This window comes from Companilactobacillus crustorum JCM 15951 (assembly GCF_001434585.1).
GTDB classification, from domain to species: Bacteria; Bacillota; Bacilli; order Lactobacillales; family Lactobacillaceae; genus Companilactobacillus; species Companilactobacillus crustorum.
Window position 1 is genome coordinate 57,672 of sequence record NZ_AZDB01000002.1, and the last position, 57,671, is coordinate 115,342.

Below are 57,671 nucleotides of genomic sequence, written 5' to 3' on the forward strand. Positions count from 1 at the left end.
CATTTTGGTAGTCAAATGGTACCAATTTGAAATAACAATATTACTGGCTGGGGCGGTTGCCATCACATTTTCTATGTGGTGGTTTTTTATTGCCTTAGATTAGTAGTTAGGTATTATTAATACCAATATTTCCCAACAATTAGGAATGTACTTTAAGTACGCACCTAATTACATCCGTATTTGTTTCCTAATTTCTGTTATACGACATCCCTTGTATAGTTGCTCTATCCCTTGATACGCATAGCATTACATTAATATTTCTGAACTGTTCAATAGGGGCGCTCTCTCAAACGCCCCTTACATAAAAAAAACAACATTACTCAATTTTATCTTAGTAAATCTTAGGGTGTATTTCAAAATAATGTGAGCATTTGTGAACATGTAAGGTTGCAATTTCATACTAGGTTTTACTAGGTTAACTCCACCATTACACACCATTCAAACCTTAACATTACTTAACATCAATGCTAGGACTTATCAGGGTTATAGCAATAGCAAACACTGGTCATTTCATGCCATCATTTCCCATCATAGCCATAATTACAGATACTTATTTATCAGTAATTTAGGGGTGCAACCTTATGCAAAAAAGGGTGCACCCATTTTTAGTAAGGTTGCATACTATTTTAAAACCTTATCCACCATTTTAGTGGTTATGAATTATTAACCAATCAATTCAAAATAGTTAATGCAAGTTGACGATTTACAGTTAAAAATAAACTTATGTGAACTTGCTGAATGTTAATACACAATTACTACTTTTTATTACATTTCAACAAGGATAGTTGTAACTACGGTTGTTTATTGATCTAAAATTATACCCACTTTATCAGCTCTATATACTGATAAATTAGCATTCTTAGAAATTCAAAAACAATCTACTTTTACACAAGTAAAACACAGGTTCTAATATATTTACGACAAAATAAAAAAGTCATTTATCTATTAAGATTCTGATAAGTGACTTTCATTGATCTATTTGGTATTAGATAATATTAACGATAGCAAGTTAATGACGGTGGCTAACTTCATGATACTGTGAGGTGATGCCTATATGAGATTAATTAAATGGCTTTACCTCTCGAAAGGATGACCATGAGTGTTTACCAGGCTCTTACGTTGATGATTTCTTTTGCAACGTTAGTAGTTCTAATACTCGAATTTAATCGAAAAAAATAACCGTCCTTAAACTTTAGCAGGTTTAACGGTTATTTGATTAACAATATAAAATTAAAGTAGCTACCGTCTTAAACGGGCTATCTGGGAGATGTTCGAGCATCTCCTTTTTTGTACACTCATATTATAACAGTTTTTTAAACTGACCACATGAAAATAAGATGTTAAAACTCGTTAAAATTATTTATGTTATATATATTTAGTCGTTATAACTATGTGTAGTGATACAAAATAAAAAAAATCTATATCTTGTATCAGATGATAAACTGTTTATTTATCAATGATACCAAGCACTTTAACCGATATGGTACCAATCTTCTTGTAATTGTACTTAACAAATGAATTGAAAATCTTGGTATAATAAGAACCGTAGTAAATCAGTGGCAAAACCAAGAAAGTGAGTGATGTCAATGTTCAATCAAAACATCATTTTCCTTAGAAAGGAACTGCCTTAGAAACACTGGTCGGCATAATTATATTGGTAACAATATTTATCGGATTCCTAGCTTATCTAATGAACGCTATTTCACAGTTATTAAATGAAACTGCAAGTACTTTGGATGGTATGGGAAAGTTAATTATTGCTATTGATAAATTTAAAGATCTAATAAAAAAAAAGACCTTTCAAAATTAACTTCTGCAAAAGTTAATTAGGTCTATCAAAATAGTAATACAAAAGACTGAATAGATAGCTTTAACCATTGATTTACTATATCTTTTGTGTTTACTACAGCAATATATAATTGAGAGATGTAACTACTGCATCTCTCTTTTTGTATATCCATAGTATAACAGGTTTATTCATTAATAATAAGCATCTCTGATAAAACATTTTTTTGATTTAATTTATACTATGTCTTCAAACATTGATGATTGATGAATTAACGTTTTTAAGTAGCCAAGTAAGTCAACATTTTTCCCATTTCATATAATTTGAATAACATTTTTTTGATTTAATTTAAATTAAGACTAACTACATCAATATCCAAGTTTGGTGAATATATATTATTTAGACCATCCATGCTTATTTTACCTCTCCACTCATACCACTCATTCTTTTTACAATGAATTATCTTTATATTTATCCACAGTAATATCAAGAGCATCTGGTATTGCCTTATTAACCAATACTTCAATATTAGATTTTATATTTTCTTCATTTCTTCTAATGCCTATAAAAGAAACCCTTATATCGAACATTTTTTTATCTTGATAATTTTTTCCTTCTGTTTCTAAAAGAATATTATGTAATTCACCATCTACCTGATAACCAAATCTTTTTAGGGAACTTTGTAATACTTCTTTTTTATTCTCAGCAATTTGAGGATCGCTCATAAAATTAATCTGGTATTGATTTGAAGTCTTCATATTTAAAATTTCAATATTTTCTATTAGACTATCATAATTATTTTTTAAATCCATCAATGTATCATCCATATTTGTAATGGGTTTCATGTCAGTTTTTAAAGACTCAATTTCATTTTTCAATTCTACGATTTTTCCATCATACTCAATTGTAATTTCATTCTTTAATTTTGATAATTTTTTATGATTCAATCCCCATTGTATTAATACAGCAACTCCAAATATTAAAGTAATTATTCCAAGTCCCCAATTGAATAAATTGGCTTGAAAATCAATTAAATGCCATGCTTGATCTAACGTTTGTGTTTTCGACATTATATTCCCCTGATTTAATCTTTTTAAATATCTTACTATCTAACTGTAAAAAGTCTGTTTTGCCATTATTTTCATTAAAGCAAATCAAAATAACTGTATGGAATTCCTTTATAAGCAAAATCCTTTACTCTAAATCTATGTTTAAGCATTTTGAACCAATTCATCTTTTTTATTCTCCCAGACATATCAATAATATATGGTCTTACGAACATTTTTTTATCCCATTTATCATTGAATTCTTTTAAACCAAAATATGGATTGGATTTATTGGAATATATTTCTCTGGCTTTTGCAATTTCCCCACTATTCTCATCAAAAGATTTAGAATCTCTATAGATTACTTCCTTTTTAAAAGGATTCGATATAAATTCTATACCTACTTGCTGAATTCCAATATTAAATTCATTAGCACTAATAGCGCCAAACTCTATTTTTCTATAATCATACTGGCTTAATATCCTTTTTTCTTGATTAATAAGTTTACAAAAGAAGGAATACTTTGTTTCTGATTTAGTTCTTGAATAATGAAGTGATATTAAAACACCAGCAGACGTAGCTACCGTACTAACTATTTGAACCCAAAGATTAACTTTTTCTAAACTCATATAACTCCCCTAAACATCTATTTAGAATCTTAAATAAAATCTAACTCAATATCATCAATTAATTGAACCATTGATTTACCACCAAAGAATTCATCACTCATTAGATCATCAATATTATTAAAGTCTTTATTTTTATCACCGTACCAAGCTGGGTAATAAGTTTCTTTATTTCTTGAGTCTGGTTCCATACCGCATGGTTTACTGTCTAAAGTAAACGTAAAGCCAGAACCATCATCTAATATCTTGGCTTTAAGCTGTTCAATATTCATAATATTTTCCTACTCTCCACTAAATAAAATCTAATTCAACTGTATCAATCAATTCACTAAGTGATTTGCCAGAATAAAATTTATCTGTCATCAATTCATCAATATTTTTGTAATCCTTATTCTTATCTCCAGACCATGCTTGAAACGTAAAGTTGGCTTGCTTCCCGATTGGTTCCATGCCACAAGGCTGACCTTTGTAAGTAAAAGTATAACCACACATTTCATCAATTATTTTGAATTTAAGTTGCTCTATATTCATTTTTAACACTCCTTTCAAAATTCATGAGAAAAAATGTACAGTGACGGCGTGAACCTCGACTGTGAGCCATTAGGGGGTCTCATGCCCGCCTTTGAAATCTTGGCTCAATCAATTTTCATTAGAACGTTTAGAACGGCGTTGCAAGGGTCTGCATAAGCATTAAACATTTGTTTTTTATATTATTCAATAGCACCAAAACAAAAAAATAATTGTTTTTTTGTTTATTTTTTTAATTTTATAATCACTAACACAAACCTATCAGCATACTGCCCTGACTATGGCTACCACTTGCCACTCTATCCCAACTCACAACGATCCAAGATTATTATTACTTCAATCTATTTGTTGATCAATGATGATCTACATAATTATTCACTCAATTGATTAATAGATGATAAAAATAATTGTTACTTAGTTATATACGATTGCTTTAGCCTTTACACTACCATATACCCATGATGCCATAAACAACATACCATTTATACTACCGAGGTACTCGGGGTACGTATTAAATAGGAGGAGATACATGGTAACTATGTATTGTACTTAGTCTGTCTGTCTGACTTATATATATCATCAGCAATAACATTCATTGGTTTATTATATATAAACCTTTCCTCTAGTATTGCTGAACAATCTGGATTATCTAAGTGATCTAAAGCACTTGTTATCTCACGTCTAAAACCTATACTCTCATTCTTTATTAATTTGATTCTATGATCTAACTCATCTAATTCAACGATATCATCATCTAAAAAGTAATTCTTATTACCTTTAGGTATACCATCAAGCTCCACACCGTGAGTAGAACTTACCTTTACACTCAACTCATTATATCGTTCTGCAAGTCTTTCCACTTGCTTAACATACCTAAGATAACGACCAAAATACTTTTTATTACTATCAAAGTTATTCAATAAGTTGCTCCCCTCCATTAAAAAAAACATCTGAAACACCTAAACAAATTAAGTATTTCAGATGCTAAATTAAACAGCTGTTTAGAATTTTTAATTATTCTTCTAAAGGTTGAAAGTACAACAACAGCCTTCAACTATTGAGTACGTTGAGGTTTAATAGAAAAATATAGTTTTTTTACATCAAGAGGCATTATCTAGAAGACCGATCAGGTCACTAGGTAATGCCTTTATAAATTTATCGAAAACTTTATCTAATATAGATGAATCCATACTAAAATCATTAACTAGACCATTTATTTTTTCATTAACCAATTAAGTGCGTCAACATGATTAATTGTTGGCATTATTTATTACTCTCCTTTAAATATATTAGTTAATGTTTGAACGTCATTCTTATCATGAGAACCATTACCACCAGCAGGACTGTATCCTTGATGCTGTCCTTCATCGAATAAATAGGCATCCGTCTTCTTGAGCGAATCGAGCTGATCATTAACACCAACCAATTCGTCTTTATCATTCAATTTAATGTCATCCATATTCAACAATCCTTTGATAGCTTTAGGATTACGAACCTTGGCGGCAGTTAAAGTTTCATTCAAAGCACCGTTCAATTTTGTTTGACTTAGTTGATTATTAAGATTAGTGGTATCTGTCTTGTATTTACCTTGTAAATCCTTTAACTGGTTAGACAAATCATCATTATCTTTAACCTGTTTGGATAGTGACTTGATATCCTTATCACGTTCAGCAAGTTGTGTCTTATATGACTCATTCTCTTGTTTAATGGAATCAACATCTCCGAATGACTTCTTGGTATTTTCAATATCAGCACCATTGGCAGACATAATCTGATCAATAACTTTATCTTCTAAGTTCAAATCTTTTAAAAATTCTCGTTTCATAATTAAAAATCCTCTCTCGCTAGATTTACGTGGGGCGACCACAATCAAGGTATAAAAAATAAGCACTTTTACGACTTACTTAGGTCAAAAGGGTACAAAAATAGCACTCAATTCAATTGTTGGGTGCCTTAGTATTTAGCAAGCTTATCTATAATGGGTTCAGCGGCTTTTCCAATGTCATTCAAATCATAGCTTTCATCAAAACCTTGGAGTGTATATAAATCTTCAACTTTAGAATAAAAGTCCTCGAACTCATCAGATGTTAATTCCCGATTATAATTCACATTTGAAATATGTTCTTCTAAAAAATTAATTTCTTCACTATTCAATACTTCATTGATTATCATTTTCACTCCTCCATTTCTTTGCTCTATTTGTTGAAGTTGGATACGTTGTAGCAATATTACCTGTTTCAGGGTTAACTGCTACCGTTACTTTAGCACCACCATATTTTTTTGAAGATCTTCCGTAAGTATCAACTTTTACAGGAAAAATTTTTAGTGGATTTATCAAAGCATCTTTTATGTCATCAATCGATACATTTCTTTCAAGTGACCTATCTACAAGATATTGACTAATGCCAGTAATATTAACACCATCCGATGTCCTTATACCAATTATACTATCGGCAGCAATCTGTTGCATAGCTTTATACCAATCATTGTAGGACATATTTTCAATAGATCTTCCTTTATCAGTAATTGGATCACGCATCCAACGTTTCTTAACATCAGGAAGTCCTTCAATATGTGGAACAGTAGTACATCGACAATGAGGATAAATTAAAGGATAGTTAATACCTTCCTTTTTCTCTGACATCTTAAATATTTCACCATCTAAGTGAGCACAAACTTCACAAGTATGAGATTCAAGCGTTGCCATATATTGAAACTCTTCAATACCAGACTCCTCATAAGCTTTAGAAGTAGCTTGTTCAGCAATATGACCCATCTCGGTAATGACTAATCGATGTATTTGATGTCTACGAATACCTTCAAATCTTTGTTGAAACATCTTAGTGACACTTTGAGGGCTGTAACCCATGAACGTTTCACGTAGCATGACATCAACTAATTGATTAGGAAGTTCTTCATGATAATTCTTCCAAACTCGTTTAGAGAAATCCTCTTTGTGCCAAGGCTGATTAACAATATATTTAATCTGATCTTCATTGAATCTAGCAAACTCACTGGTAATCTTGTTTTGCTGAACCTGAGTATTAAAAATAGTCGTCATGTAAGTTTCCTGGAACTGATTAGTTAATTCATTAGATAAACTATCAGTCTCATCACTTGCAAAACGACTACTAATTTCTTTAAGTTGCTCTTCTAAATTCTGCAACCTAGCTATTCTACTTTTGAAATACTCCGAATCTAGTTCTTTAGTGTAACCACCTTTAATAGCCTTACGTTTGAACTCTTCAAGAGTCATAGTCCAATTAGTACTACCAACAGTACTTAATAACTTCTTAGCAGTGTCAGGATCAATATCATGATTGTTAGCATATTTTGAATACCAGGTATTAGCTTCTTGCTCTAATTCATACTCTAAGCTAGATAATCTCGATTTTAGATTGTTCTCATAATCAGCAGTATTCTGAAGTTCCTGAGCTTTAATCCTAAGATAACGTTTATCCCAATAACTGAGCTTAGTCATCTTCATTACCATTCAAATTATTGAGATTATCAGGATTAGAATAGCCATCCCGATTAACTTCATCATCACGGCGATTTTTCATTTCTTCCTGCCAATCATCAACGATTGGATTTGCTTTAGCAATAGCTTCATCAAATGAAACATTAGAAACTTGAGAAATAACTTGCGCATCTTCCAAACTGTTATGAATAGCCGTACGAGTCCATTTCTGATTAATCTTTCGACTCTCATAGTCCGATATATTTAACCATTGCATAATTGCTCTAACCAACTCATTTAAGCTATCTCTAAAGTATGATTCAGTCATTGAAGCCTTGAGTTCCAAGTGACTGTACAACATTTTGATTGCTGTACCCGTAGCATTATTGGTAGCAAAGTCTGTTGGATCAATCCCTTGTGCTTCCACAAATAAATCAATTAAATACTGCTGATTATGTTCTGGATAAATTGGACAAGTAGATGGCACTTCCTCTAATTTTTCATACGGTTTACAACTGGTACCTCTATAAAAAGGATCAAACCACTTTTCATTTGGCTTATATTCTTGGCGTATCATTTCATTCATAACTAACAAATGAAATTGATATAGTTTACTGTTGCATATTTTCTACCCCATCCATTACCTCTAAGAGCTGCTATTTCCTCATCTCTTTTATTATCCTTGAATCCATAAGATATTTTATCTGATACTTGTATGTCATATTTTTTAAAAAGGGGCCTAATTTATCATTAGCAGGCTCTAAGCATTCAACTAATCGAAGATATTCCTTTCTCTCAGAATCAGTACATATTTTCTTGAAATACCCCCATATATGTTGATAAACGTTAGTCAAAGTTTCCTTTGTAGGTTTAACCTTTTCCAAAGATTGGATATCATTTTGAAACTCTTGATTCTTTTCTTCAGACCACTCGTTATTTTTCGACATTAGACGAATTTTATCGTACATTCTTTGAGACTTTGACATTACCCAATATTTATTATATGCCCATTCATTTTGCCAATTATCATTTTTCATATTGTTCCTCTTTATAATTCGACATCCTCGAGCTCGTGATTTAGTAATCAATTATATACTATCATCAAAAGTCCAATCTAATTCAGTACTATATTTTCCGGCAATTGGATTAGTATTGCCAATATACAGCAATATTCCGTCATCTTTTTTCCAACCTATGGAGGAAACATTGTCTTTATCAAAAGCATTAATCAAGAGATTACTTTTTGACAAATTAGTATATTTTCCATTTTCGTAATATCTTAATGACAAACTATTTCCTAATGACTCGGGTTGTGAGACATAGACTTTCATTGCTTTTTTATCTCTTCTCTGATCATCAATATTAACTATATTATTAGGCAAATTTTCCTCATCCGAACGATACTGTATGTGATTTTTTACTCCTGAACTGATGGTTCCAAAATTCAAATTACTTACTGTTGCATTTAGATCATTATTCACATAATTTATTTCATGCTGGATGGCTTCTTTTCTATAAACTGTAGTTCCATAATCATTGCCATAATAATACGGTGTGGATTTAAATTTTTCCTTATTATTAATCCCTGAAACAGTTGTATCAACTGTAACTTGATGACTCTTTATACTATTATCAAAATCCAACCCACTGATTACTAGGTCTGTACTGTTTTCATCTGAATCATCAATCAAAGAATAATTATCACTATTAATTTTATTGCCATCTAATTCAACCTTGTTAACTTTAGTTTCCTTATGTAGAGGAATAACATAATTTCCCTCTGTCAAAACAGAATTATCGTTATTATTTTTTAAATCAAACTCATACGAAACTTGATCATTATTAGTAACTTTATTTAATAGATCATCTGTGTTTGTCCCGTCATCGTAAGTATTATTAACTACTTTACTTGTTATAGAAATATCCGGATCATTTTCTACCGTCAAATTGGCTTTATTAGTCGTTAAACTATCAGTCTGAATGATTCCTCCCAATAAAGAAACAGTTATTTGGGCCTGATATTGAGTGTTATTATCATCCATCGTAGTTTTAGGAATCGTGTAATCAACATAATCCTGATAATTACTACTATTACTTGTAGCTACAGTAGTTTTATTACCATCTTTATCATACTTATACCACTTGATTTGAATGCTGCCGTTAGCATTTGAATTAGTTCCGTCAACATTACCATGCATCTTAAAAGTAGCTGGCTGACCAACTCTAACTTTCTGATCGTCCAATCCTCCGCCAACCTGTATATCTTTATATCCACTGACTGTAGTACCATTGGGATTCTGCATCGTAGCTGTTACTCTAACTTTCCCGACTGCTCCAGCTTTAGCCACCAACTGATTAGTTGTACCGCCATTTTCAATATCAGCTGCGAAACTAGCCAAATTAGGTTTACCAACAGTATAAGTGATTTTACCAGTAGCATCAGCTGGATCTGGATATGCATGAATAAAAGTATAATTCTGTGCCAAATCAGAACTTGATTCATTATAAATATAATCATTATCCGCTGTCACATTTAATTTGGTAGCATTCACTGGATCTTTAACGTGCACCGCAGTAACTTTCGAATAAATATGAGTCTTTAAAAATGGCGTTAATAATGTATAGTACTGCGTATCCAGTTGATACCAGGTAGTTCCAGCTGTTTTAGGAGTAACCGGAAAGTTCATTCGATGTCCGCCATTATCTTCTGAAACACTACTCCAATTCTTACCATAATCGGTTGATTCAAACCAACGATAATGCGGCGAATCCGCTAGTCCAGTCAACACTGTCCAAATTGATCTACTAGCTGAAGTATGAATAATGATGGATTGACCAATTTGAGTATAATAATCCGATTCAGGTTGCAGAGAATAGCCATTAGTAAACCATATTCCCAAAAAAACAATAGGATCAGATGTTGGTGTGGCATATGGTGTCACCGTCTGTGTATCTGCTTTTACAGTCGCAACATTTTTTTCAAAACTAAAAAATATACAAGAAATTAATAGCAATAGCAAAAACAAGGAAAATTCAAATTTACTAAAAATTTTTCGTATCAAATATCACCCCTATTCCAATATTTTATAATACTCTAATAAATAAAATAATTAAAATATATAGAACGAAATAATAAGCAATATTTAATTTTGCTAATTAGTAAAATTATTAAAATAATATAAAAATTGAAAAATACACTTGTAAATTCCTATTTATAACTAAAGCTATCCAATCCATTTAATATATAATTTCTAATCAAAATTATTTTCATATATAGTCTTGCATCGCTAACTTGCTAATATATAATCAAGTTGTATCTTATTTAAAACATATCGAAAAAGAGGAAACAAATTTGAAAAAAAGAAACATTTTTATTACTTCGGCATTAATTTTATTAGCACCTTCAGTACTTTCACTTTCACAACAAAATTCACAAGCTGCAACTAAATTAGTTGGCCGTACAAACAGAGTAACTAGCCTAGTCGATTCAACTGGTAAAGCTATCCAAAATCGTGCACTTGGTGCTAACACAGATTGGCAACTAGGAAAGATCGTTAATATTAGCGGCAATACTTACTATCAAGTTGCTACTGACGAGTACGCTCTTTCAACCAATATGACTGTTGAAGACAATACAGATACAACTACTGACACAAATACCGACACCACAACGGCTAGTGTTGCTGGCAAAACTGGTATCTTATCTACAACTGCTAAAGTAGTCGATGCTGACGGTAATGAAACAGGCACAACTCTTGCAGCCAATTCTTCATGGCAATTGGGTGAAACTAAAACTATTAACAGCAACAGCTACTATCAAGTTGCTACTAATGCTTATGTGCTTGCCTCCGATGTTAAAATTAATGACACTACTAACAACAACACTTATGTAACTCCTACACCTAATAAGGGATTAGTTGCTACAACTAATGTGGCTACTAAGACTTACAACGATGCAACTAATTCATACGATCAAACTCTTCCTGCCGGTTCTGCATGGAAGATTTCTAAACTAGTTGTTAACAAGTATGGTTCATATTGGGGTCAAATTTCATCTAACCAATATGTTTGGCTTGGCGATGTAACAATTAATAGCGGTCTTAATCTAAAAGACAACTCAGAATATATTGCTGACTTTGCTACAAGTATCAACAAATAAAACTATTAGTTTAACTCAAAAGGCTTCAAGAATTAGTAAAATAACTAATCCTTGAAGCCTTTTTTTATTTGAAAATTTATCATTTAATTCTGTCATTATACTTTCTTCTTTCAATAATTAGTAATGCTAAGAATATTCTTTTCTAAAATAAGTTATTTCAAATTAATATTCTATATATACTTTTATAGTTATTGATTAAAATGTGTCATAAAATTGTATTATAATAACATTATTATGATATATTTTTTTGGGGAGAAGGATTGCTATGAGAAAAAAACTTTACTTTTTGATGGGCTTTTTTTCAATAATATTTACCTTCTTAATTTTTAATAATATCACAGTATCTGCAGCAACTGCTATTAGTGCTTCAGACTTTGATGATGGTATTACTAACTGGAGGGCATCTGGGAATAATCAGATAGCTGAAATACCAATTGCTAATAATTTAAAACTGGGTTACGCTTTTGGACTCGCATCGAACACTAGTAACCAGATTCCCAGTTCATATCTTACATCTGGCCCTGACAGCTCAATAACCAATAATTCGGTGGCTGCTGGTATGAACTTGTATTTTTCCAAGATGAATATTTTCTTGGATGACGGTGGAAACTATATTAGTTCTGTCTTTCAAGGATCAAACTCAGCTTCAAATGCTACTACTTTAAATCAGCAAAATGTTTCAACAACTTCACCTGGGTTTATGATTTCGCCTGAAAATTCTACCTCTTTAAACGGTAGAACAGGTTCTGCTTTTTCAATTTTGGGAAGTCCCGACAGTTACGGTTCTACAGGTAATGCTGGTATGACATCAAAACATTTCTACATAGGATCTGATAAAAACGGTAATCCAGCATATAAAATAGTTGGTAACTTTTCAAGAACTAATAATTCTGGTTACAAAAACGGAACATATAATATGGAAATAGAGCTACTTTTACGGGCTTCACCAAGTAACTCAGCCATTGTTCAACGTGAAATGTATGTAAAGAATACTGCATCAACAGATGCTTCTTTCGTTACGCTTTTTGGTGAAGATACTAAGTTGGGTAGCAGTAATAATGGTATCTCTAATGACCACGTTCCAATTTGGGATCTTGGAAATAAACAAGGATTATATATTCAAGATATTTATTCATCAAAAGAATATCGTTTAATGACGACCAATCAATTGCCTGACGGTTTCGATAGTTACAATGGTCAAGCAATGTCAACTAACTGGACTTCTGGTCTTTCTGGAGGAGTACCTTCAGGAACAGGTGCAGAGGTAAACGACAATCCTAAAGGAACTCAACTTACAGCATCTGCGGTTGATTCTTCTTACATCTTAAAATGGAATGAAAAAACTTTGAAGCCCAACGAAACAGCTCATTTTGGCTCAACAATGGGTGTTACAGCTAAACCTTATTCTATTCCTACTCCTACCAAAACCTATACTAATGAAACAAGATCTGATGGAACAAATAGAGTCGGTGACAAACTTAAATTCAGTTTGAAATTAGTCAATAATGGTTATGGGGCAAAATGGAATTCTCAACAAATCGTTGATCAAATTCCCAAAGGGCTTCAAATTGATACCAGCTCTATCACCAGATCATATAATGGTACTGCGGCGTCACAGCCGGATCCAACCGATTATGACTCAACAACAAGAAAATTGACCGTCCCCATGCCTTTCCAATTAACGGACGATCAATATGAGACCGTTACGTTTGAAGCTACTTTGACAAATGATGCTCTAAGTAATTTAAATGAGAGTGGCAACCTAGTTAATTCAGCTGAGTTTTTGGGATCTGATTACATGGTTTCTCCAACGATTATAGATACCTTTAATGCCTCCGTAGATATTCCCGTACAAGCAGCAGATTTTAATTCAAGCTTTACGAAACAAGTAAAAAATATTTCCAACAATGAAGACTATCAAAATTCTACTACTGGAAAAAAGGGCGATAAAATAGGTTATCTCTAATTACCTATAGCGTAGCTCCAAGCAGCAAGGATTATCTTGTATCCGCAACTACCATAAATGATGAGGTACCTAGTGGTTTAGAAGTTGACTTAAGTTCTATCCAAGCAAAAGGAACTACTGGCGATTGGTACAATCAAACCTGGGGTATGAATGTCGGAGCAGTTGGACCTATAAAAGCCGGACAAAACGTCCAATTACGTTTTGAGGCAACTGTCACCGCCAATTCTGCTGGCACAATAACCAATAATGCTTACATAACAAACGTTAAAACATCCGCTGGTCAAACCTATAGTAAAGTATTAACTAACGATGCCGATTTAAATGTGCAAAACGTAAATACTTTTCTAAGCGTTCCAAATTTAATCGATTTTGGATCCACTAACGTCTATGGCAAAGCCAAAACTTTAACTAATGTCAAAACTAATGGTGAATTAATTGTTAGCCATCCAAATAGTAACAATTTTAATGTGAATGTATCATATGATAATGATGATGCGACTTCTCAATTAAAAACTACCGATGGCAAAACTTTGCCTTCTGATGATTCTGGATTGATTTTTATCAAGCAAAGAACTAGTTCATCTGACGATGTCGGAACTTGGCAACCAATCTCACCAACTGGCACACCTATTCAGACATCTGATTTTGCAGGAAACCAACAGAGCTTGCAATTAACGAATTATGTAGGCGTGAATAATTGGAAATTAAAACTAGCACCAACCGTTGAAACAGGCAGTTATAGTGGAACTTTAACTTGGACAATGTCAGAGTCCGTGTAAAAATTTCACCTTCCGCGGAAATTGAAATTTATCTCATCCGTCGACGTCGTTTTTGACGCCTAGCTTTATAAATCCATAATAAAAATCAAGTTTCCTTAATAATGAATACAGATTGAAGTGAACCCCTTGAGTTGGAGAAATCCAACCAAGGGGTTTTTCTATGGCTAAATATAATATCAAAACAAAAATAGAAGCAATCAGACTTTATAAAAATGGCATCGGAAGTACTACCATTGCTAAAAGATTAGGAATCTTTAAGGGTCATACCGTTCTAAACTGGATCAGATTGTGGAATAAGCACGGACTCAAAGGTATCACTAGGTCAAATACGTTGCAAGATACTCTCCATCCTTCAAAATGAAAGTAATTATTTGGTTGGTGAAACACAATGCTTCATATCCAGAAGCCGCAGACCATTTTGATATTTCTAATCAAGGAACAATATGGCAATGGAAACATCAATATGATCTACATGGTGTCGATGGTTTCGCTGATCGCAGGAAGCGAGTCACTACTATGTCTGAAAAGAAGAAGGCAACTTCAGCGGAAGAAAACAAAGAATTAAAGAAACGCCTTGAATACTTAGAAGCCGAGAATGCATATCTAAAAAAATTGAAGGCCGTAATGGATCGAACAGAGAAAAAGCCAAAACGATAGATTCATTATGGCTCTCAATATGATTCAGATTTTTCAATCGTTAAAGATATTAAATCCATACGTGATGAAGATAGTGAGGCTGAAAGCCTTGGCTATCGTCCATTATCTCGAATGGTCAATTCAATAAGAATTTCTCGCGGAGAGGACACTGTGAATCACAAATACGCAACACGAAAACAATTAGAGCAAGCAATATCTAAATGGATCAAATTTTATAACAATAAACGAATTCGACAATCAAACAATTGGCTAACGCCAATTGTAATGAGAAATAAATATCAAAAAAAATATGCCTGACCACATTTCTGTGATCAGACATATTAATAAAATTCACTCCAATTATTGGGATTCACTTCAAAATAACTAATCCTTGAAGCCTTTTTTATTTGACAATTGTTAATTCATCTAAGGTTTTTCCTTCAGGCGACTTTAATTGTAGCCAGCTATTAGTCCCAACAAAATAAAGGAATGTCCCTATCTCATTAACACTGCGCAGACTAATATCTTCAATCAAAATATTATCTTTAATTTGTTTTTCATACTCTTGACGTAACTGTAAACCAAATTTTCCCGCAAAGCCAATAATACCAGCCTTAGTTAAGGGTGGTTCAGCTACTAAGGTGGCACCAGCTTTGACGACAAACTCATTGCGTTTAAGCCAGTAGACTGTGGCTTTGCTGCCCTTATAGTCGATTTTAAAAGGTACATCCGACAATGACTTCAAAAATTTATGACGAGGCTTTATTGATCTACGTTTTGAAACAGATTTTAAACCAAACGCTTGAAGCAAGGGCAAAATCTGTCGCCAATATTCCTGAAAGACTTTTTTCGACTCTTCAGAAATAGTCATTTTATAATCCACATTAATCTGATAGCCAATTTGAACTATTTCTTTAGTTAAACAATAGAAGAAATCCGCAGCAATAATATTCTCTGGAACAACTATTTCAATAAAAGAATTAGCTTTATCGCCATTATTTAAAGCACCAAAATCCATTCCAACTATTTTTGAATTATTCAGCAATAAAAAGATTGATTCATTATCAATCTCAGTAGGCTTCATTAAATAGTAAATAATCTTTCCTTGCCTATTAGCAAAATCAATAGAAATCTTTTGATTAGTTAGATTTCCTGTAAAGTTTATAGTCATTTTTTGCCCTTCATAATATTAATGAACTAAGTTTATCACAATTGTATATAGCTTCTTTTCCATTAACGAATTAATGTAAATAAAAGTGAAATACTCAATAAATAGTCTAATTATGGCTTATTTTATCGGTTTTTATAAATTTATATCAACATTTCATAAAACGATTTATAAGAATTGAAACGGACTAATTGTACTTAACCTATATAATAAACATATATTGTGATAAGTATATACTTTGCTTTTATTAAAAATTGTTTTATCAAATGGGGGAATAATAATCATGAAATTGGAAAATTATTGGAAATCCCTGCTAGTCAGCATCTTCATTTTCCTTTTGGCATTAATTTTAATTCCGATTCAACAAGTTAAGGCCGATGTAAATCAAAACGTATTTAATGATGGAATTACCAATTGGGTCAAATATGGAGCTACTGGTTCAGCCACTTCTCAAATTGGAGATATCCCTATCTCTAATTCTATAAAATTAGGATATGCTTTTGGTGCTGCAATCAATCCTAGTGGTGCAATCGGGAATCACGATAGCGATTTTCTGAGCCCAACTGTCGGTGTTTCTAACGGTGGACAATTTACTTCATATTCCAAATTTAATGTATTTCTAAATAACAATAATCAATATTACGCCTCTTTTTTCCAAGGAAGGGTTCTTCTCAAAGTATTATGAATGCTCAGGCATCTTTTACATCCCCAGACTTTATGATCGTTCCACCCACTTATAATGGGAAAGTAACTACCAGAGATTTCTCATTATTAGGATATACTTTTGGTTCTAATGGTAATATTGGTTTAAAAAATAAATCATATTACGTTGGTGGCGATAAAGATCGTCCAGCCTATAAAATTGTAGGTGAATTTTCAAGAACCGCTTCTAGTTATAACGGTAATCAGGCCTATAATTTGTATGCAGAATTAGTTCTACGCCCATCTCCTACTAATGCTGCCATTGTTCAAAGAGAATTATATTTGTACAATCCTAATGCTGACACACAAAGTTTTCAAGTTTTATTCGGTGAAGATACAGCTTTAGGTACAATTAGCAATGTTAACGATAACGTTCCTATCTATTCTTTAGGAGATGGTTTAGGCCTATACATCAATAATGGTATGGACTCCTCTTCGTCTGCTAGTAAACTATTGGTTACTAATTCTATGCCTGATGGTTTTACCAACTTTACTGGGCAAGACATTTCAAATGATAATAATGCTACTAACTGGGTTGGTCACTTTGATTCATCTGGAAAGGGACAAATTGACAGTTCCACTGATCAAAATCTTTTAGGTACAGGTAAACACGGTAATACCGCTTATACCTTGAAATGGCCTGCTGTCGAATTAGGAACCAAACAACAAGCTCACTTCGGTTCTACAATGGGTGTCACTTATTCACCTTATGCCGTACCTAATCCCACTAAAACTTATACTAATGAGACTAGATCCGATGGCACTAACAAAGTTGGCGACAAATTAAAATTTAGCTTAAAGATGTCAAACAATGGTTTGAACAGTAAATTTAACTATTCATACTTGTCAGATATCATTCCTGAAGGTTTCCAACTCGATACTAATTCCATCAAAGTCGATGGCAACTCTACTAACAGCTTTACTTATGATTCAGCTACCCGAGAATTAAATGTTAATACCAATACAACTTTGGGCGATAATAAATCATCTGTAGTTACCTTTGAAACAACTATAACTAACGCTGCCAGCTCAACCGTACAGGACAAAACTGTCACGAATACAGGATATTTTTACGGGTATGATCCTCAAGTAAATACTTCTAATAATGAATATAAAGCATCGGTTAATATTCCCATTAAAAAAACAACTTATTCAAGTTCATTTACTAAGACCGTTAAAAATGATTCCGATACTACGTATTTAAACAGTACCACTGGTAAATGGGGCGAAAAAGTTCATTATAAAATTGTTTATGGCGTAAATAATGGCAGTACATCCCTCGCCGATGGTGCAACTTTAACCGATGACTTGCCTGCTGGTCTGAAATTAGTTTCAGGTTCAGTTCAATACAACAATTCATATGATTCTAGTAAAAATATTACTAACGGTAACTCTTTAACAAATATTGCTTTAGGTACCCTTCCCGCTAATCAAACTGGGACACTTACCTTTGATGCCACAATCGAAAGCACCGTTGCAGGAACAATCGTTAACAATGCTACTATCAAAAATGGATCTTCAAACAATGCTTCCATAGGAGATATGGTCTCAAATGATGCAACTGTGACTGTCTTGAATTCTGATTCTTTTACAGACTTACCCCATATTGATTTTGGAACCGCAAATATGTATGGAAAAAATTTAACTCTAACTAACGTTGCTACCAATGGAGGCTTGCAAGTTGCTCATCCCTCATCAGGTAATTATTACGTAAATGTAGCCTACGATAACAATGATGAAGATAAAAGGATGCATTCTGGAAAAAACACTCTCAGTGAAGATGGTTCCGGATTAATCTTTCTCAAACAGAGAAATTCCTCACCTGATGATAAGGGTTCTTGGAAACCAGTCTTACCTACTGGCACCCCTATTCGATCGGATACTTTTACTGGCGGCAATGACCAATCCGTTGATTTAACCAAATATGTTGGCGTTGGCGATTGGAAAATTAATTTGGATTCTAATACTCAACCTGGAGCGTACTCTGGTACTTTAACTTGGAGCATGACGGATGCGCTTAGCAACAGTTAAAAATATCATTCCGCCTAGCTTTATAAATTCATAATAAAAATTAAGTTTCCTTAATAATGAATACAGACATATCCTAATTTGGTATTCTTGTTTCGTAGGAATCAGTTGTTTTTATTAAAAAAGAGTCGCCCACAACGTGGACGGCTCTTTTACTTTATCTAAATGGCCTTCGACAAGACCCAATCATTAACATCTCCATGACTCAAATTAACATGTTTAACTGAGCGCACTGAGAAATTATTCTTCTTGTAAAACTTAACATTTTTCTTTGTATTAGTTTCAAGGATTATATTTCTATAACCAATTTTCTTTACGTAAGGGCTAATGTGATTGTTGAGCATCTTGCTACCAATACCTTGACCACGAAGACTTCTGTCAACTGCCAAGTATTCAACAACACACTTCTTCTTACCTTTAACCTTATCGAAAAGATCTTCGAATTTAAAGATATCGAATGCATTGAAACCATTGAATCCGTTCTTAATAATTTCTGGAAGCAATCGCAAACCATCCATTGATAGATAGTTCCAATTATTGATCCGTTTACCTTGATTGAATTCAATTAGAGCAACTGCTCTAGGCTTACCCTTTCCGTCAGCTCCAACATAAACCAAACCTTTTTTCATGAATACATTTACTTCTAGCGCAAAGTATTTCCGCATTAATTTGTCAAATTTAGCACTTGAGCGAAATTCCTGAGGAAACATGTTCTTAGTTGTAATGTATTCTTTAAATGAATCTACTAGTAAATTTATTATCTGGGGTTTATCACTGTTCAACCCGCTTCGAAAATCCAAAAATATGACCTCCTTATTAAGTCATGTTTCTATAATAGCCACTTCTATACCGATTGTCCATTATTAGAAGCTATTTAAAAAATATTTATATGCCAAAAGTCATTTTCATTATATCAATTTACTAAAAAAGTTCAGATAAAGTATTAGACTTTAATATAGAAGCATAGTACCATTAATTGTAATGTGAGATTTCAAGTTCATAACCAGCCGGTATCTAAGTCTTCTCTTAGAATATCGGTTTTCTTATAATCAACTACTGTCGGCAGATGGTAGTTTTTTTGAACTCAAAATAACTTATAGGGAGGGGAAAATATGGGAAAGAACAAAAAATCAATCTACATTCTTGTATTCAGTAACTTTTTGATCTGTTTAGGGATCGGATTAGTTATTCCAGTTACACCATTTATCAAAAACGAATTTCATTTCACAACGTCGCAAATGGGAGTTATGACATCTCTTTTTGCCTTTGCACAATTCGTTGCTTCACCAATCGTTGGTAAAATGTCTGATAAAATTGGTCGTAAACCAGTGATTGTATTTGGACTATTTACTTATATGATTTCCGAATTCATCTTTGCTGTTGCTACGACCCTGCCAATCTTTAATCTTTCTCGTATTATCGGTGGTTTATCAGCTGCTATGGTTATTCCAACTTCTATGGCTTTGGGCTCAGACTTAACCACTCTAAAAGATCGTGCTAAAGTTATTGGCTGGCTATCTGCCGCCTTTAGTGGTGGCTTAATCCTAGGACCAGGTCTGGGTGGTATCTTGGCTGGTATCACTTATAAAACACCATTCTGGGTTGCTGGTGTATTAAGTATTACTAGTGCCATCTTTACTTACTTCTTCTTGAAAGAAGACAAAGAAGTTCTTGAGGCTGAAGAAGCTGAGGCTGAAAAAAAAGCCCAAGAAAAAGGTTCAATCAGATCTATCCTTACTTTACCAATGGCAATGCTGTTTGGAATGATCTTGGTCTCATCATTCGGTCTGCAAGGCTTTGAAAGTATCTATAGTATTTACGTTAACCAAGTCTTTAACTTCGGTTTAGGTACTATTGCATTGGTTCTAACGCTGAACGGACTTATTTCTTTGGTTCTTCAAGTTGCCGCTTTTAACTGGATTATTAATAAAATTGGTGAAATGCGTTTGATCAGTATTGCATTCTTGTTGAGTGCTATCTGTGTTTTCTGGATCACTCAAGCTCATTCACATATTGAAGTTATCGTCGCCACCTTAATTATCTTCTCTTCATTTGATCTTTTAAGACCAGCTATTACGACACTTTTGACTAAATCTAGCCGTTCTAATCAAGGGTTGATCAATGGGATGAATATGTCTTTAACTAGTGTCGGAAATGTTATTGGACCTTTGATGTCAGGTGCTTTAATGGACTGGAATACGCACTATCCATACTTAGTAGTAACTGTTATTTTAGCAGCTTCCTACTTATTAACATTTGTTGTCAGAAAACATCCGATTGTTCAACAAGGATAAATTCATTTTAAAATAAATTATGCTGATGCGATCTTTTTTAAAAGACATACCTTAATTGGTATGTTTTTTTTATAAACTTACTTAAGTTTTATAGCCGTTCAAAAAATGACATATTACGACATGACTATCTAATATAATATTTCTGTATTAAAAATTTAGGGGGGAATTTATTTATGATAATCAAAACGTCACACGCAATATCTGTACTTTTATTAGGAACTCTTCTTTTAACTGGATGCAATAGCAATTTTAATAATTCTACTAGTAAAAAGACGGCTACTACATCAATTAGCCATAAAAAAACATCATCTATCAAAAACTCCAAAGTTCTTTGGAATAGCGACAAAGATGTAAAATTAAAAGAATTTATCAATCAATGGGCACCAACAATGCACCAATCTTACGTTAAATATGACGGTAAGCATTCACTAAATATTTCAAACGGAACGACATATCCAGATGATTTGAAACATGTAAAAATAGGTAATAATAATGCTTCAATTGGTTGGAATAAAACGGGTAAAGGAAATTATCAATATAATGTTGTTGCTATTTATAATTACAATGAAAATGAATCATCTTTGTCGGATCACATTACCTATTTCTTTACATTTCATAACGGCAAGCCAATTGTTTTAGTTGATCAAACTACTAATGGAACACCAAATTTATTCCCCACTGAAAATAATGTTCTTAAGAACGGATTTGAAAACATTGCTAAGGGTAAAGCGGCTGACGTATCAGTTGCTGCATCTTCTAGTACTAGTAATGCCAGTGATAACAGCAACAATAATAAAAATAGTTCCACTCAATCTGTTTCCGATCCTAAGATAGTTGGCATAATGCTTTATGAATATGACAGAGACTTTGATACGTCTGATATTCCTCACATGCTACTAATTACCCCTGATTCTGCTGGTGATGGTAGATACTATATTGGAACAGGAACCACTAATTCTACTCTGCCATTCACAATTGAAGGAAATACAGCGCACTATTGGACAAGACTTTATAATGGCAATGATATCAGACCAGATGGCACAGAAGGTCCATCCCCAGAGACTGAACATATTATCAATTTGAACACCTTAACCGCTAGATATTATTCTACTAGCAATCAAAAACAAACTGTTGATCAGATAGCCGAACAAATGACTGTTGGGTAATTAAATAGCATTGAAATAATTCAACTTCAAGTGCAATAAAAAATTTAAACACTCTTATAAATTCTAAAAACAAAATACTCCATAACTGTTAGACAAGAAACCTAATAATTATGGAGTATTTTTTCTATGGTTAAATATAATTTAATATTTGACGTTGTACCTACACCGTTTTAGCCATATTTCAATTTTTACAGAAGATGACATCCTATTTTTCCTTATGTTTCTTTATAAGATATAATGCTAAAAGCTGACACCCAATTACCAAAACTAAGAAAATCCCTAAAATCAGCAATGTCACCATTCGAAGTTGTGGTGTCTGAACTAACCCTGTTCCATCAGTTTTTCTTACCATTATCCAAAAGATTGCTACCAAAAATAATAATAACCATATAACATTGATTATCCGCCAAGTTTTCATTTATCTTCCCCTTGATTCCAAAGCATATGATACTCTTTTTCATTATTGTCCTGCTCAATATCCTGCGATACAATTTTAAAACCATTCTTCAAATAAAGTTTCTGAGCCATAATATTTTTATCATAAACATCCAAAGATAGCTTAAGATAATTTTGTTTGAGAAAATTTAATAATTGCTGACCAATACCCTGATTTCGAAAGGTTTCTTCTACAAAAATACCCGCAATATAATTATCTGTTACACCAACAAAACCCTTAATCACATTATTATCAATAAATACATAAACATCAGCCTGTTGAAATTGTTCTTTAACAGTTGCTAAAGCCTTCAACCAATAATTCTTATCAATAAAATTATGAGCCGTAAGATTACCATTGAGCCAAATATTACTGACTACTTCAATTTCATCTTTATGCATTTTACGAATCATATTTGCCACGTCCTTATTTATTTGCTAGAATGATTTTAAAGAAATCACACCGCCGGGTGTCAATTACAGAAGTACTCTTACCAATTCCGTTAGGCCAATGAAGGAATTGCTAGGGGTACTTATTTTTTTGGAGGAAATATTATGAATTGGATTTATTTAATCACTGCGGGATTGTTTGAAGTTGTCTGGGCAACTACTATGAAGCTAAGTCATGGATTCACTAAACTAAATTACACAATTTTAACTATTGTTGGCTTAGCTCTAAGCATGGGTTTACTAGCCTTGGCAGTTAAAAAAATGCCTATGAGCTTAGCCTATCCTATTTGGACTGGTGTCGGAGCTGTGGGCTCTATTCTAGTTGGCGTTTTCTTATTTGGCGATAAAATGTCTCCATTAACTTGGGTATTTGTAATTCTCTTACTAATCAGTATCATTGGTATTAAATTTACTTCTGGCAATTAAATACCATCTCGCCGATAAAGCAGCCATGTATAATAACCACCAACTAGCAATAATAATAAAGGCACGAACCAAATTGTTCTGATTGTAAACCAGTTTTGCAATAAAGCCGAGACTACTGCACCGCCAGAAAAACCTAGTACCAATTCAAAGTATGTCTTAGCTACAACAATATTATTACTCTTTTTATGATAAAAATATTCTGAAAAAGCAATAATGGCTTTAAAAGCAATAATGGCTTTCTTTAGATTACCAGTTGAGAAAACATTGTTATATCCCATACCCTCAATTTGATCAAATGAGACATTTTGCATCGCCATTACTAAGGCCAACAGTGGCACAACGTAAAGATTGGAAACTGTTTTAGGCAAAAAGCCGACGACTAAACAGATAATAAATTCAGCTACCAAACTTGTCAGACGCCAGTAATGACTCCGATTATTTTTATGTTTAAGAATCTCAGTTATTATAATTCCCAAACAAAAGAAGACCATTGTAGCTATTTTAGTAAGAATACCGGGTAAATTATGTCTAGCAATATCAACACTCAAGAAAACGATATTTCCTGTTTGACCAGCCGCTAGAACATGCCCTCGTTGGACGAAAGTATAGGCATCAATAAATCCACCAATAAAGGTCAATCCAATAGCTATTTCACGCAATTGGAATAATTTAAAACTCTCAAATCTTTTCATTTGGAACCTTCTTCTAATATCTTTGCATAAAACCATCTTAACAAAGAATATCTATTAACATCAGTAAGAATTAGTGACAGCGATTCCAAATTACGTTATGCTTTAGAAAACTGAAGGGATGAGATATTATGCTTACACCTGAAAAACTACACCAAGATGTCAAAGAATATAATGACGAAAGCTTTAAATTAATTGAAAAAAATCCATGGTTAATACCAGCTTCCGTTGCCTTGTTAACCTTTCCCATTGCTGTTTCAATACATGGCTTTTGGAAAAATGCTATTTTAAAGAAAAAATTGAAGATCGAACGTGAAAAAACTAAACAATTAAAACTTGAAAATAAGCTTCATTAAAATTTTCGTGCTACCCATTAACTTGCGGTAGCACTTTTTTTTCTAGTACACTATGATTAAGATATATAAATTCAGAGGGGATATTATGAAAAAAAGAAAAATTGCATCATTTTTGTTGCTCCTGACACTCCTAGGCTTAATTCTACCAACAACCAATGTCCAAGCTGCCGCTGCTCCCAAAGCTAAAAATTTAACTTCAATCACTCAAAGCGTCGATCACGCATCTCCCGATACTCCAATTATATTTTCACATCGTGGCAGTCCTTATAATAACCCTGACCACTCTTTTAGTGGCTATAATCAAGCCATCAAGGACGGGACTCAATATATCGAACAAGATGTCTGGCTCAGTAAAGATAACAAGCTTTATGTTTCGCACGACGATAATCTTAAAAAATCAACTGGGCATAACGTTACCATCTCAACTTCTGATTCCAGTAAAATTGACACTGTAAAATTACATAACGGCGAAAAAATTCATCAGTTAAAAGATGTCTTTAAACGCTATGGTAAAAAAGTTCATTATATAATAGAAACTAAAAAAAATTCTGGCGATAATACTGCCGTTGAAAAAGCTTTAGTTAAAGAGTTAAAAGCTCATAAAATGACTAACAACGTTATTTTCCAAGATGAGGATTTACCTGGCCTTAAAGCCTTTCACAAAGCCCTCAAAAACGTTCCGACCCTTTGGCTACTTGATTCCGTAACCGAACGTCAATACAGTGAACAAATTGAAAACGCTCCGCGCTACATCGATTTTATCTCACTTAAATTAGATCAATGGACTCCTAAGTTAGTTAAATTAGCTCACAAAAATGGATTCAAAACTAATGGTTGGATCTTAAATACTTACAATGATAATTACGACGCTTTACTAACCTTAAAGTTGGACAGTGTCTTTACTAACAATACAAAAGAAACTTCCAAACTAATTGATCGGTGGAAATAATTTTGATTCCTGAATCAGCAGTCTTCCTAAAAAATATTTGTTATACAAAGTTAGTTTTTGATCGTGTTAATAAAAAGTTACAAACTAACTTATCGAATGAAGAAATTAAAAATCTAGTTAACAAAATTATTAGCGATTCTGAAACTTCTATTATTAAACGTGGCAAAAACTACTATCTTCAAAATAATCACGTGGAGTTGGTAATTAATTCTTATAATTATCGTTTAATTACTGCTAACAAAAAAATTTAGTAACTGGTCAAAAGTCTTACTTAATTTTGATTAAAGTGTAAGTATCCCGCCTTCCACAAAAATTGAAATTTGGCTGGAACGCTGTGGGCACGACTTGAAACTTATGCTACGCATAATTTCCAAGCTCGGCCTTATTCTAAGCAATAAATTGCCAAGAATAATCTCACAGCTGAGCCAATTTCAATTTTCGTTCCAGGCTAATGTCACTGTTATATAATTTTTCATTTTAAATATTTTAAACACGAAAAGAGCTAATGACTATAATATAAAAAGTCATTAGCTCTTTTTTTAGATTTGAATTTTATCATTGTTGCAAGTTTGAAGGTTAATAATATCAACCAATAAACTAATCTGGAACGGAGCTAGGATGGTCTCAGTAGTGATATTTATCTTAGTGTGGAACACACTTAGATAAAGGTGGAGCTTGGTTGCCAAGAGGCTCCAAGTCCGCCCACTACGTTCCAGACCATTCCTAACGCAGTGGAAGATGGCATCCTTGGATACTTACACTTTAATCAATCTTAATTAAGAATGATTTTTTAAATAATATTATTTTTCGATTCCCTTACCGACATATGTATTTTGAAGGATTTGTTTCAATTCGGAGATTAATGGTTCTTTAGGATTTGTGAAGGAGAATTGATCGCCAAAGGCTTGTTCAGCTAAGGAATCAACTTGATCATTAAACTCTTTTTTATCAATATAATTATCTTTTAGACTTAGCTTAATGCCAACAGTATGGGCTAAATCAACAATTTTCTTAACTAAGGCATCTTTCAAAGCTTCTTCATTCTTACCTGTTAAACCGACATAACTGGCAATTGCAGCGTAATCTGAATCGGCTCTGAAGCTTTCATATTTAGGCCACATGGTCATCTTAGTTGGTTGCCCAAAGTTATAGTTAATTACTTGTGGCAAAGCAATAATTGAAGCTAAACCATGTCTAATTCCATAAGCATTTGTCAAAACATCTGTAATTGAATGACCTACACCGGCAAAGGCATTACCAAATGAAATACCTGCAAGTGTTGAGGCATTATGCATTTCTGCTTGAGCATCACGATCGCCATTGACTGCTTTTTCAAGATTATCAAAGACTAATTTGATAGCTTGCAAAGCATATGGTCTTGTATAATCTGAAGCCATATTAGCTACATAAGATTCAATAGCATTGTTTAAAACATCCATCCCTGATTCAGCCATGATATTTTCTGGCATTGTTTCAACAAATTGTGAATCAATAATGGCTACATCTGGTGTTAATGCATAATCAGCAATTGGATACTTTGTACCTGTCTTTGTATCAATAATTGAGCTAAATGGTGTTACTTCTGCACCAGTACCAAAGGTTGTTGGGATAGCAACGAATTGTGCTTTTTCAGGCTTAGGGAACTTGTAAGTACGTTTTCTAATATCAATGAACCCCTGTTTAGCTCCAAAGAGATCGACATCAGGATGTTCATAGAACAACCACATATCTTTAGCAGCGTCCATAGTTGTTCCGCCACCTAAAGCAATAATTGTATCAGGTTTGAATAAGTTCATTTGAGTAACGCCACGTTTAACGACATCTGTTGTAACAATATTATCGACATCTGAGAACATTGAATACTCAACTTTAAACTTATTACGTTTCAATTCATCTGTAATGGTATCAACGTAACCTAGTTGAACCATAACTGGATCGCAGACAATAAAGGCTCGCTTCATACCTTCAAGGTCCTCAAGATAACGAACTGAAGTTTTTTCGTAGTAAACTCTTGGTTGTTTAATCCATTGCATATTATTTCTCCGTCTTGCGATTGTCTTAATATTAAGCAAATCAAATGAAGATACATTATGAGAAATGGAATTCTTCCCCCATGAACCTGTACCAAGTGTAAGTGATGGGATCATTTCATTGTAAAGATTACCAATACCACCGATAGCTGCAGGAGTATTAACTAGTACACGACTAGCTTTCATCTTGATACCAAATTCAGTGGCCAAATCTTCATCCATTGTATGGATACCAACTGTATGACCTAAACCACCAAAGTGCAATAATTCATCGGCTTTGGCAAAGCCTTCTTTATGTCCACTTACTTTGAAGACTGATAGAACTGGTGAAAGTTTTTCGGCTGAAAGTGGTTCATCAGGACCAACCTTAGAAATTTCTACACCTAAGACTTTCGTATCGGCAGGAACTTTAATACCTGCTAATTTAGCAATATTCAAAGCTGATTGACCGGCGATAGGACCTTTAACTCCACCTTCTGGTCTAAACATTGCATCAGATAATTTCTTATAATCTGACTTCTTAATAAAGAAAACTTTGTTCTTTTCTAAGAGTGCTTTTACATCATCGTAAATATCAGCATCAACAATGGCACTATTTTCAGCGGCACAAACCATACCATTATCAAAAGTCTTTGAAATCATAATATCGTTAACTGCACGTTTGATATTAGCAGTCTTTTCAATATAGGCAGGCCCATTACCAGGTCCAACACCTAAAGCTGGCTTACCAGTTGAATAGGCAGCCTTGACCATTCCGGGACCACCAGTTGCCAAGACACTAGCAACGCCATCATTATTCATCAAATATGAAGTAGCATCAATACTTGGCTTTTCGATCCATTGGATAACTCCCTCAGGAGCTCCAGCAGCAACGGCGGCTTTTAACATAACCTTGGCGGCAGCAACAGAACATTTTTGTGCTTGAGGATGGAAACCAAAGATAATTGGATTACGTGTCTTCAAGGCAATCAAGGATTTAAACATGGCTGTTGAAGTTGGATTAGTAACTGGTGTAACACCAGCTAAAACTCCAAGTGGCTCAGCAACTTTTATCAAACGATGTTCTTTATCGTCTTCAATAATACCAACGGTTTTATCACGTTTAATTGAGTGCCAGATTTCTTCAGTGGCAAACATATTCTTAATAACTTTATCTTCGATTAAGCCACGACCTGTTTCTTCGTAAGCCAACTTTGCCAAGTCAAAACTAGCATTTAAACCAGCAATAGCCATTTGATGAACAATGTGATCCACCTTTTCTTGAGTGAATCCATCCATAATATCCAAGGCTTCATGGGCCTTAGCTACCATAGCATCAATAACTGGCTTAACATTTTCTTTTTTATCAGGTTTTGCAGCAACCTTTGTATCTTTGGAACCTTTCAACATCTGATTACCTCCAAGATTAAAAAACTATATTGTTAACTAATTCACGTTTTATCTTAGCACTGTTGTTTTTTTGTTCAATACTTTTGATCCAAATAAATGATGTAAACGTATTCACATTGATATATCAACACGTAGAAACGATATCAGGATTCTTTATATGATTTCACATCAGAAAACATTCTTGTTTTATTGTGAATTTTTCTTCACAAAGTGGAGCAATTGGGCTTTTTTTAATTCACAAAAAAAGAGCTGAAAACAATTTCAGCCCCAGTTTGTGAATTATTTTATCTAAACATTGTCCTTGTGGCACGTGCCATCACTTTAGGATCTTTTTCATAATGATGCATTGGTGTCATTTCAGACAATGGGATATTCAAGAATGTATAAACTGCACGTTGAGCAGCCCGGAATGAATATTGTTCCGTGAAGACCATATCAAATGGTTGTTCGGCAAACTGACTAATAAAGGCCAAGTTCTTGCTGTGTTCTGGAACAACGTCCGGACGATCGCCAACAGCTCTTTGATTAAACAGAGCACTGGCATATGGCATATGAACAGGAATAACATTGACAATACTATCCATAATTTCTTGTTTATGATTTGCAACATTATCCTTACTTGGATCAACCGCAGCTAAGTGTCCAAGAAATTCTTCTAGCATTTCCTTCCCAGTCATCTCAATAATTGGTTTTTGAACATAATCGCCATTTCTTCTTGGATACATAAAGTAACCCCAGAAGACTGACCCATTAGGCTTTTGAGACTTAAAGTGTGGTTGATGGTGTACAACAATCGACATTAATGATGTACTGTGAATCCAAGTATTCAAGGCATTACCTGGCTCTTGTTGTGTAATTCGAGCAATTTGGTTGAGTAGATAATGATTATTAGTTGTTACGGTGAAACTCATCCATTCACTTTGAGCCCGATCATTGAAGAACTTATCTGGATTGCCAAGTGAATAAAACTTCTCAGCTGCCTTCTTCCACAACATAGCACTAGGTGCATATTCCATATTTTCCTTAACAGGAGTGTCATAGTCACCAATTGATGAACTGTCAGTAATTGAACCATTAGTGTCAAAGACTAGATCATTTTCATCAATGTCAATGTGGCCTTCTTTGTTATCGTTATCGACTTCCTCATACTTGATACCAGTAACAATAATATCATCTTGCAATGGAGTATCCTTAAATTCCAAATCAGTAACTTTACGATTATTAATAAAGGTTACGCCGCGATCTTCCAAATACTTACGCATTGGTAGAATAATACTTTCGTATTGGTTATATGGAGTTCTTGTAACACCTTCAAGAGTATTGATTCGACTAAATTCCAAAATCATACGATTCATATAACGACGTAATTCCATAGCCGAGCTAGAACGTTTGAAAGCAAAAGTTGTTTGCCACATGTACCAGAAGTTAGTGGTAAAGAAACCAGGGGTACTTGCAAACCACTCAGCAATACTGATGTTATTAAGTGTTTGTTCATCTTTTTCTGGCATTAACATCAATTTGCTTAACAAATAACGTTCTTTGTTGGTAAATTGCATGTGCTTGTAATTATCTTTATTAGGTTTGATTCGTGGTCCATTTTCATCAATCAAACGACCAACATCATGTGTTGGATGAGCATGATCAAAGTTTAAAATATCATCAGTAACTGTTTGACCAGGGTGATCCAAAGATGGAACTGAACGCAATAAATCCCAAAGATTTTCATATGTCTCTTCGTTGAGCATACGTCCACCCTTAGCTAAATAACCTTTACTGTTAGATAAAGCTTTATTGCTGTACTCATCCTCATAATCTTTAACCAAGGCACCATCATTAGCACCATGAGTTTCTAGACCCATCATCGTAATTTGATCCCCGTTGAAACCACCATCACGAATTAAATAGATACCAGCTGCTAAATTACCAATCCCAGTACCGATCATGTAGGCTTTTCTTGTCATACTAACCGACCTCCATTCGAATCTTACAATTTCATTTATACACCTTAAATATAACAGTTCCCTATAAAAAGTAAAGGCTTTCAATAACAACAATTTCAATAAATTTAATCTATTTTTTGATATAAAAATGACCAAGAAGAAACGTTATTAACCTTTTAGGATATTAAAAGAGACTATAAACCCATGATTAAATGGCCTTACAGTCTCTTTTTTTAATAATTTAGTCACTATATTTTGTTAATCTAACTACATCGCGCACGATCATCAATTCCTCATCCGTAGGTACAACCATCACAGTTATACTTGAATCCTTGGAACTAATAATACGAATTCCAGCACCATTTTCGTTAGCATCTTTATCAATTTTTACACCCATATAATTAAAGCTATTAGCAATATCTGCACGAATTTCAGCATTCTTAGCCCCTGTCCCGGCAGTGAAGATTAAAACATCAGTTCCACCTAACAAGGCTATATAAGAACCAATATATTTAACAATTCGATTAATATAAATTCTAATAGCCAAATCAGAACGATCATTTTCGTCTCTGGTAGCTAAGAGATCCCGCATATCTGGTGAAACGCCAGATATACCTAAAAGCCCTGACTTTGTATTAAGTATTTTAACCATATCGGTTGGATCAGTAATTTTCATTTTTTGCATTAAATAGGCTACAAGCGATGGATCAATATCACCCGAACGTGTACTCATAGTAATACCTGCTAAAGGAGTGAAGCCCATCGAAGTGTCAACAGATCTTCCGTCTTCAATAGCGTCAATCGAAGCACCACTACCTAAATGACATGAAATAATTTTCAAATCATTCAAAGGCTTATGCAAATAATCAGCTGCTGCTTGTGAGACATATCTATGACTAGTACCATGAGCGCCAAATTTACGAACACCATATTTTTCATAATATTCATAAGGAATACTATACAAGTAATTGACTGGATCCATTGTTTGATGAAAAGATGTGTCAAACACAGCTACCTGCGGTACGTCAGGCAATATTTTTTCAAAAGCTTCAATACCAGCAGCTTGTCCTGGATTATGCAATGGGGCAAATTCAGACAAATTTCTAATTTGCTGTACCACACGCGGCGTAACGACTGCGGAATCTTTAAAGATACTGCCACCAGCAACTACTCGGTGACCGACACCAGTAATTTCGTTATAGTTGTCGATGATCTTTAAATCAATTAACTTATCCAACATCTTATTAACTGCAGTCGTATGATCAGGAATATCTCCCATTTCGCTAATCTTCTTGCCTTTAAATTCAACTTCAAAGACAGAGTCTGACAAACCCAAACGGTCTACCATCCCTTTAGCAACAACTTTTTCATCAGGTACTGTATATAGTTTCCACTTCAGTGTAGAGCTACCAGAATTAACGGCCATGATTTTAGACATTTAATCTCACCTAACCTTTAAAATTTTTCGCCCAGTCTTGCAACTGGTCCTTAAATCCTTCAAATAATTTTGGATTATTGGTATCTGGTATTGTGCCCATCAAAACATTTCCAACTTGTTTAGCATTATTGCCATGCTTCTGAAGAACTACGATTGCCTTTTGAGCCTCTTTGGAAGCAAATAAGGTTGCAGGTAAGTCTAGAACAGCTTGTAAATATACGCTTGAAACCATCCATTCAGATAATTTCTTAGCTTGATCAGTTTGGAAAATTTGTGAAGGTACGATGAATATACCGATTCCATCATCATTCAAATTATTCATTGTCTGTTCAATCAACAAATGATGAGCATACGAATGACCCTTATCGGATTTTGTTTTAAATTTTTTAGCATTATCGTCAATTGGATAGTAGCCAACTGGTAAATCAGCTACCGCCATATCAATGTCAGTAATATCCCATTCCGCAATACTATCTTGGTGATAAGCATCAAGATTTATGTTCATTACTTCGCTGAATGATTTGGCTAAAGCCACTAATGTTTCGTCATTATCAAGGGCAGCGGCATTAATATGAAACTTATCAGTCATTCTCAATTGTTCAATAAATTCAATTAACAAATTTCCAGTTCCAACGGTTGGATCAACTATGTTCACATTTTTTTTATTTTGAACATTTAGTACCTCATAAGCAATGAGGCTGGCAATCAAACCAATTGCATCTGGAGTCATCAATTTATTGACTTCAGATTTATCTTCTTTTTGTGCCTTGATAATAGAAACAGTAATAGCTTGCTTCAATTGTAATGGTGTTAAATTTAAATCTTTCAAGGATTGATAAACTGCCTCTAATTTTTGAACAGTTTCTGCATCGGGAACACCATTTTCGACGTAAACTTTGCCATCGGAAATATTAGTTAGTGTTTCAGCAAGTGTTTCAATGTTACTTACTCTCAAAGCCTTTTTTAACAATGAATTGGCTTCATCTAGCTTATCAAAATATGATTGCATATCTTTTTCTGACATAGTTAACCTCTTTGCTTAATAATAAAATTTTAACGTTGGAACCGATTTTATTCAAGGATTCCTAGATTCACAATAGTTTATTTTATTACTTTTATTAATTTTTTTCTTGATTTGTTGCTTATAAAAATTATCCAATTGTCGATAATCATTGATTTGCTCGCTTAAATAAGCATTGCTATAACCTACGACCATAATTGAAACCACTAATATTAATATACTATTTACCATAACAGTTCCGCTATGTTTTTGACCTTTTTTTGATAATTTAAACATCATTGCTCAAATACATTTCTGACTTTTGACCAAGATGATTCTCTGTTGTAATGATAACCAAATTTCGATTTTTTTCAATTGAAATTTTATTTAAGTTCATCATGATTGGTTCATGCCCTCCATTAGTTGAAGTAGTTAGCCGCAACATAAATAATCTTCCCGCCGGATATTTTTCAATAACCATCGATTTCTTTTTCTGTCGATCGAAATAGACGACCTTGTCATCGGTTACTAATTTGATCTGATTGTCCTTTAAAATTGTTTGCAATTTTTCTTGAGTGATATGCCATCTTAATTGATCCCGAAAAGTTGTATTTTGAACAGTTTTCAATATTTGCAACGATTGCTGCAAAACTCCTAAAGTCATAACTGTAACCATTAAAGCAATGACCGATTCGTACAACGTAAAGCCGCTATGTTTTGATTTCCACTTGATAGACATTATTCCTCACACTGACTTGATAATTATTTTTAGTCTGTTGAAAATAATACTTTTGTCCTTTTATAGTCATAATTGCAGGCAAATTAGGATTACTAAGATGCAAAAGAATTACTTTATGAGCATTCACTCGTTGTTCCCATCCATCCAGCAACTTAAATTGTTCACTGACACAATAAGTTAACATAAAAATTATTAACAATGAGATGGCTAATGAAGTCAATGATTCAACTAAAACAAAGCCTTTATGTTTTAATTTCATTTATTTCGCCCCACCCCATCTGAATTTTATAAATATATTTTTTCTTAGTAAGAGTTGATTTGAAAATTATCGTAACGGGCGCACCTTGACCATTGGAAGAAATTCGATAACCTGTTGCTGATGCAGACACTATAGACATAAAAGTCGGCAATTTTTTTTGATAAATTTTTCTTTTTCCATTTTTTCCATCTAAATCAAACGTGATCTTATTATCGTCCTGATTCAGAAATAATGAGCCTGACCTTTTATTCAAATAACAATAATTAAAAGCATTTTTAAAAGAGTCTTTAAACCAAATTAGAGACTGCTGTTCTTCTACATGTGCTTGATAACCTTTGAGGTTATATAAAGAAATTATCAATAAACTACAAACTATTCCTAAAGAAATCATTGTTTCTAAAAGTGTAAAAGCTTGGTGTTTTTTCATTTTAGTTCATCAATTTTTTGAGCTTTTTCATATTGTTTTTGAGTTATATATTTTTCTTTTTCTAATTCACCCAATGAAGGTATTTTTCCTTCGTTATCAGAATATAGTTCCTTCTGAGTTTTGATGGTTGTAATAAATGCTTCTTGGGATCTATCTTCAGCATGATTTTTTTGAGCCACCAAATTAGGGATCATAATTAGTAACAACAGTGAAATAATAAAAAGTACAATTACCATCTCAATTAAAGTAAAAGCCTTGTGAATTTTTTTCATTACGACATTCCTTTCATCATTCCGTAAATTGGTAATAAAACAATTAGGTAAGTAACAACTATTACAATAGCGATTACTCCAAACAAAATCGGTTGCACTAAATTCAAAATTTTTTTCAAATTCCGTTGTGTTTCTTCAAACTTCAATTCCGCCATTAACAATAAATCTTGTGCTAGCTGTGCTCCACTTTCACCAGCTTGCAAAATAACTTTTAATTGATTGGGCAATAAAAAGTCTTCGTCAATCAACTCCAGAATATTCTTACCGTTAACTAAACCATTAATAAACTTAGTTGCTAAATGCGCATGGATTGAATCCTTTTGAAAGCGTTTGTTAGATTCACAAATGTCATATAAATTCATACCGCTTGCCATTTGCATTCCAACACCTTGTAAAATCAAAAACTGATAGAAGCTCAAATATATTTGACCCACTAGCGGTAATTTCACAAGAAATAATGCTCGCTGATATTCATCTTTTTGTTTGATTTTAATTATCAAAAAAATTCCACCGCAGCCCATTAAAATTAGAATTAATAAAATTAACTCTAAAAAAATATCAATATTGTTTTTTCCACTGCTCAACTCTAATTGAGGCACAATATAAACTTTCATACCTACTAACATAGTGACTAAGAAAGTTAAAATAAAGCACGGATAAATCAGTAATTCCTTTAATTTATTTTTTTGTTTAGCCTGGCTTTGTAATAAGAGCCCAGTTTGTTGCAATGCCAGAGCCATTTTACCGTGTTCTTGTGCAATTGCTAATTGGTTAAAAATGACCGCTGGTAAATCTAAATGACTTAAAGCTTGTGAAATCATTTTTCCAATCTTTAAATCATGATGAATCTTATCAAAGACTGAAGTTTGAGTATTAAGTAAACGTAAACATTTTATTGATTGACTTAGTGAAAAACCATTTCGTAAAAGTTTACTAATCAGTAACAAATACTCAGCCTGCTGTGCAGATTTCAGTTTCTTATCCTTGTGCAAACTCTTGGTATGTTTTGTCATCTATTTGACCTGTTTGATAAAATTTTTGAAGCTTTAGTTGCCAATTATTATCTGTAATATTCTCTTGAATAAAATTTTTTATTTCTGTGTTATTAATCGTATCAACAAACATTTGTAATTCATTTCTCATGGGAATCAAACGTTGATAAGAAATACAATTGACGGCATTAACTATCTCCTCTTGATCCACGCCAAATTGCTGTAATCGCTGAATTACTGAATATTTTGATTTACCATGAATCGTTGTCATAACCGTATAGCCACATAATGCTGCTTGAATAGCCTGTTTAGCCGTTTGACCATCCCGAATCTCACCTATGATCAAAACTTCTGGACGATGCCTTAAACTAGTCTTGATCAATTCCTCATAAGTCATCCCAGCATCATCATTTACTTGCAACTGTAAAAAGTTATCCTCAACAATTTCAATTGGATCTTCGATGCACATAACTTTTTTATTCCAGCTTAACTGCCTGCCTAAAGCATACATTAACGAAGTTTTCCCTGAACCCATTGGTCCAGCAAAAATCATCATTCCTTTCAATTGAGCCATCGGTAAAAAATTTTCTATTATATCTTCAGAAATTGGCGTATTTAATTCTTGTGGATAGATCAATCTCACCACCATTGACTCACGATTTTTAAAATCACCTACTGACGAAATTCGAATAAAAATATTATTATTCTGATATATAAAATTGAATGAACCTTTTTGCGACCGGCGACGTTCAGAGACATCTAGTCCTGAATTAAATTTCAAATAATTCATCATTGCTAAAGTTTCATCAATCGTTAAATCAGCTACCGTATAATTTTGAATCGAATTTTGTGCTTCTAAATGATAAGAATTAGCTTTAGGTAAAAAATAAATATCAGATATTTTATTGGTACATGCTTCTGTCAAAAGATTATTAACCATCGTTTCTGCTGTCATTGTAATTCCTCCCTTCAAAAAAAATTACGAAAAAAAAAGGCTGTAAACATAATTGTTTACAGTCTTAATTATTTAAAATTTATTCGTTGTCGTCATTATCAGCGGCAGCTGTATAAACTTCTGAAACATCTTCATCATCTTCCAATTGGTCGATCATGTGTTCAAATTGTTCCTTCTTTTCTTCGGGAACTGGAGTTGTGTTTTGAGGAATCATTGTCAATTCTGAATCGGCAAGTTCATAACCTTTTTCGATTAGTCCATCGCGAACAGCAGCAAATTCTTTTGCCTCGGTATAGATTTCATAAGCATCGTCTGATGTTTGTAGATCATCAGCACCTAAGTCCATGATATCCATCAAAACTGTATCCTCATCTTGAGAATTCTTTGTACGGTCCAAAACGATATATCCCTTACGATCAAACATGTAAGCAACTGAACCACTAGAACCCATACTTCCTCCGTTACGAGTAAATGCAACACGTACGGCGGAAGCAGTTCTGTTCTTGTTATCTGTTAAAGTTTTAACTAAAACTGCAACTCCACCTGGAGCATAGCCTTCGTATGTAACTTCATCATAATGTTCTTCACTGCCACCCTCAGCCTTTTTAAGAGCACGTTTGATGTTGTCTTTTGGCATATTGGCTGCACGAGCTTTATCTACTATTAAACGAAGGGCAGCATTATCGTCCGGATCGGCACCACCCGATTTAGCTGCCATGAATAACTCACGAGACAGCTTTTGGAAAATTTTACCACGCTTGGCATCTTGGGCACCTTTTCTACCTTGGATGTTATGCCATTTTGAATGTCCTGACATTTCTGTTTCCTTCTTTCACAAATATTGTAAACCGCATATTATTTTATCAAAGTAATACCGTTATTTCAATATTTCACGAGCAAATAAAACGATAAAAGGACCATTTTTTAATTCTGAGAACGATTTTTCCTGATATCGATTACACCCAGCGTCATTATTATGATTATAGCGCCTAAAACTTTACTCAATTTATCAGAATCATTACCAGTTTGAGGCAAAGTTTTCGTCCCACTTTGTTCAAAAATTGCTGTTGTATTATCGGCTTTAGAAATTACCAATTGACCAGAAGGTCGCTTTTCATTGGGAACATAATAGACAACATCATTAGAAGAATTATTTTTATCAGAGTCTTTGGATTCGATTGGGTCCGTTGAATCTGTTGGGTCCGTTGGATCTGTTGGGTCCGTTGGATCTGTACCACCACCAGCTCCAGTATTATCTTTAGCCAGAACATTTAAACTAACCATTTTCCCCTGACCATCAGTCGTAAATAATCTTACTTGATACTTACCAGGAGCATCTAGAATGGCTTGACTTAAATCAACTGATATATCTAAAGGTTGACCATTCTCATCAGTTGCTGAAGCTTTAAAATCAGCTGCCGTCGGAGTTGGATCACCTACATGCATAGTGTAATTAGAACCCGTAATTGAACGTAAATTATCACTAATTTTTAGTGTTCCACTTTCCACTTTAATATCATAATTAGGATACTTGTCGGAATCATAGGAGACATCAATTGGATAATCGCCAATGCTTTCACCATCTTTACGAATCAACTCATAGACAATATCATTAGCTAAACCGTCGGGCATTGTCACAGCTGCACTAAATGTTGGATCATCTTGTCCAATAATTTTAGTCACATCATTTACTTTAATAATCACAGGAGCTTTATTAATTGCCAAGTCTGCTGAACTATTGATAATATTCCAATTATAAAGAGGATTACTTGCCTCTATATTAGCTTTTCCTTGATTCGTCAAAACAATTTTATACGTTCCTACATTAGTAGCATCTTCGACTAATTTCAGATCTCCATCTTTTAATGTATAGGTAGATTTATTAGAAAGAATGGCTTGATATTTATTTAGATCGAAATTCTGCTGCTGTCCATTATAAGTTTTTGAATCAGTACCGATTATATCAACGATGGCGTCAATTTTATAAACATAAACATTTGCTGTCTCACTCTCATTACCGTAACTATAAGTAACTTGATAACTACTTACCCCATTAGTAGTATCAATTTCATTCACAGTATTACCATTAGCGTCAACGATTGATACAGTCAAATCGCTTAGATCCTTTTGTTGTCCATCGGTAGTAATGGCGCTGATAAAGTTATCGCTCTTATTCCATTTACTTCCGGCAGGAATTTTAGTATCAAAAACTCTAATACTTGGGTCATCTAAAACAACATCATAAGTTCCTGCATAACCTTTGTCAGAAACATTTTCTGCTGATAATGACCAATCAAAATTAAAACTTGTCACACCCACTGGGATTGTAAAAACACCATTGCTATAAGTAACACCATTAGTCAAATTGCTTATATTCATATTCTTTTCAGTCGTGCCGCCAATATTAATCGAAAAATAATTTGAAATATGATTATGTTCGGTATCCGTAAAAATAACTGCCAATTGTTGTACTGCTGAATTCAAATCAAAATTCTTATTACTTGAATCAACATTAGGCATTGCAATTTTAGTTATACGATTATATGAAAATGCATTCGCACCAACACTTATATCATTTGAAGTAGCACTGGCCAAACTATCTAATTTATTGTAAACAAAAGCTGATGTTCCTATTTTTTGAATATTGCTACCCAAATCAACACTAGTTAGTTGATTGCCAGCAAAAGTCAAATCACCAATTGTTTTTAAACTATCAGGTAACATTAAATTACCTGTTAATCCAGCATATTCAAAGGCACCGTCATCAATTGAGTTTAAATTGACTGCTTGAGAAAAGTCAGCCCTTGCTAATTTACTATCATAAGTAAAAGCCATTTTTCCGATTGAAGTTAAATTGGTCCCAAAACTAATAGCAGTTAACGCTATATTAGATAAAAATGCCTGATCGCCAATTGTTTTTAAACTATCAGGTAACATTACACTTTCAACTTTGGAATTATAAATAAATGCTCCATTGTTAATATGCTCAAGCTGATTATTATTGCTTAAATCAACCTTTTGCAATGATGTATTGCCTTCAAATGCTTCTGAACCAATGATCTTCAAATTAGTTGCTTGAGAAAAATCAATTGTTTTAATATTTCCATCCATAGCAAAAGCTAAATCACCAATATTCTCTAATGATTTTGGTAAAACCAGATTTTCCAAAGCATTATTGTATTCAAATGCATTTTTGCCAATATCAGTCACAGAATCCGGCAAATTTAAATCTTTTATTTGATCACTAGTAAAAGCCAAATCGCCTATTGTCTTCAAAGTTGTATTATTGGTTAAATTTAAATCAGTTAAATTAGTATAAGCAAAAACACCATCGCCAATAGTAGTAATTCCGTCATTTATTTGAACACTCGTAAAATTCTTTTTGCCAACAAAAGCATTGCTTCCTATAGTTGTAACGTTATAAGTTTTATCCTCATTATTACTGTTCTTTAAAGTGACAGTCGGAGGAATATTAAGAGCAATATTTTCATCAGAATTTAAACCAGTTACCGTCGCTTCAGTAGTCGTGTCATCAACTGACCAAGTGAATTTATCGGCATCTGTATAAGTATCATTAGCTGCTATATTCTCAACTGCTGGATTCACTGTAATGACGGAACTACTCACCGCTTTACTAGAGTTATCTGAAGAAGGTATAGATCCTGTCTGTTCAGACAATGAACTAATTTGATTTTCATTAGAATTTTGAATTGAATCGCTAGATTCACTATTAGTCGTATCGTTTACAGTTGATCCTGTTTTTGCATCAACTGATACATCATTATTTGTAGTATTTTTTAGATCTGTTTCATTCCCATTAGTTGTTTCATCCTCAGTACCAGATTTATTGGTATTATTGTTGTTCTGAGTGCCAACATCTTCACTACTGTTATTAGCTGTCGCATCACTGACGGTTGTGGCCTGAACCGTGAGTGTTTGATGGGCTAAAGTAGCACCTATTCCTAATGTCATTGCTGCACCAGTAGCGAGTAACAATTCTTTACGGTCAAAAAAATTTTTATTCGACACCTTAAAACCCCTTTTTTTACACAGTAATAACATTATAATTTATTATAATATTTATATTGATTCACATTTTGAGATTTTATTTTACCAGTTATAAACATTTTTAATATATAAAAAAAGCCTATACAGCAACTATCTTTGATAATCGCCATATAGGACTTCCTTATTGTTCAAGAATTGAACGATGTTTTGTTTCTTTTGATCTTATTCTTTATATCTTGCGATGCTTCTTTAAATCTATTCCTAACAAAGTTAATAAACCAATTATCCAACCAATTACCGATTCAAAGGTACCTTTTTCATTACTCATTTGTGGCAATACATTCGGATCATTAACGTTTTGATCACCCGTAAGCTCATCTACTTGTGAAGTAGCTTTCGGCTTAACAATTTGACCGACCAGCTTATTCTCATTAGGTACATAATAAATTTCTCCACTTATAATAATTTGTCTGCTTGGATAATTAACTGGAATTTTATTGTTAGAAAATGATGTTTTTTGAGTTACTTGTCCTTTTTCACTATCTGATGGAGTTGACGTTGTCGGCTTTAAAACCTCAGGCTCACTAGGTTGAACTTTTTCTGGTTCGCTAGGTTCAACTGGGGTTTCAGGTACAGTAGGCTCAACTGATTGATCATCTTGGGGTGGGTTTGCCGCCATACCGTTAGTACTGCTGGAACCACCACTGCTCCTATTCAAAACCGTTAATTGAATATTCTTTGTCTGAGCATCTGTAGTACTTAATTTAACTGGATATACACCGACTTGATCTAACTTAGCTTGACTTAAATCAATCATAACTGGCAATTCTTGTCCATTATCGTCAGTTGCACTCGCTTTAAAGTCAGTAGCTGTTGGCATTGGATCGCCTATGTACATCGTGTAATCAGATCCATTAATAGTCTGATGATTAGGAGTAATTTTAAATGTCCCATTTTCTACTTGAATTTGGTAATTAGGATTTTTAGTTGCGTCAAATAAAATAATAACTGGATAATTACCTACTGCTTCTCCAGTTTGACGAGTAATCGTATAAATTACAGGATCGCCATTTACTAAATCAGATGGCAATGTAACTGCCGCACTCAACTGTGGATCAGTCTGACCAGATATTTTCGTTGCATCGTTAGCTTGAATAATTACTGGGGCCTTGTTGATAACAAAACTGGCTGTACCACTATCTGTTCTCCAGCTGTACAAATTATCCTGACCAACTTTCTCAATATTATCCAATCCTTGAGTAGTTAAAGTAACACCATAACTTCCTGCATTTTTAGCTTCATCGGTCAAAGCTAAATCTCCTGCCTGTAATTGATAAATCGTTCCATCTGAAAGAATAATTTGATAATGACTAACATCAAGAGCCTGACTCTGTCCATTATATGTCGTTGTCTGAGTACCACTTATTCCGACAACGCCATTTCTTTTATATACCGTAACTATTACGGTATTTTTTTCGTTACCATAGCTATAAGTTACTTGATAATTTCCAATTTGCGTCGTATCAATTGTTTCCACAGCTTTTCCACTCGGATCAATGATCGCCACTGTCATCTTAGCCAAAGGTACGTCTATACCATCAGGTGTAGTAGCGCTAATAAAGTTGTCACTGAAACTCCAACTAGTTCCTGTCGGAATACTAGTATTAATGACTTTGATATTGGGATCATCCAAAACAACATCATATATTCCGCTATATCCAGCATCACCCGGCAACATTGGACTTAAGCTCCAACCAAAATTAAAGCTTTTTACACCTGCTGGTATCGTAAAAACACCATTTTGGTATGTTACGCCATTACTAGGATCATAAATTTCCATATTTTTTTCAGTAATTCCACCGATATTTATATTAAAGTAATCCGAAATACTTGTATGTGCAGAATCAGTAAAGATTGCAGCCAATTGCTGAGTAGCTGGATTAATATTATATACGCTTTTACCCAAAGTAACCTTTGGCAAGAGAATCTCGGTAATACGATTATATGAAAAGGCATCCGATCCCAAATTAATTCCCACCGTATTACTAGTTACCCCTGTCAATTGATTACTGATAAAAGCTTCCTGCCCAACGGTAGTGATTGTATCTGGCAATGTCAAAACATTCTTTAATTGGTTGTATGCAAAGGCCGAGGCGCCTATAGTCTGCAAGTTAGTGCCCAAATTCAAACTAGTCAAGTGATCTCCAGCAAATGAACGTTTTCCTATCGTTGTTACACTATCAGGTAAACTTAAATTTCCTGTTAAGCCACTGTATTCAAAAGCATCGTCATCAATTAAATTAAGACTTTGAGCAGCTGATAAATCAATATAATTAAGATTTTCATCATAGGTAAAAGCTTGTTTTCCGATAGTTGTTAATCCTTTACCAAATTTAATAGATTTCAATCCTACATTAGATAAAAAAGCTTGGTCGTCAATTGTTTTTAAACTGTCAGGTAACTTGACATCGCTTAAATTAGAATCATAAATAAATGCTCCTTGTCCAAGCGTTTGTAACTGGTTATTATGGCTTAAATCAATACTAGTCAAACTTTGATCACTAGAAAAGGCTTGGTCGCCAACATTCAATAAATTACTGTCCTTAGAAAAATCAACACTTTTCAGACCATTATTAACGGCAAAGCTTTCTTTCCCTAATGATTTTAAATTTTGAGGCAACACAATTGTCTGTAAAGCACTATTATATGTAAAAGCATTGTCCCCAATGTTTTCTACCGAATCAGGCAAATCGACTTGTTTTATTTGATCGCTGACAAAAGCCAAATTTCCAATATTTTGGAGTGTTGTATTATTAGTCAAATCTAAGTTTTGCACTTTTGAATAAGCAAAAGCACTGTTCCCTATATTGGTAATACCATTATTTATTTTGACGCTAGTAATTGTTTTGTTACCTAAAAAGGCATTATCACCAATACTCGTGACCGCATAGTCTTTTCCAGTAGTTGTACCATTAGGCGTTACCGTTATTGTCGTAGGGATACTGATCGTATTGTCAGTCAAACTAGCTGTACTTCCTGTTAAAGCAGCCTCATTATCTGTATCGTCTGTACTCCAAGTAAAATCATTGGCATCAGTGTAGCCGCTGTTTGAACTTATTTTAACCACTGTTGTATCTAAAGGTTTCAAAGCAGGAGTCGATATCGATGCTACAGTAGTTACTGTAGGAACTTTTTGTGTTGATTCAGTCCCTGAATTAACATTTGAGGAAGGACCTATTGGTTGAATAATTGGCGTAGTTGTTGATACTGGCTGTGTAGTCGCTGAATCACCTGTCGTGACTGTAGTTGTCTGAATTACTGCAGGAACTACAGTCACAGGACTGTTAACTAAATTAGATGAAGTAGCTGGTTTAGCAACGGTCTTATTGTCAACTGTTACAGGTGATGTCTCCGTTTTAGTTGAAACGGGATCCGATTTAGAATTAGCATTTGTATCGACAGTAGCCGTCTCACTATTCGTTGAAGTATTTACAGAAGTAGATGTTGTGGTACCTGTATTTTCAGCGGCCTGAACGGACATTTGATGACCAAAAAAAGTCGTTCCAACTCCTAATACTGCAGCACCAGTTGCTAATAATAACTCTTTACGATCAATCATTTTTTTATTTGTCATAATAAAACCATCCCTTTATCTAAAATAATCATGTTTAAACATAATTGATTATCTTGATTCAAATCTTACAACTTTATCGATAATTATTTAAGAAAAAGAGATATACATTTCATTCATGTATTTATTAATTTTGGAAACACAAATAGCGCCCTAATGACTTTTTTACATTCAGTCATCAGAGCGCTATTTAGGCTACAGATAAAATATCTATAACGATTTTTTGTTATGCTTTCGAAAATGATTAATAACATATAAAACCGACATTAAAATTATAATACCCGTCAAAGCACCAGCACTATCCAAAATCACATCGTCAACTAATGGCGTTCTCCCGCCAGTCAATCCTTGATGAAACTCATCAAAGGCTGCTAATCCAGTAGTAACTAACCACGGAATAAACATTCTTAAAAAGTTGTTGCCTTTGAAATAAGAATAAAGTGCCAAGCAAAGACAAACACCTAACAATAAATAAATACTGAAATGTGCGCCTTTTCTAACAAAAAACTCTACAAAATGATAATAGCCATCATTTTTCAGAGATTGATATTTTCCACCATAGTGAAAACCAATATTGCTTATATTATTTTTAAAAGGTTCATTTTTTAAATATTTTTCTAAAAAAGGTACTGATGTCTGTTGTTTATACGTCATCGATGAACTGTAAAATAAAACCGCTTCTATCGCAACAACTAAACCCCAGAACCATTTTTCTTTACGTTTTAAAATATCACTCATTAGCTTCATCCCACTTTACAGTCGAATTTAACTTTCTAGCATCATCAAAATATCCAGAATGATATGAAGAATTGATTGCCCAATAGTACATAGCAGTTGAGAACAACAATATAACAATGAAATCGATTGGATACTTAACCAAATTAATTCCACCAAATTCATTGCTTCCAATCCAGGAGATAATTGCTAAACCAAACAAATGCACAATGAGCCATAAACTGGCATAGAACTTTTGTTTAAATTCTTTAAATCCACGTCGAAAATCATAGACAAAATAAATTGGCAAACCGATGATGATTATAATAATAACCTCAACCGTCGTGGGAAACATGGACCAATAAATAGCCAAACTGATCAGATCAAAGACTACTGGTGCCAGAAATTTCATCCCCTTGATCTTTGTTGGTCTTTTAAAATCAGGTCCCATTTTTCTCAGACTGCCAGCGACTACTGGGCCTGATAATAATGAAATTAACGTTGAGGCTGCCACTACTCGAGAAAGCAATGACCAATTTTTAAACAAAGTAATCAAAATGATACTAACGAAAAAGTCCACTAACAATGCCAAACGTGGCGTGTTATAAGAATTATTAGTATTACTCAACCACTTAGGTAAATGTTTGTTCTTAGGCATTGAGGACAATGATTTACTTGCTGAGGCAGAAAAGGCAATTCCGCTACCAATTGGCGAAATAAACGCCGTAAAATAAATCAAAGTCGATAGCCAATAAATATTCAATAAAATTGCTAAATTAGCAAATGGCGAGTTGAAATTAATTTGCGACCAGCCACCACTAACAATCGATTTAGGTAAAGCACCAATAAAGACTACCTGCAAAGATATATAAATCAAAGCACTGATAAAAAGTGAAAGGATAATCCCTCGGCGAATATTAACAGAAGGTTTCAAAATATCATTACCCAAATTGATTATTGTTTGAAAGGCTACGTAGGAATAAATAATTCCGGCACTACCAATAGCCACAAAAATTGAAGCTGAGCCATAAGGCATGAACTCATGGAAACTAGTTCCCATATTAGTAATATCAAAGTGCGCTGCTACTAAAACAATCATCGTTATAACGGGTACGATTAACTTAAATACTGAAATAAAGTTATTGAACTTCGCCATAATTGCAACTGACCAATAATTTATCAAAGTAAAGATTAAAAGCAAGACTGTTGCCATCATAATTCCATTAAAAGTCAATTGACCATTTTTCATAAAACTGTGCATCCAATAGGACCATTTCCATGGCCACGTACTCATATATTGAGTCGAAGCAACAGCTTCAATTGGTAAAATTGCTAATAACGATAACCAGTTAGCCCAAGAGAAAATATGTCCCAAAAGCGAACCATGCGTATACATCGTGAAACGACTCATCGCCCCATCTTCAGGAAACATCGTTCCTATTTCAACATAAACCATCGCTATCATTGCTACTAAAATTGCTCCTAGGACCCAAGCTAGAATTGCCGCTGGACCGGCTATTTGAGCCGCCTGACTGGAACCAAACATCCACCCAGAGCCAATAATGGCACTTAACCCAAACATAACTGTCGAGAACAAATTTAATTTTTTATTCATAAAACCACCAATCTATATTTTTTGTAATAAAAAAATAGTCTCTATCATTTATATAGAGACTATCAATTAAGTACTACTTTAGTGTAGGTTACTCTACCGTAACACTTTTGGCAAGATTACGTGGTTTATCAACATCATTTCCACGAGCCAAACTTGCATAGTAAGCAATCAATTGTGCAGGAACAACACTGATGATTGGGGAAATTAATTCATCAATTTCTGGAATAATAATCTGATCTCCAGCTTCAGAGTACTTTTGACTAGCAATCACTAATACATGTGCTCCACGTGCTTCTACTTCCTGAATATTGCCACGAGTATGACTGGCACCAACACCATCATTTATATAGGCAAAAACCGGAGTATTCTTTTCAATCAAAGCAATGGTTCCATGCTTTAATTCACCAGCAGCAAAACCTTCCGCATGAATATATGAGATTTCTTTCAATTTCAAAGCAGCTTCCAATGACAAAGCGTAGTCAATTCCACGGCCAATATAGAAGGCATCCGTTTGATCAGTTAAATAATCAGCAGTAAGTGCCTTAATCTTTTCTTTTTCATCAACAATAGTTTGGATTCCATTAGCAGCCAAAGCCAATTGCTTCTTAACATCAAAGTCTTTAGCATCTTCTACACCCTTAGCTTCTCCAAGAGCTTTAGCCAAAACTGCTTCAACTGCGATTTGAGCTGTATAGGCTTTCGTTGAGGCAACCGCAATTTCAGGTCCAGCTAACAATTCCATTGTAAAAGTAGCTTCTCTAGAAAGAGTTGAGTTTGGAACATTAGTCATTGTCAAACTTGGCAAATTCATTTCATTTACTTTAACTAATACTTGGCGACTGTCAGCTGTCTCGCCACTTTGTGATAAGAAGATAAAGAATGGATGCTGCGAAAGTTTTGGCATATGATAGCCAAATTCACTACCCAGTTCAACATCAACTGGAATATCAGCCACTTTTTCAAAAATATTCTTACCAACTAAACCGGCGTGATAACTTGTCCCGGCAGCAACAATATACAAACGATCAGCTTTCTTTAGTTCATCAAGCAAGGCAGATTCAACATTCAACTTGCCATCAGTTCCAATATAATGTTGAGAGATTTTTCTCATAACATTAGGTTGTTCGTCAACTTCCTTGAGCATGTAGTGTTCGTAAGTGCCCTTAGAGATATCGTTAGCATCCAAGTTAACTGTATATGAATCTCTTGTAACTGGAGTGCCATCAATCTTACTGATAGCAACTGAACCCTTCTTTAAGATAACTACTTCGCCATCATGAATTTCAACAAATTCATGAGTTTGATCTAACATTGCCATTGCATCTGAACAAATAACATTAAAACCATCACCCAATCCAATTAGCAAAGGACTCTTATTTTTAGCAACAAAAATACGATCTGGCTGCTCTTTATCCATCATGGCAAAAGCATATGATCCTTTGATCAAACCTAAAGCCTTTCTAAAAGAAGCTTCGCCATCTAAACCTGTTTTAGCAAAGTGATCAACTAATTGAACTGCCACTTCAGTATCAGTTTGGCTCTTAAAATCAACATCTTGAAGGTACTTATTTTTCAATTCTTCAAAATTAGTGATAACACCATTGTGAACTAAGTAAAAACGATTATCTTCAGAAAAATGAGGATGAGCATTTTCAATCGTTGGCTTACCATGTGTAGCCCATCTTGTATGGCCGATTCCTGCTGTTCCTTGAACATCTTTGGTAACAGCATCTTCTAGCTTACTAATTTTACCAACTTCTTTAACCAAAAAGTCTTTTCCATTTTGATTATTGACATAGATACCAGCTGAATCATAACCACGGTATTCAAGTTTTTCCAATCCGTTTAATAAAATATCAGTAGTTTTATTATTTCCAATTACTCCAACAATTCCACACATAGCATTCAAGCCTTTCTTAATTGGTCTAGTTTAATTTATTTAAATGGTATAGTTCATTCGAATTAACTTTATCATCTTGCGACAATGACTAGGATACTAATAGAGTGCTTTTTTGTCAAGAAAACTTTTATATTTTTAATAATTGGTACGGTTTGTACATACCGATATAGTCAATATGGTATACATACCATAAGAAAAATTATATAACTTTTAAAATTTCTGCTCTTTCAACTCAGTTAAAAAAATCCAAACATAATTTCTTCCATAAAAAAAGTCTAGTATAATGACCATTTTACTGATCGTCATACTAGACTTTTTTATTATTTAAAGTGTTACTTTATTAGCTAATTTACTAGATTAGTTTAATTCGTTTTTTACAACTTCAACGATTTGGTCACAATACTCGCTAACTTTTTCTTCAGTTGGAGCTTCACACATAACACGCAATAAAGCTTGAGTACCACTAGGACGTACCAATACGCGGCCATCCCCATCCATTTCATCCTCAACAGTTTTAATAACATCAAGAATTGGTTGATGCTTATCCCATGAGTTTTTATCAGCTACCGGTACATTAACTAATTTTTGTGGATAAACCTTAACAGGTGCACCTAACTCAGCTAATGTCTTACCAGTTTCTTTCATTACATGAAGCAAATGGATACCTGTAAGCATACCATCACCAGTATTCATATATTCATATAAAACAACGTGTCCTGATTGTTCACCACCGATATTGTAGTTATTCTTACGAATTTCTTCAACAACGTGTCGGTCACCGACAGCAGTTTGAACAGACTTCATACCATTAGCTTCAATTGCTTTGTATAGACCCATATTACTCATAACAGTTGTAACAATAGTATCCTTCTTTAAACGGCCACCATCATGCAAATATTTACCAAGGATAAACATAATTTTATCGCCATCGATAATATTGCCATCAGCGTCAACAGCAATACAACGATCGCCATCGCCATCAAAAGCTAATCCAGCTACAGCATCTGATTCTTTTACACGTTTAGCTAATTCTTCTGGATGTGTTGAACCAACATTTTTGTTGATATTGATACCATCTGGATGTGATGCCATGATTTCAAAATCAACGCCTAAATCTGCAAATAAAGTACTTGCTAGACGACTTGTTGATCCATTAGCTGTATCTAAGACAATCTTTAGACCACTCAAATCCTCTGATAAAGTTTGTTTCAAAAATTGTAGATACTTTTGAGCACCTTCTGGATTATCAGAAACACTACCTAAACCTTCTGCTGATGGTCTTGGCAAAGTATCTTCTTTAGCATCCAATAACTCTTCAATCTCTTCTTCAACGTCATCAGGCAATTTGTAACCATCTGAACCAAAGAATTTGATTCCGTTATCTTCAGCAGGATTATGGGATGCTGAAATCATGATCCCGGCATCAGCTGAAACAGCACGTATCAAATATGCTACAGCTGGAGTTGTAATAACATCAAGATCCAACACCTCGATACCTACAGAAAGTAGTCCAGATATCAAACTTGATTGCAACATTTGACCAGAAATACGTGTATCTCTAGCCACTAAAACACGTGGACGTGCATCATTATTTTCTGAATGTTGCGTTAGAACGTAGCCGCCAAAACGACCTAGCTTAAATGCCAGTTCCGGACTCAATTCTTTATTTGCAATACCTCTTACTCCGTCTGTTCCAAAATATTTTGTCATGAAAAACTTACCCCCAGCGTATTATTGTTCGCTATTATTAGATTCCGTCGAATTTGTATTCGAAGAATTTGAGTTGTCAGTACTACTATTATTCGTATTAGTACTGTTAGTACTATTGCTTGAAGAATTAGTACTAGATGTTGTTGATCCTGTATTAATTGTGACATTGATCGTCTCCGGATCAGTAAAAGCCACTTTATTTCCTAAAGCACTACCCAAGTCAATTGATTTCTTAGTATTACTTGTTACATCTGAGACATCAATTGGAATATCTACTGAATCGCCAATGGCACTAATCTGCGATTGTGTCCCAAAGACTTTGATATTCTTTACATCTGATTCAAAAGTAAAATTCGTATTATTAGAATCCCCTTTTTGCTTCAAATTGATGCTTACTTGCTTACTTTGAATAGTAATTGGAATTTTGACATGAACTGTCTGCGGATTCAATGTAACATTAACAGTTTTACCATTTTTATCGAGTGCTTGCACTAAAACTTCTTGATCAAAGGTCGATTTAATTCCCTTAGGCAAGATTGGTTTAACAACAACCTTACTAATTTTTTCAATTTCAGAATCAGCACCAGTAACTGTCACAGTATCAGGAGATACTTCGGTAGTTCCTGCCTCATAACCTGTAGCTAATGATTCTTTATTATAATCTACATCAACAGCAAAGCGTTTGGTCTCACGTCTTTGAATGTTAACAGTGACATACTTTGGTTTAATATTATAAGTCAATTCGCTATTTAAACCCGATTCCTTTATTTGAACACGATGTTGTCCAATAGATAAATCCTTTAGATTTAAGTAGAGATTAAAGTTCTGTGTATTTTTTGTAGCTGTGACCAAGGCTGAAGGACCCTCAATCGTCACTTTAACGTTTTGAGGATAGCCAGTAATATAATATTTATCAACATCAGCCTGTAACTGTAAAGGTACAGTTAATGTGGTTCTTTTAGTAACTGTAGAAGTATTCGACTGATTAGAATCTCTGGTCGAACCAACTCCTGGCGTACTAACAAAGAAAAACAGCCACAAAGCACAACAGAGGGCAATAAATGCATAAAAATAATTACTATTAATTATCTTTTTCATTTTGGTCCTCCTTCTTTCGACGACCAATTCTAAAGAAATCTAAAATCGAATGATTAGCATTGTCATTTTGATCCTTTAGCTGAGCGTGAAGGTATTTCAGGTAATCTTCACGAGAAAGATCCAACATCATATGACCGTTTCTCGTTATCATTACTCCACCAGTTTCCTCTGAAACTACAATTGTAATAGCATCTGTAACTTCACTAATACCGACAGCAGCCCGGTGACGTGTTCCCAATTCCTTAGGAATCGTATTGCTTTCAGAAAGTGGCAAATAGGCAGCCGCTACTGAAATACGATTATTTCGAACAATAACTGCCCCATCATGCAAAGGCGTATTCGGAATAAATATATTAATCAGCAAGGCACCTGTAACTTCGGCATCCAAATCAATTCCGGTTTCGACGTACTCTTCCAAACCAGTATTCATTTCCAAAGTTATTAAAGCACCGATTCGACGTTTACTCATATATTGAATTGCTTGATCCAAACTCTCAATCAGATGGTTTTTGGTTTTACCCTCTTCATTGCTAGTTGAACTAAACAAAGGCATACGTCCTAAATGTTCCAACCCTCGCCGGATTTCTGGCTGAAAGATTATGACAATTACAATAATCCCCCAGTTGATCAGTTGATCCATTAAGAAAGAAACCGTATGTAAATTTAAGGCCCAACTAATTATCTTTATACCAAAAATTACTACGATTCCTTTTAAAAGCTGTACTGCTTTAGTTCCTCGTAACATTGACAGAACTTTATACAAAAAATACCAGACTACCAGGATATCAACCAAGTTAGCCAGATTCTGCCATGTAAAAATATTGCTTGGTATAAAATTCATTTTTTTAACTCCTTAGCAGCTCGAACTAATTATAACAAACAATAAAAATTATAAAAGTTCATCATATTAGTGTTTTATTCCACTCCTATGTTTATAACTTCTTCACTATAATTAATATTTTGTCTTAATTCATTGGCAGTAGATTTACTGATTTTACCTTGTTCTAACATATCTTGAACAAAAGCTCGTTGATAACTTAAAGCCTTTACCTCCAAGGCCATTCGATCACTGTTAAATTGCGGCGAGCGGCCACGATATTTGCCCTGTAGCAATTCTAATCGATCCTCATAATGACGTTGGAAAATATAAATCAAATTGTCATCAATTTCATCGCTATCCGATTGATTCAATTCTTGCAATTTAGCTAAAGCACTCTTAGCTCCTGCAATTGAAATCTTAATTGAGTCTTGATTGATCTGTTTAATATCATCGTATTTAACTGATCGATAGATCCAACGTTTAATTTGTAAATAACTTCTTCTAAAATAACTAATAAAAAATTCCACGGTTGTATTATAACGACGATGGACAATTTCTTTCTTATACTTAGCAATTTTTCTGGTTGCTAAATCATATGATTCATCGGAAATTTCATGGTTATCATATAATTCATCAATTGCTTCTAATTCACAATTGAAACAAATATCCCAAAGTTCAGCATCCTTTTTGCCTTTAACTCGTCGCTTGCTGATCTGATGCGTCACGACTCGTTGATTATTGCCACGAATACCCAAATTTCTTAAATCATATAAATATTCAGCAATTACAGATGAATAGACTGAAGTATCTCCATCGTCCATTTCATTACGCAACTTCTTTACAGTTTTATCAAGAATAAGACGATTAGCCTCAATTTGAGTCAACTCAACTGGTGCTGTCTCTTCAGTATCATCATCATCTAAATCATCCGCTGTAGAACTGAAAGTATTACCACGATAAGCAACTGGTGCGCTGTTCTTAGTTAATAGAGGGATTAAGAAAGTAGCCCCCAACAAACTGAAGATAATTACAGCACTAGCAACAAATAATAATAATGTTCGTGATGGAAATGGCGAACCACCCTTAATTGTCATTGGGAGCGATAAAACACCAACCATTGTAACGGCGCCACGAACTCCGGAAATACCTGACATTAAACAATCATATAATCTAGTCTTTGACCACAACATGATTTTTCCATCAGCATTATTAGAAAATGTTGAATAGATATAACTCCACAAGAACCGAATTACTACTAACATAATCCAGATTAAAAATGCTAAAACAGTTGCGAAAAATGTATTGATATTATCGTTGTGAATCAATTCTTGCATCGCAAACGGAATTTCAATTCCTAAGAGGACAAAAACAATCCCATTTAAAATATAAACTACTAAATCCCATGTTCTAGAAGTAATTAACCGAATTTCAGGCGTAAAGGCATTCATGTTATGATTAGAGGAAATATTTAAGATTCCGGCAATAACAACCGCTACAATACCAGAAACATCAAATACATCTTCAGCCACGTAATATATAATAAATGGAATAATAATCTGAATTATGGCATGTAAAATCGAATCGTCAACACCTTGGTTAATTAGATATAATCGGACACCGTTAAAAATCCAAATCATAGCGGCTCCAACTAAAGCTCCAACAATTGAAATATGGAAAAAATCAATCGTAGCATTTTGTAGCGAAAATGCTCCTGTAACCGTTGCAGCTACACCATACTTAAAACAAATCAATCCTGAAGCATCATTGATCAAACTTTCACCACTGATCAAATGCATCAACTTATCTGGAATATGAGCTTTTTTAGCAATAGACTGAACCGCAATAGGATCGGTCGGCGACAAAACAGCCACTAATGTGAAAGCAGTAGCCCATGGCAACCTTGGGATTAAGAACTTAACAAAGACACCACCAACTAGAGTCGAAATAATAACTAAGACAATTGCGTTGCCTAAAATAGGACCCTTTAATTTCCAAAGTTCTCGTTTTGGAAAATTATTTCCATCATTAAACAAAATTGGTGCAATAAATGCTAATAAAAACCAGTCCGTATCGACATAAATTTTGACATGAATAATCAAGGCCGCCAAAATACCAGCTGCAATTTGCAACAAACTTGGCGGAATCGATACAAAGTAATGACTGACAATATTGGCAATAATTAAAAGTGAAAGAATCAAAATAATTGATTCAATTATTTCCACGGACAACACCTACCATTCTTTTATTTTTTTTCTTCACCAATAATGCGAACCTCAGTCTGAAGTTCGACATCAAATTTTTCTTTAATAGTCTTTTGAATAAGATGAATCAAATTCAAATAATCAGTTGCCGTAGCATGCTTGATATTAACAATAAAGCCAGCATGTTTCATTGAAACTTGGGCTCCACCTATGATCTTACCTTGCAATCCGGCTTTAATGATCAAAGGACCCGTAAAATGTCCCTTTGGTCGCTTAAAGACACTACCACATGAAGGATATTCGAGTGGTTGCTTAGAGCGTCTTAATTCATTTAAACGATCCATTTCTTCTTGAATCATTTCTTTATTGCCACGCTTTAAAGCAAATGTAGCGCTTATAACGATACCACCATCATCTTGAACCGTGCTGTGACGGTAACTAAAGTTCATATCATCATGAGTTAATGTAACGATTTGTCCATCAGGTAATAGCACTTCAGCCGACTCAAAGACATCTTCAATCTCGCCACCATAAGCACCAGCGTTCATAAAGACAGCTCCACCAACACTACCGGGTATTCCAGCAGCAAATTCAATTCCAGTTAAGCCAGCTTTTTGAGCAGCAATTGTCGTGTTAATAATTGTGGCTCCAGCTTCAGCAGTAACCTTTGTTTCTGAAACTTCTACTTTGTGAAGGTTTGGCAAAATAATTACAATTCCGCGAATACCGCCATCTTTAATGATCAAATTACTGGCATTGCCAATAATCGTAATGGGTACTTTATTGACCCTAGCAGTATCGACAATTTTCACTAATTCCTCGCGACTCTTAGGAAAGGCCAAAATATCAGCAGGACCACCGGTCTTAGTGAATGTATATTTACTAAGAGGTTCATTTAATTTAAATTCAATATTAGGTAATTTTTCAACTGGAAACTTCAATATTCATCATCCTTTGTGCAACTAAGACTTATGTTTAATTTTATCACATAGTCAGATACATAACGAACTAACTGTTATACCAATAATGATATAATTGTGACGAGGTGATTGTATGAAGCTTATATCTTGGAACGTTAATGGTCTTCGGGCCGTTGTAAAAAAGGATTTCGTTGAAACCTTTAACAATTTAGATGCTGATATTTTCAGTATTCAAGAAACCAAATTACAAGAGGGTCAAATTGGCCTTGATCTACCTGGATATCAGCAATATTTCTTTTATGCTAAGAAAAAAGGATATTCTGGAACAGCAATCTTTACTAAAAAAGAACCAATAAAAATTACTGAGGGTTTAGGCATTGATGAATTTGATGACGAAGGACGAACTATAACGCTTGAATATCCTGACTTTTATTTAATAAATAGCTACACCCCTAATTCCCAGCCCAAGTTAAAACGAATCGATTTTCGGATGCGTTATGACGATGCTTTAAGAAATTATATGATAGAATTATCTACTGATAAACCAGTTATTCTTTGTGGAGATCTCAATGTTGCTCATGAAGAAATCGATCTAAAAAATCCTCAAACCAATCATAAAAATCCTGGTTTTTCTGATCAGGAACGTGAAAAATTTACAGAGTTATTAAACAGTGGGTTTATTGACAGTTTCAGAATGCTTCATCCCGATGAAATTAAATACTCTTGGTGGAGTTATCGCTTCAATGCTCGTAAAAATAATGCTGGCTGGCGAATTGATTACTTTGTTGTTTCCAACAATGGTCAAAGCCTAATCAAAAATGCTGACATCTTGAATGACATTTATGGATCTGATCACTGTCCGATTGAATTAGATTTAAATACTAAAGGAGAATAATCAATGAATTTTGTTTCCATGGACTTTGAAACTGCTAATGGTAGTAGAACTAGTGCTTGTTCTTTAGCTTTAGTACTGGTTCGCAATAGTAAAATTATCGACAGCTTTTACACACTTATTAATCCCCAAAAATATTTCAGTCCTAGAAATATTCAAATCCATCATATTAGGCCACAGGATGTAGCTGATGCCCCTACTTTTGATCAAGTTTGGCCCCATATCAGGCCGCTATTTGATAACAGTCATTTAGTTGCAGCCCATAATGCTAGTTTTGACAATAGCGTTTTAAAAAACACTTTAACTAACTACGGAATTATGCCACCTAAATATTTAACAATTGATACATTAAGGACCAGTCGTAAGTTCTATCCTCAATTTCCTAATCACAAGCTCAATACCGTTTCTGAGGAACTTAATATCGATTTAAAAAATCATCATAATGCTTTAGCAGATAGCGTAGCTTGTGCAGAAATACTTCTAAAAACTGAACAGGAATTTGGAACTGAACAAATTAAAAAAATGGTTAAACTAGCCAACTAATTGCCGTCTTCCACAAAAATTTGTTTCGGGCTAGTGTGACTTTTTCATTTTAAATACAAAAATAGCTAGTGACTTTTAACATTAAAGTCATTAGCTATTTTTTACAGATTTTATCATTTCTACAAGTTTAAGTTTAATAATATCAACTAATAAACTAACCTGGAACAGAGTTAGGATGATCTAGTAGAAGATGACATCCTTCAATACAATAACTATTATTTACTAAATTAATTTTTCCATTATCAAAGTTTTTGCTTTTTCCGTTTCAGTTGTAAAACCATACTTTTGATAAATATGAATCGCAACTGAGTTAATTTTATACACTTCTAAGAATACTTTCTTCAATGGTGATTCCATCGCCCAGTTCAAAGCATCTTCCATTAAGTATGAAGCAATTCCGTTATTCCAAAATTCTTTATCGACCACGACACCAAACTCAGCCTTTTGGTCATCAATATTTTCCAAACGATAATAACCAATTATTTCATCGTCGAAAATAGCTAAAACTAATTCATCACGATCTGATCGA

At 33.9% G+C, this 57,671-nt stretch carries 55 protein-coding genes and 1 pseudogene (1 of these 56 only partly in view); 17 read left to right on the top strand and 39 right to left on the bottom strand.

Annotation, left to right across the window (positions count from 1 at the left end; all coding sequences use genetic code 11):
* Window positions 1–1,095: 1,095 nt before the first annotated feature.
* Window positions 1,096–1,179, top strand: a complete 84-nt coding sequence (locus FD26_RS11435; protein ID WP_225868753.1) for a putative holin-like toxin — start codon at window positions 1,096–1,098, stop codon at window positions 1,177–1,179.
* A gap of 1,056 nt (window positions 1,180–2,235) precedes the next feature.
* Here the strand turns inward: FD26_RS11435 and FD26_RS00910 are convergent.
* The 12 genes and pseudogenes from FD26_RS00910 to FD26_RS00960 form a co-directional block, all read right to left on the bottom strand.
* Window positions 2,236–2,856 carry a hypothetical protein gene (locus FD26_RS00910; RefSeq protein ID WP_057866573.1) on the bottom strand — a complete coding sequence of 207 codons (621 nt, stop codon included), beginning with the start codon at window positions 2,854–2,856 and terminating at the stop codon, window positions 2,236–2,238.
* Between the two features lie 74 nt (window positions 2,857–2,930).
* On the bottom strand, window positions 2,931–3,461 hold the full coding sequence (locus FD26_RS00915) for a hypothetical protein (RefSeq protein ID WP_057866574.1): 531 nt from the start codon (window positions 3,459–3,461) through the stop codon (window positions 2,931–2,933).
* Between the two features lie 29 nt (window positions 3,462–3,490).
* Window positions 3,491–3,730 carry a hypothetical protein gene (locus FD26_RS00920; protein ID WP_057866575.1) on the bottom strand — a complete coding sequence of 80 codons (240 nt, stop codon included), beginning with the start codon at window positions 3,728–3,730 and terminating at the stop codon, window positions 3,491–3,493.
* Window positions 3,731–3,749: 19 nt separating this feature from the next.
* Window positions 3,750–3,989, bottom strand: coding sequence for a hypothetical protein (locus FD26_RS00925; RefSeq protein ID WP_057866576.1), 240 nt, complete (start codon window positions 3,987–3,989; stop codon window positions 3,750–3,752).
* Between the two features lie 533 nt (window positions 3,990–4,522).
* Window positions 4,523–4,906, bottom strand: a complete 384-nt coding sequence (locus tag FD26_RS00930; protein WP_057866577.1) for a hypothetical protein — start codon at window positions 4,904–4,906, stop codon at window positions 4,523–4,525.
* Window positions 4,907–5,256: 350 nt separating this feature from the next.
* On the bottom strand, window positions 5,257–5,811 hold the full coding sequence (locus FD26_RS00935) for a phage scaffolding protein (protein ID WP_057866578.1): 555 nt from the start codon (window positions 5,809–5,811) through the stop codon (window positions 5,257–5,259).
* Window positions 5,812–5,939: 128 nt separating this feature from the next.
* A complete protein-coding gene (locus tag FD26_RS00940; RefSeq protein ID WP_057866579.1) occupies window positions 5,940–6,158 on the bottom strand; it encodes a hypothetical protein in 219 nt (72 codons plus the stop codon).
* Entirely contained in the window at window positions 6,145–7,467 is a 1,323-nt protein-coding gene (locus FD26_RS00945) for a minor capsid protein (RefSeq protein WP_162254843.1), read from the bottom strand. Before FD26_RS00945 ends, FD26_RS00940 begins: the two co-directional genes overlap by 14 nt.
* Window positions 7,460–7,807, bottom strand: a complete 348-nt coding sequence (locus FD26_RS11230; RefSeq protein WP_232230855.1) for a phage portal protein — start codon at window positions 7,805–7,807, stop codon at window positions 7,460–7,462. The genes FD26_RS00945 and FD26_RS11230 overlap by 8 nt, the downstream gene beginning before the upstream one ends.
* 81 nt (window positions 7,808–7,888) lie before the next feature.
* Window positions 7,889–8,109, bottom strand: a pseudogene (locus FD26_RS11235) (TIGR02328 family protein); the annotation flags it as partial.
* A complete protein-coding gene (locus FD26_RS00955) occupies window positions 8,103–8,483 on the bottom strand; it encodes a YbgA family protein (RefSeq protein ID WP_057866582.1) in 381 nt (126 codons plus the stop codon). The gene FD26_RS00955 and the pseudogene FD26_RS11235, both read right to left, overlap by 7 nt.
* Before the next feature lie 51 nt (window positions 8,484–8,534).
* Window positions 8,535–10,388: a hypothetical protein gene (locus FD26_RS00960; protein ID WP_147000140.1), complete on the bottom strand. Its 1,854-nt coding sequence runs from the start codon at window positions 10,386–10,388 to the stop codon at window positions 8,535–8,537.
* Between the two features lie 410 nt (window positions 10,389–10,798).
* On the opposite strand from FD26_RS00960, the gene FD26_RS00965 reads away from it, so the two are divergent.
* The 6 genes from FD26_RS00965 to FD26_RS11440 all read left to right on the top strand — a co-directional run bounded on the left by FD26_RS00965 (window position 10,799) and on the right by FD26_RS11440 (window position 15,304).
* Window positions 10,799–11,605 (top strand): SLAP domain-containing protein, encoded by an 807-nt coding sequence (locus tag FD26_RS00965; RefSeq protein WP_057866584.1) that lies wholly within the window; start codon window positions 10,799–10,801, stop codon window positions 11,603–11,605.
* A gap of 265 nt (window positions 11,606–11,870) precedes the next feature.
* Window positions 11,871–13,571 (top strand): isopeptide-forming domain-containing fimbrial protein, encoded by a 1,701-nt coding sequence (locus FD26_RS00970; protein WP_057866585.1) that lies wholly within the window; start codon window positions 11,871–11,873, stop codon window positions 13,569–13,571.
* A gap of 146 nt (window positions 13,572–13,717) precedes the next feature.
* Entirely contained in the window at window positions 13,718–14,350 is a 633-nt protein-coding gene (locus tag FD26_RS00975; protein ID WP_057866586.1) for a hypothetical protein, read from the top strand.
* Between the two features lie 160 nt (window positions 14,351–14,510).
* Window positions 14,511–14,711: a helix-turn-helix domain-containing protein gene (locus tag FD26_RS00980; RefSeq protein WP_057866587.1), complete on the top strand. Its 201-nt coding sequence runs from the start codon at window positions 14,511–14,513 to the stop codon at window positions 14,709–14,711.
* Window positions 14,708–15,007, top strand: coding sequence for a helix-turn-helix domain-containing protein (locus tag FD26_RS00985; protein WP_057866588.1), 300 nt, complete (start codon window positions 14,708–14,710; stop codon window positions 15,005–15,007). The genes FD26_RS00980 and FD26_RS00985 overlap by 4 nt, the downstream gene beginning before the upstream one ends.
* Before the next feature lie 111 nt (window positions 15,008–15,118).
* Complete coding sequence (locus FD26_RS11440; protein ID WP_057897036.1) at window positions 15,119–15,304, top strand: IS3 family transposase; 186 nt, start codon at window positions 15,119–15,121, stop codon at window positions 15,302–15,304.
* 85 nt (window positions 15,305–15,389) lie between these two features.
* On the opposite strand, the gene FD26_RS00990 is transcribed toward FD26_RS11440, so the two are convergent.
* On the bottom strand, window positions 15,390–16,157 hold the full coding sequence (locus tag FD26_RS00990) for a hypothetical protein (RefSeq protein WP_057866589.1): 768 nt from the start codon (window positions 16,155–16,157) through the stop codon (window positions 15,390–15,392).
* 280 nt (window positions 16,158–16,437) lie between these two features.
* Between FD26_RS00990 and FD26_RS00995 the strand changes: the two genes are divergently transcribed.
* Window positions 16,438–16,839 (top strand): hypothetical protein, encoded by a 402-nt coding sequence (locus tag FD26_RS00995; RefSeq protein ID WP_057866590.1) that lies wholly within the window; start codon window positions 16,438–16,440, stop codon window positions 16,837–16,839.
* On the top strand, window positions 16,836–18,887 hold the full coding sequence (locus FD26_RS01000) for a DUF11 domain-containing protein (RefSeq protein WP_057866591.1): 2,052 nt from the start codon (window positions 16,836–16,838) through the stop codon (window positions 18,885–18,887). The genes FD26_RS00995 and FD26_RS01000 overlap by 4 nt, the downstream gene beginning before the upstream one ends.
* 158 nt (window positions 18,888–19,045) lie before the next feature.
* Here FD26_RS01000 and FD26_RS01005 read toward each other — a convergent pair whose 3' ends face one another.
* The gene (locus FD26_RS01005) at window positions 19,046–19,684 is read right to left on the bottom strand and encodes a GNAT family N-acetyltransferase (protein ID WP_057866592.1); all 639 of its coding nucleotides are present in this window, start codon (window positions 19,682–19,684) and stop codon (window positions 19,046–19,048) included.
* Between the two features lie 312 nt (window positions 19,685–19,996).
* Here FD26_RS01005 and FD26_RS01010 point away from each other — a divergent pair, with 312 nt between their 5' ends.
* Window positions 19,997–21,178, top strand: coding sequence for an MFS transporter (locus FD26_RS01010; protein WP_057866593.1), 1,182 nt, complete (start codon window positions 19,997–19,999; stop codon window positions 21,176–21,178).
* 173 nt (window positions 21,179–21,351) lie between these two features.
* On the top strand, window positions 21,352–22,344 hold the full coding sequence (locus FD26_RS01015) for a DUF4767 domain-containing protein (RefSeq protein ID WP_057866594.1): 993 nt from the start codon (window positions 21,352–21,354) through the stop codon (window positions 22,342–22,344).
* A gap of 205 nt (window positions 22,345–22,549) precedes the next feature.
* Here FD26_RS01015 and FD26_RS01020 read toward each other — a convergent pair whose 3' ends face one another.
* Complete coding sequence (locus FD26_RS01020) at window positions 22,550–22,762, bottom strand: DUF3923 family protein (RefSeq protein WP_057866595.1); 213 nt, start codon at window positions 22,760–22,762, stop codon at window positions 22,550–22,552.
* Window positions 22,759–23,193 (bottom strand): GNAT family N-acetyltransferase, encoded by a 435-nt coding sequence (locus FD26_RS01025; protein WP_057866596.1) that lies wholly within the window; start codon window positions 23,191–23,193, stop codon window positions 22,759–22,761. The genes FD26_RS01020 and FD26_RS01025 overlap by 4 nt, the downstream gene beginning before the upstream one ends.
* A gap of 141 nt (window positions 23,194–23,334) precedes the next feature.
* Between FD26_RS01025 and FD26_RS01030 the strand changes: the two genes are divergently transcribed.
* On the top strand, window positions 23,335–23,655 hold the full coding sequence (locus FD26_RS01030; RefSeq protein WP_057866597.1) for a DMT family transporter: 321 nt from the start codon (window positions 23,335–23,337) through the stop codon (window positions 23,653–23,655).
* Here FD26_RS01030 and FD26_RS01035 read toward each other — a convergent pair.
* On the bottom strand, window positions 23,652–24,347 hold the full coding sequence (locus FD26_RS01035) for a YoaK family protein (RefSeq protein WP_057866598.1): 696 nt from the start codon (window positions 24,345–24,347) through the stop codon (window positions 23,652–23,654). The genes FD26_RS01030 and FD26_RS01035 overlap by 4 nt on opposite strands.
* A 128-nt stretch (window positions 24,348–24,475) precedes the next feature.
* Here FD26_RS01035 and FD26_RS01040 point away from each other — a divergent pair, with 128 nt between their 5' ends.
* From FD26_RS01040 to FD26_RS01050, 3 genes are all read left to right on the top strand, one after another.
* A complete protein-coding gene (locus FD26_RS01040) occupies window positions 24,476–24,700 on the top strand; it encodes a hypothetical protein (protein ID WP_057866599.1) in 225 nt (74 codons plus the stop codon).
* A gap of 85 nt (window positions 24,701–24,785) precedes the next feature.
* The gene (locus FD26_RS01045) at window positions 24,786–25,649 is read left to right on the top strand and encodes a glycerophosphodiester phosphodiesterase (RefSeq protein WP_057866600.1); all 864 of its coding nucleotides are present in this window, start codon (window positions 24,786–24,788) and stop codon (window positions 25,647–25,649) included.
* Between the two features lie 2 nt (window positions 25,650–25,651).
* Window positions 25,652–25,900 carry a DUF3781 domain-containing protein gene (locus FD26_RS01050; RefSeq protein ID WP_232230844.1) on the top strand — a complete coding sequence of 83 codons (249 nt, stop codon included), beginning with the start codon at window positions 25,652–25,654 and terminating at the stop codon, window positions 25,898–25,900.
* Window positions 25,901–26,449: 549 nt separating this feature from the next.
* Here the strand turns inward: FD26_RS01050 and adhE are convergent.
* The 21 genes from adhE to murB form a co-directional block, all read right to left on the bottom strand.
* Complete coding sequence (adhE, locus tag FD26_RS01055) at window positions 26,450–29,068, bottom strand: bifunctional acetaldehyde-CoA/alcohol dehydrogenase (RefSeq protein ID WP_057866601.1); 2,619 nt, start codon at window positions 29,066–29,068, stop codon at window positions 26,450–26,452.
* Window positions 29,069–29,352: 284 nt separating this feature from the next.
* On the bottom strand, window positions 29,353–31,029 hold the full coding sequence (locus tag FD26_RS01060) for an oleate hydratase (protein WP_057866602.1): 1,677 nt from the start codon (window positions 31,027–31,029) through the stop codon (window positions 29,353–29,355).
* Window positions 31,030–31,249: 220 nt separating this feature from the next.
* Window positions 31,250–32,446: an acetate/propionate family kinase gene (locus FD26_RS01065; RefSeq protein WP_057866603.1), complete on the bottom strand. Its 1,197-nt coding sequence runs from the start codon at window positions 32,444–32,446 to the stop codon at window positions 31,250–31,252.
* A 10-nt stretch (window positions 32,447–32,456) separates the two neighbouring features.
* Window positions 32,457–33,470, bottom strand: coding sequence for a class I SAM-dependent methyltransferase (locus FD26_RS01070; protein WP_057866604.1), 1,014 nt, complete (start codon window positions 33,468–33,470; stop codon window positions 32,457–32,459).
* A 265-nt stretch (window positions 33,471–33,735) separates the two neighbouring features.
* Window positions 33,736–34,185, bottom strand: coding sequence for a competence type IV pilus minor pilin ComGF (locus tag FD26_RS01080; protein ID WP_057866606.1), 450 nt, complete (start codon window positions 34,183–34,185; stop codon window positions 33,736–33,738).
* Window positions 34,157–34,444, bottom strand: a complete 288-nt coding sequence (locus FD26_RS01085; RefSeq protein WP_057866607.1) for a hypothetical protein — start codon at window positions 34,442–34,444, stop codon at window positions 34,157–34,159. The genes FD26_RS01080 and FD26_RS01085 overlap by 29 nt, the downstream gene beginning before the upstream one ends.
* Window positions 34,428–34,871, bottom strand: coding sequence for a type II secretion system protein (locus tag FD26_RS01090; protein WP_057866608.1), 444 nt, complete (start codon window positions 34,869–34,871; stop codon window positions 34,428–34,430). Before FD26_RS01090 ends, FD26_RS01085 begins: the two co-directional genes overlap by 17 nt.
* Window positions 34,868–35,143, bottom strand: coding sequence for a competence type IV pilus major pilin ComGC (gene comGC, locus FD26_RS01095; protein ID WP_057866609.1), 276 nt, complete (start codon window positions 35,141–35,143; stop codon window positions 34,868–34,870). Before comGC ends, FD26_RS01090 begins: the two co-directional genes overlap by 4 nt.
* Complete coding sequence (locus tag FD26_RS01100) at window positions 35,143–36,156, bottom strand: type II secretion system F family protein (protein WP_057866610.1); 1,014 nt, start codon at window positions 36,154–36,156, stop codon at window positions 35,143–35,145. The genes comGC and FD26_RS01100 overlap by 1 nt, the downstream gene beginning before the upstream one ends.
* Window positions 36,122–37,090 (bottom strand): competence type IV pilus ATPase ComGA, encoded by a 969-nt coding sequence (gene comGA, locus FD26_RS01105; protein WP_057866611.1) that lies wholly within the window; start codon window positions 37,088–37,090, stop codon window positions 36,122–36,124. The genes FD26_RS01100 and comGA overlap by 35 nt, the downstream gene beginning before the upstream one ends.
* Window positions 37,091–37,169: 79 nt before the next feature.
* Window positions 37,170–37,907 carry a YebC/PmpR family DNA-binding transcriptional regulator gene (locus FD26_RS01110; protein ID WP_057866612.1) on the bottom strand — a complete coding sequence of 246 codons (738 nt, stop codon included), beginning with the start codon at window positions 37,905–37,907 and terminating at the stop codon, window positions 37,170–37,172.
* 107 nt (window positions 37,908–38,014) lie between these two features.
* On the bottom strand, window positions 38,015–41,119 hold the full coding sequence (locus FD26_RS01115; RefSeq protein WP_057866613.1) for a leucine-rich repeat protein: 3,105 nt from the start codon (window positions 41,117–41,119) through the stop codon (window positions 38,015–38,017).
* A gap of 208 nt (window positions 41,120–41,327) precedes the next feature.
* The gene (locus FD26_RS01120; protein ID WP_057866614.1) at window positions 41,328–44,732 is read right to left on the bottom strand and encodes a leucine-rich repeat protein; all 3,405 of its coding nucleotides are present in this window, start codon (window positions 44,730–44,732) and stop codon (window positions 41,328–41,330) included.
* A 207-nt stretch (window positions 44,733–44,939) separates the two neighbouring features.
* On the bottom strand, window positions 44,940–45,458 hold the full coding sequence (locus FD26_RS01125; protein WP_103429347.1) for a VanZ family protein: 519 nt from the start codon (window positions 45,456–45,458) through the stop codon (window positions 44,940–44,942).
* 1 nt (window position 45,459) lies between these two features.
* Window positions 45,460–47,058: an APC family permease gene (locus FD26_RS01130; protein ID WP_057866616.1), complete on the bottom strand. Its 1,599-nt coding sequence runs from the start codon at window positions 47,056–47,058 to the stop codon at window positions 45,460–45,462.
* An 88-nt stretch (window positions 47,059–47,146) separates the two neighbouring features.
* Window positions 47,147–48,958 carry a glutamine--fructose-6-phosphate transaminase (isomerizing) gene (glmS, locus tag FD26_RS01135; RefSeq protein ID WP_057866617.1) on the bottom strand — a complete coding sequence of 604 codons (1,812 nt, stop codon included), beginning with the start codon at window positions 48,956–48,958 and terminating at the stop codon, window positions 47,147–47,149.
* Window positions 48,959–49,315: 357 nt separating this feature from the next.
* On the bottom strand, window positions 49,316–50,668 hold the full coding sequence (gene glmM / locus FD26_RS01140; RefSeq protein ID WP_057866618.1) for a phosphoglucosamine mutase: 1,353 nt from the start codon (window positions 50,666–50,668) through the stop codon (window positions 49,316–49,318).
* 21 nt (window positions 50,669–50,689) lie between these two features.
* On the bottom strand, window positions 50,690–51,766 hold the full coding sequence (locus tag FD26_RS01145; protein WP_057866619.1) for a CdaR family protein: 1,077 nt from the start codon (window positions 51,764–51,766) through the stop codon (window positions 50,690–50,692).
* On the bottom strand, window positions 51,750–52,607 hold the full coding sequence (gene cdaA, locus FD26_RS01150) for a diadenylate cyclase CdaA (RefSeq protein WP_057866620.1): 858 nt from the start codon (window positions 52,605–52,607) through the stop codon (window positions 51,750–51,752). The genes FD26_RS01145 and cdaA overlap by 17 nt, the downstream gene beginning before the upstream one ends.
* A 74-nt stretch (window positions 52,608–52,681) precedes the next feature.
* A complete protein-coding gene (locus FD26_RS01155; RefSeq protein WP_057866621.1) occupies window positions 52,682–54,808 on the bottom strand; it encodes a cation:proton antiporter in 2,127 nt (708 codons plus the stop codon).
* 20 nt (window positions 54,809–54,828) lie between these two features.
* Window positions 54,829–55,728, bottom strand: a complete 900-nt coding sequence (gene murB / locus FD26_RS01160; RefSeq protein WP_057866622.1) for a UDP-N-acetylmuramate dehydrogenase — start codon at window positions 55,726–55,728, stop codon at window positions 54,829–54,831.
* A gap of 112 nt (window positions 55,729–55,840) precedes the next feature.
* Between murB and FD26_RS01165 the strand changes: the two genes are divergently transcribed.
* Together FD26_RS01165 and FD26_RS01170 are read left to right on the top strand one after the other, a co-directional pair.
* Window positions 55,841–56,602 carry an exodeoxyribonuclease III gene (locus FD26_RS01165; RefSeq protein ID WP_057866623.1) on the top strand — a complete coding sequence of 254 codons (762 nt, stop codon included), beginning with the start codon at window positions 55,841–55,843 and terminating at the stop codon, window positions 56,600–56,602.
* Between the two features lie 3 nt (window positions 56,603–56,605).
* Window positions 56,606–57,142: a 3'-5' exonuclease gene (locus FD26_RS01170; protein ID WP_057866624.1), complete on the top strand. Its 537-nt coding sequence runs from the start codon at window positions 56,606–56,608 to the stop codon at window positions 57,140–57,142.
* Between the two features lie 222 nt (window positions 57,143–57,364).
* On the opposite strand, the gene FD26_RS01175 is transcribed toward FD26_RS01170, so the two are convergent.
* A protein-coding gene (locus FD26_RS01175; protein ID WP_057866625.1) for a GNAT family N-acetyltransferase crosses the window boundary here: on the bottom strand, window positions 57,365–57,671 show its 3' portion. It continues 158 nt past the right edge of the window; only the last 307 of its 465 coding nucleotides appear in the window; the start codon falls outside the window, past its right edge — the gene reads right to left on this strand; the stop codon is at window positions 57,365–57,367.

Excerpts from the sequence above, each read along its gene's own strand:
- FD26_RS11435 (WP_225868753.1), top strand. The coding sequence starts at position 1,096 with ATGAGTGTTTACCAGGCTCTTACGTTGATGATTTCTTTTGCAACGTTA.
- FD26_RS00910 (WP_057866573.1), bottom strand. The coding sequence starts at position 2,856 with ATGTCGAAAACACAAACGTTAGATCAAGCATGGCATTTAATTGATTTT.
- FD26_RS00915 (WP_057866574.1), bottom strand. The coding sequence starts at position 3,461 with ATGAGTTTAGAAAAAGTTAATCTTTGGGTTCAAATAGTTAGTACGGTA.
- FD26_RS00920 (WP_057866575.1), bottom strand. The coding sequence starts at position 3,730 with ATGAATATTGAACAGCTTAAAGCCAAGATATTAGATGATGGTTCTGGC.
- FD26_RS00925 (WP_057866576.1), bottom strand. The coding sequence starts at position 3,989 with ATGAATATAGAGCAACTTAAATTCAAAATAATTGATGAAATGTGTGGT.
- FD26_RS00935 (WP_057866578.1), bottom strand. The coding sequence starts at position 5,811 with ATGAAACGAGAATTTTTAAAAGATTTGAACTTAGAAGATAAAGTTATT.
- FD26_RS00940 (WP_057866579.1), bottom strand. The coding sequence starts at position 6,158 with ATGATAATCAATGAAGTATTGAATAGTGAAGAAATTAATTTTTTAGAA.
- FD26_RS00945 (WP_162254843.1), bottom strand. The coding sequence starts at position 7,467 with ATGACTAAGCTCAGTTATTGGGATAAACGTTATCTTAGGATTAAAGCT.
- FD26_RS11230 (WP_232230855.1), bottom strand. The coding sequence starts at position 7,807 with ATGTTGTACAGTCACTTGGAACTCAAGGCTTCAATGACTGAATCATAC.
- FD26_RS00955 (WP_057866582.1), bottom strand. The coding sequence starts at position 8,483 with ATGAAAAATGATAATTGGCAAAATGAATGGGCATATAATAAATATTGG.
- FD26_RS00970 (WP_057866585.1), top strand. The coding sequence starts at position 11,871 with ATGAGAAAAAAACTTTACTTTTTGATGGGCTTTTTTTCAATAATATTT.
- FD26_RS00975 (WP_057866586.1), top strand. The coding sequence starts at position 13,718 with ATGAATGTCGGAGCAGTTGGACCTATAAAAGCCGGACAAAACGTCCAA.
- FD26_RS00980 (WP_057866587.1), top strand. The coding sequence starts at position 14,511 with ATGGCTAAATATAATATCAAAACAAAAATAGAAGCAATCAGACTTTAT.
- FD26_RS00985 (WP_057866588.1), top strand. The coding sequence starts at position 14,708 with ATGAAAGTAATTATTTGGTTGGTGAAACACAATGCTTCATATCCAGAA.
- FD26_RS11440 (WP_057897036.1), top strand. The coding sequence starts at position 15,119 with ATGGTCAATTCAATAAGAATTTCTCGCGGAGAGGACACTGTGAATCAC.
- FD26_RS00990 (WP_057866589.1), bottom strand. The coding sequence starts at position 16,157 with ATGACTATAAACTTTACAGGAAATCTAACTAATCAAAAGATTTCTATT.
- FD26_RS00995 (WP_057866590.1), top strand. The coding sequence starts at position 16,438 with ATGAAATTGGAAAATTATTGGAAATCCCTGCTAGTCAGCATCTTCATT.
- FD26_RS01000 (WP_057866591.1), top strand. The coding sequence starts at position 16,836 with ATGAATGCTCAGGCATCTTTTACATCCCCAGACTTTATGATCGTTCCA.
- FD26_RS01010 (WP_057866593.1), top strand. The coding sequence starts at position 19,997 with ATGGGAAAGAACAAAAAATCAATCTACATTCTTGTATTCAGTAACTTT.
- FD26_RS01015 (WP_057866594.1), top strand. The coding sequence starts at position 21,352 with ATGATAATCAAAACGTCACACGCAATATCTGTACTTTTATTAGGAACT.
- FD26_RS01020 (WP_057866595.1), bottom strand. The coding sequence starts at position 22,762 with ATGAAAACTTGGCGGATAATCAATGTTATATGGTTATTATTATTTTTG.
- FD26_RS01025 (WP_057866596.1), bottom strand. The coding sequence starts at position 23,193 with ATGATTCGTAAAATGCATAAAGATGAAATTGAAGTAGTCAGTAATATT.
- FD26_RS01030 (WP_057866597.1), top strand. The coding sequence starts at position 23,335 with ATGAATTGGATTTATTTAATCACTGCGGGATTGTTTGAAGTTGTCTGG.
- FD26_RS01035 (WP_057866598.1), bottom strand. The coding sequence starts at position 24,347 with ATGAAAAGATTTGAGAGTTTTAAATTATTCCAATTGCGTGAAATAGCT.
- FD26_RS01040 (WP_057866599.1), top strand. The coding sequence starts at position 24,476 with ATGCTTACACCTGAAAAACTACACCAAGATGTCAAAGAATATAATGAC.
- FD26_RS01045 (WP_057866600.1), top strand. The coding sequence starts at position 24,786 with ATGAAAAAAAGAAAAATTGCATCATTTTTGTTGCTCCTGACACTCCTA.
- adhE (WP_057866601.1), bottom strand. The coding sequence starts at position 29,068 with ATGTTGAAAGGTTCCAAAGATACAAAGGTTGCTGCAAAACCTGATAAA.
- FD26_RS01060 (WP_057866602.1), bottom strand. The coding sequence starts at position 31,029 with ATGACAAGAAAAGCCTACATGATCGGTACTGGGATTGGTAATTTAGCA.
- FD26_RS01065 (WP_057866603.1), bottom strand. The coding sequence starts at position 32,446 with ATGTCTAAAATCATGGCCGTTAATTCTGGTAGCTCTACACTGAAGTGG.
- FD26_RS01070 (WP_057866604.1), bottom strand. The coding sequence starts at position 33,470 with ATGTCAGAAAAAGATATGCAATCATATTTTGATAAGCTAGATGAAGCC.
- FD26_RS01080 (WP_057866606.1), bottom strand. The coding sequence starts at position 34,185 with ATGTCTATCAAGTGGAAATCAAAACATAGCGGCTTTACGTTGTACGAA.
- FD26_RS01085 (WP_057866607.1), bottom strand. The coding sequence starts at position 34,444 with ATGAAATTAAAACATAAAGGCTTTGTTTTAGTTGAATCATTGACTTCA.
- FD26_RS01090 (WP_057866608.1), bottom strand. The coding sequence starts at position 34,871 with ATGAAAAAACACCAAGCTTTTACACTTTTAGAAACAATGATTTCTTTA.
- comGC (WP_057866609.1), bottom strand. The coding sequence starts at position 35,143 with ATGAAAAAAATTCACAAGGCTTTTACTTTAATTGAGATGGTAATTGTA.
- FD26_RS01100 (WP_057866610.1), bottom strand. The coding sequence starts at position 36,156 with ATGACAAAACATACCAAGAGTTTGCACAAGGATAAGAAACTGAAATCT.
- comGA (WP_057866611.1), bottom strand. The coding sequence starts at position 37,090 with ATGACAGCAGAAACGATGGTTAATAATCTTTTGACAGAAGCATGTACC.
- FD26_RS01110 (WP_057866612.1), bottom strand. The coding sequence starts at position 37,907 with ATGTCAGGACATTCAAAATGGCATAACATCCAAGGTAGAAAAGGTGCC.
- FD26_RS01120 (WP_057866614.1), bottom strand. The coding sequence starts at position 44,732 with ATGACAAATAAAAAAATGATTGATCGTAAAGAGTTATTATTAGCAACT.
- FD26_RS01130 (WP_057866616.1), bottom strand. The coding sequence starts at position 47,058 with ATGAATAAAAAATTAAATTTGTTCTCGACAGTTATGTTTGGGTTAAGT.
- glmS (WP_057866617.1), bottom strand. The coding sequence starts at position 48,958 with ATGTGTGGAATTGTTGGAGTAATTGGAAATAATAAAACTACTGATATT.
- glmM (WP_057866618.1), bottom strand. The coding sequence starts at position 50,668 with ATGACAAAATATTTTGGAACAGACGGAGTAAGAGGTATTGCAAATAAA.
- FD26_RS01145 (WP_057866619.1), bottom strand. The coding sequence starts at position 51,766 with ATGAAAAAGATAATTAATAGTAATTATTTTTATGCATTTATTGCCCTC.
- cdaA (WP_057866620.1), bottom strand. The coding sequence starts at position 52,607 with ATGAATTTTATACCAAGCAATATTTTTACATGGCAGAATCTGGCTAAC.
- FD26_RS01165 (WP_057866623.1), top strand. The coding sequence starts at position 55,841 with ATGAAGCTTATATCTTGGAACGTTAATGGTCTTCGGGCCGTTGTAAAA.
- FD26_RS01170 (WP_057866624.1), top strand. The coding sequence starts at position 56,606 with ATGAATTTTGTTTCCATGGACTTTGAAACTGCTAATGGTAGTAGAACT.